Raw genomic sequence first — 56,266 nt, 5'->3', positions numbered from 1 at the left:
AAAGTGGTACGCGAGCTGGGTTCAGAACGTCGTGAGACAGTTTGGTCCTCATCCTCTGTGGGCGTAGGAAAATTGAACGGACCTGTCCTTAGTACGAGAGGACCGGGATGGACGAACCTCTGGTGTTCCAGTTGTCATGCCAATGGCAGTTCTGGGTAGCTATGTTCGGTTTGGATAACCGCTGAAAGCATCTAAGCGGGAAGCTGACCGTGAGATTAATTTTCCCTGGGGCTTCGGCCCCCTAAAGACTCCTTCGAGACTAGAAGGTTAATAGGAGAAAGGTGTAAGCACAGAAATGTGTTCAGCTGATTCTTACTAATAGTCGTGAGGCTTTTTTAAGTTGAAGAAACTAGCTGAAAATCGCCAAGAACAAATTCAAGTTAAGGCGTAAAATTCTAAGAAAGAATTTTAAAATTACAGAAATATAATTATCTTAAATTCTATTGAGTTTTTAAAAGAACTCAAAATATTACAAAGCTTTTAAAATTAGCAAGTTTGCTGGTGTTAATAGCGGCGGAGTCACACCTGATCCCATCCCGAACTCAGAAGTTAAGCCCGCCTGCGGCGATGGTAGTGCAGCGGCAACGCTGTGGGAGAGTAGCACGATGCCAGCTTTTTATTTTGGACCCGTAGGAAACTACGGGTTTTTTTTTGCCGAAATCAAAACTCTGTTATTCTGAGCAAAGCGAAGAATCTCAAAAGGCTACGATTATTCTCTCTCAAATCTAGAAAATATTGAATTACCGAGCGTTACTAAATTGATCTGCGGGAATGTCCAAAATGAGATCGGGATGAGATACTAATTTTCCGACGGGTGTGAGCTTTATCTTAACGCCGTTCTGATCCCAGTCCACATCGTAGTTCATGGATAAGTTTAAACTTTGGCAATCAAAGGGGGAGTGAATCAAATAGCCGTGACCTTCAGTCATCGGATCTTCTTGAGAATGCAGAATTACAAGATCGCATTTCGAAGTTAAAAAATACGACGATTGTATAACTCCGAAGCAATATTTAAAATCATCGTATTTGATGCTATCGGGTTGGCAATTTTTAAACGTTTCTTTCCGCGAAAGGGGAACACTGACTCCGCCGAAGAGTGCGAAGGTTGTAAAGGCCGCAAGAATAAAGACTAAGAAGCGAAGCGCTTTTTCATTTCTCACCAGAGATATCCTATAGGGAGATTCAGATTAAACTCTTTGATCTTATTTTGGGTTTCGGTTTCATAGAGCTCATGTTGGATCAGGTATCCATACTTCATATCTTCGATCCAAGGCATGAATTGGAGTTTTAAGGTGTAGTTGCCCTTTTGTGCTTTATGAAATGGAAGTTTTGTTTTGTCGATCAAATCCTTAAATTGCTGATCTGTCGTCGTCATCTCTATGTTGGTGATGAGTAAAAATGGCTTTCTCAGATCTGGATAGCGTTGAATGATTTTATCGAACTCTTGCTTCCAAATGAGTTCGGTGCGCTTCTCGGGACTGAGTCGCCAGTACTCTAAATTGAAATGTTCATACGCCAAAAGTCCAGCGGCAGAGGTTATCAATAAAAAGGCGATTACAAAACGCATCTTCACAGCCTACGTGATTCTAAAAAATAAGACATAACTTGTTGCATTAGGACCTGTCGTCAAAAAGCAACGGAACCGTAGCTACGGCGATATCAAAATGACAGTGTTTGCCCAAAAAGTGTGCACTGACCGAATCAGTTCATTGTTTTTTAAGCAAGAACAGTATTTTAGGAGTCGCCTCGACCGAGCGGCTGTTTTTTTTCCTTGAAATTACTACATACTAGAGCGACCGTAGGGGTAAGCAACAAGAAAACAAACCCTTTTAGGAGGAACAACATGATAAACAAACTCGTCGTCGCACTCAGTACATTAGCTTTGTCAGCCACTGCGGTTGCAGAAACTGACGGATTTAAACTTTCTGGAGACTTCGCCGCTTCAGCTTTCCACACAAGCGCAAAAAACAATGCATCCTCTACAGCTCAGCCTGGTTTCGGTACCGGAGCTATCGGTTTAGGTGCAGCTTCTGGTAACGCTTCTGCATCTAACTCTGGAGACTTCTCTGTCGATATGGCTGAACTCAACCTTGAAAAAGGTATGGGCGATACCACGATCGTTATGGGTCTTGGTTTTGGACGAGTATTTGATCGCATCAATAGCTCGCTCGATTCTAACGGCGACATTAAGAGCACGTTGAATCTGACGAATGCATACTTAGCTCATAAATTTGGTGATTCTGGTTTCTCTGCTCGAGTTGGTAAATTCGAATCTTTCTTAGGATACGAAACTTACAACTACTCTGAGAACATGAACTACACTCATGGCCATGCATTCAACTTCACTATGCCTTGGTACATGACTGGTCTAAACGTAAACTACGCGATGAACATGTTTGATTTCGGTGTTTACGCTGTAAATACGACGGCAAACATTGACGCTGATGAAAACAGCAACAAGCACCTTGGTGCGTCTGTTGGTGTGACTCCCATTGAAGGCCTCAAAGTTAAGTTGAACTACTTATCTGGTCATGATGGTGGAACTGGTTTCGCAATCGCTGCGACTGAGCAATCTACTCAGACTATGAACGGTATCGTTTCTTACAGCTTCAACAACATGCTCGATGTTGCTTTCCAATATGTGAACAAGTCTATGGAGCCTACAACTGGTGGAACTGAAACTGAAATCAGCTCTATGGCTCTTTATGCTGGTTACAAAATGGAAATGTGGGGCATTGGCGCTCGCTACGAAATGCTTGATGACAAAGATGGTATGGCTTTCGGAGCTGCTAGCGTTGACAACAAAGTTAACTCTATCACTGTGACAGGTTGGTACAACTTTGACCAGAATGCATCAGTTAAGCTTGAGTACGCTTCTCACTCCTCTGATAAAGCAATATTCAACGACGATAACGGCGCTGCTGATGACAAATTGTCTAGCTATGGCGTCGGTGTAAGCTACCGCTTCTAATTTCTCGCGAGATTGGAAAACAAAAGAGGGCGTTCTTCGGAACGCCTTTTTTATTTGTGGTTGGGTTTCCTCGGACACTCTCCCGCTCAAACAGCCGCGGGAAGCGGAACTCGCGTGCGAGCGTCCGCGGAAACCCAACCACAAATAAAAAAACCAACCACTCTTTTTGAGTTCGTTTGTAGAGGTGCGATGGTGGGGGTTTTTAATCGATAGATTTGTTTTTTGTTGGATTGTTTTTTTATCGGGTATCTTGGTTTTTGTTATTAGGTATCCGGTATCCTGAATATGAGAGGGGAATTATCATGGCGGTGGGGCTTGCGGTTTTGGCGGGGGTGTTTGGGGTTCTTCAGGCGGGGATTAATCGATTGATTGCTCAGTCGTGGGGGTTTTCTTCAGCTTTGCTGTTTAATGGCGTCATCTTTGTTGTGTTTAATCTTTTGCTCTATGCTTTTGTATATCTTAAGCCGGAACTTGTTCCTGCCTCTTATCGCATTCAAGGTGCTGTGAGTGATATGCGCGGTTGGTGGCTCCTTTCGGGTTTGTTTGGCTTTTTACTAGTTGCTTCCATCGCGACAGCCATTGGGCAAATAGGAGCTCTCCAGGCGTTTGTTTTTTGTGTCGGTGCTCAACTGGTGGCGAGCAATGTTTGGGACTATCTTGTTGAAGAGAAGGACCCAACACCGATGCGGCTGATTGGGACAGCGGTTACATTCTTCGGCGTTTATTTAACGACAAGATAATCCTTCGCAGCTCAGTAAACTGTGTTAAACGTTTACTATGTCGCCAGTGCTGATTCGGGAAATCAATTCTAGTTCCAATGATGAAATCTCGTGGGTTGCAGAGCGAATGCGTGCGACTCTCATCGATGTTCTCGGAAGAAATATCGGTGAAGGCCTTTACTCGATGGACTGGCTCAACGAAAGAGTGCGTTGGCATATCGATTCGAAAAAGACAACGGGCAAGGTTTTTATATCTGAGAATCCTGAACAGGAGAAAACGGGTCAAGCCATTGCTCGTTTAGAGCATCGTGATGGGGAGCGCTATGGGTATTTCGCGACTTTATATGTGGAACCCAACTTTCGGCGGCAGGGAATTGCGGCGCAACTTATGCTTCAGGTGGAGAGATGGTTCAAGAAATTGAAAATGAGCAAGATCGTTTACAATACGGCCAAAAGTAATGATCGTTTGATTTCTTTATTTAAGAGACAGGGTTACCGCATAACGCTGGAACACAAAGATATGATTCAGCTCACTAAGTACATCTAGGGAATATCGATCCATTTGTGAGTTTGGAGAGATAATTTCCAGTCGGGATTTTTTTCGATAAATCCCATAATGGTTTCGACATTTTTTTTCATCCGGGAAAATTCCGGTGAAAGGGAATAGATCACATCTTTTTTCTTGGGATTGTGTCTTCCTAGAATCGTAAAGTCAAAATTTTCATCAACGACATACTTAAACTCGCTGACTCTGGGGAGTGTTTGTTCGTGGATAAAATATTTTTCCTGATTTTTATTTTTTGAGTAAGGTTTTGGAGATACGGTTACGAAATCGATCTCTGGAGGTGCGGGGAAGCTCCCGTTGGTCTCGCAAGCGATAAAAAATCCTAACGACTTTAAAATATTCAAGATTTTTGGCAGATCTTTGTGAGCCAAGGGTTCGCCGCCCGTGATGACGGCAAAACGGGCCGGTTCTCGGCTAGCAAATTCTTTAAAGGTCTCTTCACTCATGGGAGTGTAAGAGTCAAATTCGGTATCGCACCAGGGACAGTTGTAATTGCAGAAAGGAAGCCTTACGAAAAGAGCGCGGTGGCCCGTCCAACGACCTTCACCTTGAACTGTCCAAAAGAGATCGTTAATTTGAAGGGACATGTTGATTGCTCTGATTCACACGCTGACGAAAATCAGTGACCACATTTTTTTCTACATGTGAAAAACTTCGATCGTACACGTCTAAGGAGTTCCACCAATTGTCAGGGCGATGGTACTGATGAATGCACTCTTCATAAAACTCGCGATCACAGGTGAGGGAATTGGTTGGAGTTTCTTCGATATTGATTCCAGTAATTCTCACAAAATGTCTAATTTCGGAATTCTGGACGTAGTTTTGCATCTTTGCAAACATCAAAACGCTGATCAGTTCCGTCGTCGGGTCTCCTGGAAAAACTAGGAGACGGCATTCAGAGTGCGTAGTTTTAAGGACGGGTATCAGAGCGTCCTCTTCGTTGCACATGTAAGAATGGTCGAACACTTCCGTGATTAATTTTTTCCAGTAAGATTTGAGCTGAGAAAATTCGGCCACCATATCGTTTTCATCGAGTTCGTTTCGTTTAGCCTCGAGGTGAAGCGTCGCATGCCAGGTGTGTCCATGCGGAGTCATACACTGGACACTTGCAGAGTTTACAAATCGATGGGCGGCTTCGAACCGATAACGAAACTTTAATTCCATGGATTACTTTTCGTGAGTGGCGGTGACAACTGTGTGCACGTTTCCGCGAACGTTAAAGTCGGCCTTCACGGTCATTTTTTTAGGGGAAAGGAGCTTCACTAAATCGTCGAGAATTCGATTTGTCACGTCCTCGTGAAAGATCTTCTCGTCGCGAAAGCCATTGATATAAAGTTTAAGGGACTTCAGCTCGACGCAGAACTGATCCGGCATATACTCGATATGGATGGTTGCAAAGTCCGGGAAACCGCTTCGAGGACAGATGCAGGTGAACTCGGGGCAAGTGAAATTGACCGTGTAGTCCCGATGGGTGGTTCGGTTTTCAAAACGTTCTAATTTATTGTTTTCTATCTCGATTTGACCGTAGAGCTTGTCACTATTTGTTGAATTTGCCATAAAACCTCACTGCCCCGTTTTGTACCAAATCGAGGCAGGTAAGGGATGTAAAATACGACTTTAACGCATTAAGTCATAGGCTCATCACGTCTTTAAAAGCCCGAGACTCGTCGGGTGTGACCATTGCCATGATGAAGATCCTTCCACTTGTGAAGTTTATTCTTCATTCGCCGTTTCAGTGATTTGACGAGGCTTGGGATATCCCCAGAACGATCTTGAACGATAAAAGCCCCGGCGTCGGAGAAGATGATCAGTTTACCGTCGATCCGGTCATTGTGCCTCTCCGCTCGCAGTTTCATCGTGCTATTTCGCGGGCCCATTGCAAGGAGGGCGGCAAATTCGTCCTCTACAAAATGTTCGGTCCAGTCACTCGGACTCATTCCATGATATTCGCATTGAATTAGATCTTTCACACGTACCTCCAAATTAGCTGTTGAAAAACCCGATGATCTTCATCGATTTATCCCGTCCAGTTTATCAAAGAAATATCGTGGCACTCATTCAAATCCACTGAATGTCTCAATTTGATGACTCGAAGGACTGCGGCACTGCTTCCTCTGCCATTTGGTCGAGTGGCAGAGAATCAATTCTATACAAAATTAAAAAAGAATTAGGCGTTATTTTTTTGCTCTAAAAAATAAATCTGTGTTCGATCGAGATCCTGTCAAGGCGTAAAAAATTTTTCGAAGTGCACTTGACGATTCGATACGCGATAACAAATTTACTCTAGAAGTTTTATTTTTTAAGGAAAAAAACAGATGAGCAAAAACGATAAGAAGGAGAAACAAATGACTGCGCTAATTCCTTTTATTAAAAGATCTACCCTTAACGACTGGGTGTGTGACATTGATCGAATTTTTGAACCGCTAGCAAATACTCCTTATGAGGGTCGTATGCTTTCAATTAGCGGTGACATCGAGGAAGATGAACAGAAAATTGTAATGAGCTTTGATCTTCCTGGTCTTAAGGAGGGAGAGTTTTCGGTAAAAATTCAAGAGAATCGATTGACCCTTTCCGGGGAAAGGAAAAAAGAAGTTAAACCGGAAAGTGAAAAAAATAGCTATGTTTATTACGGCCGTGAATTCGGCAAATTTAATAAAGTGTTTACACTTCCCAAGACCGTCGACAAATCAAAGGTAACGGCAGAGTACAAAGATGGTGTCCTCACCATAGCTTTGCCTAAGCAGGAGCCCGAGGCTGAAAACGTGATCGACGTAAAAATCAAGTAATCCCCCCCCCTTTAGTTGGCGCTTGTTGGGCTCAGCAGGCGCCAATTTCTTTTTGATTGTGCTAAATACGTAGAGCTTATATATTCTCGGACAAAGGAAAGATCGTGAATATACTTGTCACTGGTGGCGCCGGATACGTGGGCAGCCAAACTGCAAAAATTCTCCAACAAAAAGGACATGAGATTTTTATCTTTGATAATCTCTCGCGAAGTGATGGAACTCTCGCCAAATGGGGAACTTTTATCGAAGGTGATATTTGCGACGCTCAAAGAGTGGCGAATGTTCTTGAGCAGAATCAGATTGAGGCGGTTTTTCATTTTGCTGGTGCTATTGACGTCGCGGAATCTATGCGTGACCCCATGAAGTACTACCGGAATAATGTCATTGGAACTTACAATCTCGTACAGGCGATGCTGGATCATGGGGTGAAAAATATGATCTTCTCAAGCAGTTGTACGACCTACGGTGCGGCTAAAGATACTCCCATTAAAGAGACAGCCCATCAGTTACCCATTAATGTTTATGGCGACACGAAGTTGGCCGTAGAGAAGTTTCTCAAAAGTATTTCATCGACCCGTAAGCTCAATTCGATTGTTCTCCGGTACTTTAATGCTTGTGGAGCTGATCTCGATTTAGAGGCCGGCGAGCTTCACGATCCGGAAACGCACATTATTCCCTTAGCGCTAAAGGCCGTGTTTGATCCTCACTACACTCTTGAAATCTTTGGTGATGATTATCCTACGCCGGATGGATCCTGTATCCGCGATTATGTTCATGTCCAAGATATTGCCGAGGCTCATATGCTTTCTCTCGATTATCTCCTCGAGTCCGCTGTTAAGTTTGATGTTTTCAACATTGGATCCGGCCAAGGTCTTTCTGTTTTTGAAATCATTCGGAGTATAGAAAAAATAACCGGGGGAAAAGTGAAGTATCAGATGTCTCCGCGTCGAAGTGGTGATGCGGCAGAGCTGGTGGGCGACATTACTAAAATTAAAAATATCCTTAAGTGGCAACCTCAACACTCAGACATAGAAACCATTGTCCGATCCGCAAGAGACTGGATGCTCAAATCCAATCCCGAGTTCCTTCAGTCGCTCAAAGCCTGGTCTCGTCAAACCCATTAAACTAAAATCATTGATTTGAATCTTTCCGGAGATTCTAAAAGAGCCTCTGGCCAGAGGATGCTGGTGTCATCCAGCGGAAAAAGTTTAAACGTCATCGATTTGTCGAAAAGTGATGTCCCACTTCGAATCGATTGGAGAATATGCTCAGGACTTTTAAACTCGGGCTTATTGTATTCGTCATGGGTCCACGCTTCGATCTTTTTAATGATCATATCGACCCCACCCATATAACTAAAATGCCATCCGCCTTTGGGGATGACCGTTGTCTGGGCATTTTCTTTATCTCGAAAGAGGCGTGTCTTTTTGATAGATTGGATGCGGGAATATTCCACCATCACAGACCCACGCCAAAATCCAAAGCCTTGCTTGTTTTTTGTCCCGTGGAACTGTGCGGACTCTCCTGGGATAAAAGTACATATATTATTTAAATAGTAGTAACTTAGATACTGTTCGAAAACGCGAATACCTGGAGTATGGGCAAATTCTCTGACTTTACTGCGTAAGGGAATTTCATCAATATCCGATACAATCACCGTGTCGTCGGGTCGAGCTCCCTTAAGGCCCTTAAGGATAAATTCTTTCTGAGCATTGTCGTAATCCCAGGTGCGAGGGACTCTCCATTTGGTAAAAAAATTGGGATAGGTATCGACCACGACGTGGATAATCTTATCTTCGTACTCTTTATAGCGATCTTTGTTCTGTTGAAAATAAAGAGGCTTTGGTGTTTTCTGAAAGGTTTTTGTTGCTTCAACGATCACAAATTTGTCGACGACCGGTGAGAGTTCTTTCAACCGCAGATCCAGCAAATCCAGTTCATTAAAAAATGCAAAACAGTCATAAATCATATGAATGCAAATCTAATAGCCTCATTCGTGAACCTATGCAATATTAAAAGGATGCAGACTTCGTCGAGCGATATTAACGATAAAAAGCAAGTTCTACTTATCGCCGCTGTGATCGGGCTCGCTTTTGCGTTAGCCTGGCCATGGTTACCCTCTCAAGATCCACCCACATATTTTGATTTCGCCGATCAAAGACAATTGTGGGATGTACCTAACTTCTTTGATGTAACATCAAATCTATTTTTTGCGTTGGTAGGTGGGTATGGACTAATCACGACCGTGAGAGTTTGGTCTTCGGCAGAAAAAAGCTATACATGGTGTTATCTCTTCTTGAGTCTGGGCGTATTTTTTACATCCTTGGGCTCTGCTTATTTTCACTGGGGTCCTGAGCCCCGCACTTTATTTTGGGATCGTTTCCCGATGTCTATTGGATTTGCATCGTTGTTGACCTTGTTTCTTGTAGATCATTTAAAAATTCAAAATTATGTTTTGTGTTTATTTGTAGTGAATTCGATTTCTGTATTGGCCGTGATTAATGTTTATTGGGGTCTAGGAGATTTGCGACCTTATCTCATCGTTCAGTTTGGATTTTTGTTACTCTTACTCGCAATGGCGATCCTTATTAATAAGGGCCGAATTCCGCGTAAATACCTTCTATTGGGATTAAAACTCTATATTTTAGCCAAGCTGCTCGAAGTGATGGATCATCAGATTTTTGAAGCTGTAGGGATTAGCGGCCATACTCTAAAACATATAGCCGCCGCTACCGCAGTTCTTTATTTGAACCAAGGTATGTATAAATTCTTTTTTACTGCTCGCTAAAATTCTTTTTAGCCTTTTCGTAAGCCAATCTCAGCTCTTGGATCGATTTGGACATTCCGTCCTTCATATCTTGCCATGCCTTACCTGAAGTGCTTTTAAGTTTGCTCAGTTGAGCGTTGAGATCCTGCTTTTTTGAATCCAAGGCATGAATCTTTTCCTCCAGGCTTGCTTTTGCATTTCCGGAAGATGTCGCAACTTTCGCTTTGAGAGCTTCAATATCTTTGGAAATCAAATCCATAGAGTCTTGCAAATCTTTTTGAACGGCATCTTTTTTAGCCAAAGTATTGTCAATGGCTTTACCGGTTTTTTGTCCAATCGTCTCATCGGCAAAAAGAGAGATGCAGAACGTGGCAACAACAACGAAAAAAAAGTGTTTCATAAGTACTCCCTACTTTGCGTTTTCGTCTGAAAGCATGGATCTGAGCATCCAAGCTGTCTTTTCGTGAAGCTGAATACGGGAAGTGAGTAGATCTAGTGAGGCTTCGTCATTTCCCTTTTCGGCGGCAGGAAAGATCGAGCGCGCCGTTTTGGCGACGGTCTCATGTCCCGCGAGGAGCTGTGCAATCATTTCTTCGGCGGCAACTGCGCCATGAGACTCTTTGATATTCGTGAGTTTACCAAACTCTGTATATGAACCTGGTGCAAGCTCACCTAAAGAGCGGATGCGTTCGGCGATTTCGTCCACGGCCGTGTGGAGCTCTGTGTACTGCTGTTCGAACATTACGTGCAAAGTATTGAACATGGGGCCCATCACATTCCAATGGAAGTTGTGAGTCTTCAAGTAAAGGGTGTAAGAGTCAGCCAGTAGGGTCGATAAACCTTTTGCAATTTGTTTGCGTTCCTTTTCTGGAATGCCAATATTCATTTTCATAATTACCTCCAATGAATTCCGAAAAATATATCACTTATGAGAATAAAGAGAAGGCTTATTTGAATTCGATCTTTACTATTTCGACGGTTTCATTTCCGTTAGGTTTCTTAATAAGGACTTCGTCACCTATTTTTTTACCCAGCAGGGCGGCGGCAAGTGGGGATTTCCAAGAGATTTTCTTCTGCTCGATGTCGAACTCGTCTTGCCCGACAATCTGGTAGGAGTGTTCAACTCCATCTTCGTCCGCATACGTAATAGTGGCACCGAATATCACTTTGTCCCCTTTAAGGGTCTTAGGATCAATCACTTGAGCCGACTCCAGTCGACCTTGGAGAAAATGTAATCGAGAATCGATTTGACGTAGTCGACGTTTTCCATAGATATAGTCTGCGTTCTCGCTGCGGTCGCCATTGCTCGCCGCCCAGGCAATCACTTCGACAAGTTTCGGTCTTTCGTTATTCAGCAGCTCGGTATACTCGAACCGAAGTTTTTCAAATCCCTCTGGAGTGATATAATTCGTTTCACTCATCGATTTTGCTCCCAAGTTTGCAAGACGTATTGGGGCGACAAGACTTTCTTTCGATATATTAAAGCGGCTTTTACGGTTCCAATGGCGTAAACGACGTTTTTGACTTTAAAGGTTTGCTCGAAATAGAACCACTTATCGTCCATGCTTTTAAGTCGGGTTTCCAAAGTATATTTTTGTAACGGACCGAGCGATTTTTTAAAGTCGATGCTGACAGAAGCCACCACCGGAAGCCATCCTTTGCGAACACTCATCCAAAAGAGCCCGAGTTTCATCATGATCGAAAAGCGCCCAAGATCCATGATCGTAAGATAACGACCATTGTTCATGTGTAAGTTTATGTCCATATCTAAGGGCCAACAGCGAAATTGATCTTTACAGACGGCATGGACGTCGTCCTGTTTCTGGGCAAAGAGATTCAATACTATAATTTTAAATAACCGGAAGTAGAGATTCATTATCCCAGCCTACTCTTAATTAAATGATTACCGCGTTTTTCAAGGTAATACTCCCAGCTGCCATCGACCACATGAAGTTCGTTCTTATCTAACTCAAAAACGCGAGTGGTGACTTCGCGAAGAAAATGTCGATCGTGACTTACGATCATCACGGTGCCGGGAAAGTTTTTAACGGCATCTAAGAGGACTTCACGAGAGGCAATATCTAAGTGATTGGTCGGTTCATCGAGAACTAAGAAGTTGACCGGTCGTGCTAATATTGTGGCAAGGACGATTCGGCTTTTTTCTCCCCCCGAGAGGATGCTGACTTTCTTCTCGACATCATCTCCACTAAATTTGAGGGCGCCCAATAAACTTTTGATGAAGCCAACACCGGCCGTCGGAATTCTTTTTTGAATCTCTTCGAAAGCGGTGCTTTGTGGATCCAGAATATCCAGAGAGCTTTGGCTAAAGTAGCCGACTTCGACATTCGCACCGACGGTACAGACTCCTTCCGTCGGCTTTATCTGCCCGGTGATGATTTTCATCAACGTCGATTTACCAGCCCCGTTGACGCCAACGACGGCCACGCGATCCTGTCGCTTCACTAAAGCGGTCGCATTTTTAAACACCGTTTTAGGTCCAGGCTCCTCACCCCTTGGAGGATAGACTTTGGATAAGTTTTCAATCTTGAGGACTTCATCACCACCACGGGGGGGAGTGGGCCACTCGAAGTGAATCACCGATTCTTCCTCGGGAATTTCAATAATATCGATTTTTTCTAATTTTTTAACTCGCGACTGAACCTGAGCCGCATGCGAGGCGCGGGCGGCGAAACGCGCAATAAAATCCTTCTCTTTTGCAAGCATGTCCTCTTGGCGTTTCGAGGCCGCAATGAGTTGCTCTAGGCGCGTGGCTCGCTCTCTTTCGTAAAAGTCATAGTTTCCGCCATATACCGTAATTGTCTTATTTGCGACCTCAACGATGCGAGTGACAAGTCGATTCATAAAATCGCGATCGTGACTTGTCATGAGAATAGCACCTTTAAAATTTTTGAGCCATTCTTCGAGCCAGATAATGGATTCTAAGTCCAAATGATTCGTCGGTTCATCAATCAAGAGCACATCAGGATTTAGCGTTAAAATTTTCGCCAGCGCGATTCTCATTTTCCACCCGCCGCTAAAGTTCTCGGTCGGCATATCTTGCTCGTGCTTTGAAAATCCCAAACCACCTAAGATTTCGCGAGCGCGAGGTTCCAAATCATAGCCTCCAAGGCGCTCAAAGTCCGCTTGGACTTCTCCATACTCCTCCAGAGTTTTCGCCATAGCATCATCATCCATAGGTTCGGCTAGTTTTTCTTCGAGAACCTTAAGGCGAGCGGCGACTTCGCTAATGTTACCCGCAGCGGACATCACTTCACCGATAACAGTTTTTCCACCCATCTCCTCGTTATTCTGAGAGAAGTAACCGACAACCGTTTTAGCGGGGCGAGAAACGTGACCATCGTCGACGCGCTCTTCGCCGGTAATGATTCGAAAAATAGTTGTTTTACCAGCTCCGTTAGGACCTACGAGTCCGACTTTATCACCGGGATTGAGCTGGAAACTTCCGTTTTTGTAAAGTGTCTTTCCACCATAAGATTTGGAGATTTGAGAGAGATGAATCACGAGCTGAACCTTTCAATAAAATTACAACGCTGGCAAAGATCCTCCACCAGCTGACGTTGACGAAATCCAATTTTCATTTTTTGAGCCCTTTCGGAATTAATGATTTCCATGAAAGGTGTTTGCAAAATATTACCGAGAACCATCTGGCCTTCTTTGTCCAAACAGCAAGGAACTACCGAGCCGTCGACCAAAATTCCCACATGAGTCTCTAGGCCGTAACAGAATCCCCGAGTGTTCAACTGGGGAAGCTCTAGGGAGGGCCATACGAATTCGCTATCAAAATTGAGGTAGAGTCGATCTTTTATTCGGAAACTTTTTTTACTACGAAGATCGACAGATGTGGGTGCCATGAAATTAAAGGTTTCGGAGATTTTTCTTAATAGGTTTAAGTTCTTCTCAGAGGATCCTTCAGCGCTCTCCAAGTTCCAAAGTCTAAAATTGATGTACAGTTCGGGTCGTTGTTTTTGGGCCTCGTGGACAAACGCGAAAACTTTTTCGAGATACGGGATGGGATCTTTCTCCGGAAAATTATCGACAAAGCTGTGGAGGGAAAAATTAACCTGCTGAATGGTTGGACTCAAAAGCGCCGCCTGTTTCTCCGCATTGAGCAAGAGTCCGTTAGTTACAACGTGGATGGGTAGATTGTAAGACTCGCAAATCCCGATGAGTTTTGGGAGGTGTGGGTTGACGAGCGGATCTCCCATCAGATGGAGAGCAATATGACCTGTGTAAGGTTGAATTTCGCGAATGATGCGTTCAAAGGTCTCTGGGGACATCATTTTTTTTGAGCGATGCACCTCTGGGCAAAAACTGCACTGGAGGTTGCAGACGTTGGTGATTTCCACATGAATTTTGTTAAATAATGTCGCTTTGCCCATGAAGAGGCACATCCTAGCTCTCTGCGCCACATTCGTCAAAGAGGAAGGGGGTTTAGGGAAAATAAGCCGTTGAATTTTTTCAAGGAGGGGAGCATTCTAAAACTGGAAGGGGTTTGACTTGGACCATTCATCTTTAGTGATTTTTATAGGGGCCGTAGCTCTGTTTATTTACGGTCTCAATCTGGTGAGCGAGAATTTACAAAGTTTATCTGCAGAAAAAATCCGTAATATTTTCCAAATTTTATCAAATAAGCCGTACTGGGGAGTTTTCCTAGGAATTGCTTTGACGGTCATCTTTCAGAGCTCGGCGGCGGTGACCACCATGCTAGTAGGGCTCGGTGCCGCCAAGGTCGTGAATCTCTCCCAAGTCATGAGCCTAATTCTAGGGACAGCGATTGGCTCAACGATTACAGTTCAGCTTTTAAGTTTTAATATTTCTAAATACGGGTTAGCGCTTTTTGGAATCGCTTTTTTCGTTAATTTTTTTAGTCGGCGGCGGGTGATTAAGGAATGGATGGCAACCATTATGGGATTTGGCCTACTGTTCTGGGGGTTAGAACTTATCCGATTCAGCACCAAGGATCTTGGGCACTCCGAGGCTTTTGTTTCTGCTTTGAAGGCGTTACAGGAGAATCCGTTTTTGACTTTGGCGGCGACGGGCATATTTACTGCAATTGTACATTCGAGTGCCGTAACGATCGGTCTGGCGATGGCTCTCACGGGACACAATCTCATCTCTATTCACGACAGTATTTTTTGGATTTTTGGTGCCAACATCGGAACGACGGCCACGGCGCTGATTGCCGCTACCGGGGCCAACACGATAGGGAAGAGAGTGGCATGGGCCCATTGTTTTTATAAAATTGCCAGTGTTATTGTCTTTCTCCCGGTCTCTACTTATCTTGCAGATTGGTTAACGACCGGAGCGCTAGAACGAGACGTGGCCAATCTCAATACGGCCTATAACTGCCTCGCCGCGCTTTTATTTTATCCAGGTGTGAATGCTGGAGCGAGATTTATTCAGTCGCTGATCCCAATATCTGATGAAGAGAAGGAGTTCGGAGTCCAATTTTTAAAAAAATCAGAGTGGGAGTCGCCTTCGATCATTGCGGCCTATGCGGAAAGAGAAATTTTAAGAATGTCTGACATCGTACTTAGTATGATTCGGGATTCGTTGATCATCCTCAGAAAGGGCGATCCTGATCTTGTGGCCAGCATTCGGAAGCGTGACGATCAAACAGATATTCTTTCCCGAGAACTCAACTTATATCTTGCTCAAAATTTGGAGCAAGCGCCCCAAGCGATTCAAATGGAAATGATTCGACTCATGAACTACTCGGCAGATTTGGAGTCCTCAGCCGATGTTGTCGATAATCAACTTTTAGAGCTTTCCGCTAAAACCCATACGCTCAAAGTTATTTTTCCCGAGGATGGGTTAAGAGATCTCGAGGAAATGTACACGGCCGTCATGCAAGTCTCCGAAATGGCGATCTGTTGTTTTCAAACTCGCGATAGAGAGCTTGCCAGTAAGGTAATATTTCATAAGCGTGAGATTCGAAAGATGGAGCAGAAAATGCGCGAAGCGCACATTTCCCGAATGGTTAAGGGGAGTGCGGACTCTATAAATACTTCATCAATTCATCTTGATGTGCTCGGTGAGTACCGACGCATCGTCGGACTCATGTCTAATCATGTGTATTCTCTTCTTAAGGAGAATGATCCGTACAATGTGGTTCCTCACAGAGAATAAGCCCGGGCAAAAATCATCACTAGGAGGCTAAACGCCTCCTCCGTTCTTATTTTCCTTATTCAGATCTTATATACCTGGCACAGGCTGGTTTAATCTAGGCACTGTAATTGAATAAAGGGTTGTAGTTCTAATGTTCTGATAAGGAGAAAAAATGAACGCAAACACACCCCTCAGTGAAAATAAGACACAAACCATTCAACAGGATCGCGAGCACATCAAGACGAAGCACACCTTCTTTGTTAATACTCTCGTCGTTGCCGCATGCTCTGGGCTCATCGCTTGTGCATCTAAGGTCAAAAAAGTAGATATTGCCTCGGGCTCAAATCCCGTTCAAGAGCTTACCAATGCTGAAACGAAGTCGAAGGAGCTCGTAACTAAACAATATGACAGACTTTCGCCAAATCTTTTTGAAAAAGCCCAGGATTCTATCGCAGAAGCCCGTGAAGGCGTTCAGGATAGCGATGATTCTGATGATATTCTTGAAGATGTAGGTCAGGCTCTTGGGTACCTTCGTGAAGTGGAAGCCAACGGCGAAAAATATAGCAAGTCATTAGAGACGGTTCTTGCCGCTCGACAAAATGCTCTTGATGCTGGAGCTCATCAATTGATGGGTAAAGAGCTTAAGAAAGCCGACAACGAGCTCGCAGACGTAGGTGAGGATATCGAAGATGGCGACTACGAGGTCGACGCCAAGACTTTAGCCCGTCTTGAAAATAACTACTTAGACGTAGAGCTTCGTTCTTTAAAAGCAGCCAACCTCGGAGAGAGCCAATCTTTAATTGCCAAAGCTGTAAAAAATGACGGTGATGATAAAGCTCCCCAAAGTTATCAGGAAGCTGTAGCTCTTTTCAAATCCGCTGAAAAGTCGATCGAGGCGAACCGTCGTCAACCGAGCGCTTACACCGAAGCGGTTTCCAAAGCTTTATTTGCCGCCAATAAATTGAATAAAGTGACCGACATCGCTCGTGAGAAAAAAATCAACGAAGCGGGAGCCCTCACAATTTTTGAACAAGATCTAAAATTGCAAGACACCAGCGAGTCGTTGGCACGCATGCAAGAGCGCAATAAGAGTTCAAATGAAAAATTATCGGCATTAGCTCAAAAGAACAACGAGTATGCGGTTAAAGAAACTATGGAGAAGAGAATTGCAGAAGCCAAAAAGCAGTTTGCTGCGAACGAGGCTGAAGTTCTCCAGGATAATGACAAATTGATCGTACGCTTAAGAAAAGTGAACTTTGATACCGCTCGCTCTGAAGTAAAACCGGATTCCTACGCCACTCTTGAAAAGGTGAAGCAATTGTTCACAGTCGTGCCGGATGCTCAAGTGACAGTAGAAGGTCATACTGATTCTGTCGGTTCTGCGAAGGTGAATAAAACTCTTTCTGAGAAACGTGCGGAGTCTGTTAAAAAGTATTTCGTGAGCCAAAATGCCATTGAAGATGGTCAGATCACTGCCGAAGGCTATGGGTTTGAGAAACCATTGACGACGAATAAGACCAAACAGGGTCGCGCAACAAATCGCCGTGTAGATATCATCATAGAATCAAAGAGTATTCAGTAATCAAACGAGATCAACATAAGGAGTATTTATGAATCAAGATCAAGCAAAAGGGAAATGGCAAGAGATCAAAGGTGAAATCCGCAAAGCCTGGGGAAATATCACCGGTGATGATCTCGAGCAAACCAAGGGCAGTATGGAGGCCATTGGTGGTCTCATTGTTCAGAAGTATGGCTCAAAAAAAGAAGAGGTCAGTCAGTCATTGAAGGACATCTTCGAAAAGTTCGAAAAGAAATCTGTTGAGGTTTCAGATCATGTTAAAGAAAGCTTACGCAAAGACCAGTAATTAACCGCAGCGAAAGCAAGGAGAAATTATGCAACCAGATGTGCAGAACGAAGTCAAAGAAGCGATGAATGGTAAATCGGCCCAATCGATGGGTCAAGCCATGCCACCCTCGGAGTTGATGAAAACCGTCAGCGATACGCTGTCATCATCTGTCTCTAAAGTCGGAGTCGATTTTGAAAAGTGGAGCAAGTTATTCGTCGAAAAGTACGACGTCGCGGCCGGCGTATCGCTAGCTTTTGGAAAACGAGCCTTTTCCTTAGCACGACGTCACCCCTATTATACAGCGGCAGGTGTGTTCGCGTTGGGTTTTCTTGTGGCCAAGACACTTAGAGCGTCTTCGCCAAAAGACTCTCACAATAACCGAAAGTAGTTTGACGTTGTTAATGTTTCACAAAAGGGAACTCTATGAGTTCCCTTTTTTTTGCCCTTATTGCTCATGGGCCAAAAAGAAAAGGCGTGCTCTGTTTAGGCACGCCTTTGTAAAGACGGGAATGGGGGTTGGTTGAAATCACTGCAGACTGCAGCGATATACCCTTACCGATTGCAGCTTCGATGCCAAACTAAAATTGAATATAATTAGTTTATAGTCGGAGTCGGGGCGGAAAATATCTCGAGCCGAGGCGATTAGCCCCATGACTCTGCGCCATAATAGACGGGCTAGATTGTTGTCGTGGCCTGTCGCTTGCAATTCATTGTCGTAGGAAAGCGAAAGAGGTCCTATGCAGAAACAACCACTCTCAGTTCGAAAATCCAGATCCGTTTCCCACAAACCGAACCCTAAAGATCACGTCCAATTGATGTCGACGAAAGATTCCGAACAAAACGGTCTGGTGAATGCTCTCAATGAGTCAGAGCAGGTGGGGCAAACGACGTCCTATAGGCGCGGGAGCGGTGCAGTTTAAGGGAGAAATCTTCACTCTAAGAAATGTTCAAAAGGCCGGAGATTTTTTGACAAACCTTAGAAACTCAAATAATCGAAATGCTAACATATGCCGCACAGAAATATGCCGGGTCCGTTGCCCGATGAAAATTATGGTTTACTTAAAAATGATCTCAGTCGATCGCTTATTTTTTCGATTGGTTCGACGATCGCCGCTATGGGACTTTTGGCGATCTTCTTTGTTTATCAAATCAACTCGCTGATTTGGTTAGCCGAGGAGGCCGACCAAAGCCATCTGGTGGTTCGTCGAAGTATCAATACCGAGAAGACTCTCATTGATATGGAGACCGGTGTCCGAGGATATTACATCACAAATAATCCAGTGTTTCTCGAGCCCTTTGAGCGGGGAGAGAAGGTCTATCGCGAGAAGATAGAAAGCCTTAAGCAACTGACGGCTCAGAAGCCCATGATCAAAGACAATGTTTATTTGATCGACAGTTTGGTGGGAGAGTGGCTTAAGCTCCAAAAGCAAACGATATTCGACGAGCGAGGTCAGCCCCGTCGTGTCTCCGAAAAAGAAGCCTCGGAGAACGAAGTTAAGGGTAAGGTTATAATGGATAAGGTGAGGGAAAGCTCTCAAAACGTGATCAATTCCGAGACCGAAGTGTACCAAGACCTTAAGGAGAAAACGACACATAATGCTCAAATGGTGATCATCTATGGGCTTGGGATTGGTTTATTGTTTTCGGCGTTTTTGATATGGAACTTACGAAAACAAATCATAACTTTGTTTAACGTTTTTAATTCCAACCTATTAAAGCTTCAGTCGGCGCAAACAGAAATTGTGGAACTCAATTCGAATCTCGAGATCAAAGTGAGCGAGCGCACGGCTCTATTGAAGGCGACGACCGACGAATTGGAGGCCTTTTCGTATTCTGTCTCTCACGATTTGCGAGCCCCACTGCGTGGGATTGATGGATTTAGTCTTGCCTTGATTGAGGATTACACCCATGTGCTCGATGACACCGGAAAAAGTTATCTCAACTTTATACGAGAAGGTGTTCAAAAAATGGGATATCTCATTGATGATCTCCTAAGGCTTTCGAGAATCAATCGATCCAATTTGGATTTTTCCGAATTCGATATTGCAGAGCTTTTTAAAGAAGTCATTTCCTCGAGCCACAATAGCCTCGACTTCCAAACTCGAACGCCGGAATTTGAAATTCGCGTGATGGGTAAGCATCTTGTTTCTGCGGATCGCGCTCTGATGAAGATTGCCATTGAGAATCTTGTTTCGAACGCCATCAAATATTCTTCGAAGGCCGAGAAGCCGAAGGTCATTTTTGGAGAGCAGGAGACGGAGTCTGGGCCTGTCTTTTTTGTGCAAGATAACGGTGTGGGCTTTGATATGCAGTATTACTCGAAACTTTTCGGCGCCTTTCAAAGATTGCATTTAAATAAAGAATTTAAAGGAAGCGGCATTGGATTAGCCACCGTCAAAAGAGTTTTACAAAGGCACGGCGGTGACGTGTGGGCCGAAGCCGCTGTGGGTGAAGGCGCCACTTTCTATTTTAGATTGCCCGCGCACGCGTACACGGAAATAGCAAAAGAAGATAAATCGGCAGGAGAGGCTTATGCTTAAAGAAAAAATAATCTTACTTGTTGAGGACAATCAACAGGATGAAATCTTAACCATCCGGGCACTGCAAAAGAATAATATTCTCAACAAAGTGGATGTGGTTCGAGATGGGCAAGAGGCTCTCGATTATATTTTTCGACAAGGGAAATACACTCACCTCGAAAACGAACCGCTTCCTCAGTTTGTTCTTTTGGATCTCAAATTGCCTAAGCTTGATGGCATTGAGGTTTTGCGAGCCGTGCGGAGTAATCCTAAGACCAAAAGACTTCCGGTGGTGATTTTAACCACCTCGAGCGAAGATAAAGATGTGTGCGCTGGCTATGATCTGGGAGCCAATTCTTACGTCCTTAAGCCCGTTGATTTTGATAAATTTATGGTGGCCGTCAACAATTTAGGAATGTATTGGTTGGTCCTCAACCAGGGGCCTGAGAAAGAGAGTCTGTGAACGTCCTATTTATCGAAGATTCGCCATCTGATTTTTTCCTCATTGGGAGAACGCTCAAGAAGTCTTACACGATTGAGGCTTACGAGCAGGCGACAAGCGAGGCTGAACTTCTCATAAAACTCGGTAGTCGCGATTGGGACGTCGTACTTTCTGACTTTAATTTGCCTGGATTTAGCGCGCACAAGGCGCTCGATCTTGTGCGGGAAAAAGATAAAAACATTCCATTTATTCTTGTTTCCGGAGCTATTGGTGAAGAGGCTACGGTAGATATTCTTAAGGCGGGAGCCAATGACGTCGTGATCAAATCAAATTTGGCTCGACTTCCCATCTCCATCGATAAAGTTCTCTGGGAGCGAAAGATCTTAGAAAGAGAATCAGAGGCGCAAAAGGAAAAAGAAGCTGCGGTGAAGGCTCGTGAGGAGATGCTGGCCATTGTTTCTCATGATTTACGAAACCCGTTAGCCGCCATTCAGCTCAATGCCGAGGCGATGATTAAATCTCTCAACGCAGATCCTCATCTTTCCGCGGGCAGCATGGATAATAACATTAAGGCGATCTTGCGAACGTCTCGACGTATGAATGGTCTAATTTCGGATATCTTAGATAAAGTCAGAATTGATGCGGGCACCTTGGTGCTCAATAAGAAAAAAAGAAATTTAAAAATCTTTATCCAGGATTTTTACCAAATTTTTGAGCCGCTGGCTCGCGAGAAAGACATCAAATTCTCTCTCGACACTGAGAATGTGGATCACGTGGTCAAAATTGATTTCGACCGGGTTTTTCAAATTCTTTCGAATCTTCTCGGGAATGCTCTCAAGTTTACGCCGCCGTATGGAAAAGTTTCGCTCGCTTTTAGGATTCAAAGTGGCCATTTAAATATCAACGTTATCGATTCTGGAATTGGAATTGATCAAGAATCCCTCAATCGAATTTTTGATAAGTACTGGCAGGATAAGATGAACAAGCGCTTGGGGGTAGGCCTAGGGTTAGCGATTGTAAAAGAGCTTGTGTTGGCTCATGACGGATCTATTGATGTGGAAAGTCAGCCGGGTAAGGGTACTAATTTTAAGATTATCATTCCTGATGTCATCGTCACCCAGTCCACGTCCGCAGAGAATGTCACTAAAATGGAAGGGCGTAAGGATCTTCTTTTGGTGGAGGATGATGATGATCTGAGAGAGGTCTTAGAATTCAATTTAAAGAGCTTAAAATACAATGTGATGGCATTTAGTAATGGGAAGGATGCCATTGATGCCATTACCTTGCAGGCGTCTCCTCCCCATTTAATTATCTTGGATTATCGTCTGCCCGATATGTCTGGTGGCGAAATCGCAAATGCGGTGAGAGATAAGTTCCCTCAGGTTTTTATGCCGGTCATTTTTTTATCTGCGGAAACGCATCTGGACTCAATTGCGATGAATTATGAGGCTACAGCTTTCTTAACGAAGCCTCTTAGTTTTAAAGATCTTGAGAATTTAATCGACGAAATTTCAGATTGATTTCTTGGTGGTATCTATCCATTTTTGGAATTCGCTCAGGCACTGAGAAAGTCCCTCTTTGTCTCCTTGAAGAGCCACAACTTCCAGTCTTTCTCCAAGTTGAGAAAGCTCCGGGTAGCCAAAAGTGGTTCCGTTGCCTTTGATTTTATGCGCAACCTCAGCGATAAACTTAAAATCTCCACTGAGAAGAGCTTTAACACAATTGTCTGCGTCGCCTTGTCGGCGCTCAACGTATTTGCTGAGCGCTTTGGGATCAATCAGATTATAATCTTGCATCATAGTTGAGTGCTCCGGTTTCCGTTTCAATCTCTTGCAACTTTCTGTAAAGAGTCTTGCGATCGATATCTAAGTCCTTTGCAGTTTTATCCTTAGCGCCCTTATTTTTCTTGAGGACTGCCTGGATATATTGCTTAACCAGCTGATCTATTGTCAAATTTTTATTCGAGTCGAATAAAAAATTGGACGAAGAGTCTGCGGATGAAGGCTGCGTATTCCACTCTAAATCAATAAAGTCTTCTACGTTTATCGTAGAGTTTTGACACAGGACCACGGCTCTTTCAATCGTATTCTCTAGCTCTCTGACATTTCCTTTCCAGCTGTTCTGCATTAACCACTCCGTCGTCTCTTTGCTGAGTTTAGGTGTAGGTTTTTCATTGAGAGCTGAATATTTCTTAAGAAAGAATTCAGTCAAAGGCAAAATATCATCTTTACGCTCCCGGAGCGGTGGGATCGAAATCGGGATGACTCGCAATCTAAAGAATAAATCCTCGCGGAATTTACCCGTTTTAATTTCTTTGACGAGGTCTTTGTGGGTGGCGGAGAGCACGCGAACGTCAATATTGCGCGACTGGTTCTCGCCCACACGGCGAACTTTACGTTCCTGGAGCACGCGAAGCAACTTGGCCTGGAGCTGAAGGCTCATATCTCCGATTTCATCAAGAAAGAGAGTGCCACCCTCCGCCTCTTCGAAAAGTCCGACTTTTTTGTCTGAAGCACCGGTAAAGGCGCCCTTGGCATGTCCAAAGAGCTCCGACTCTAATAGGTGTTCGGGAATGGCCGAGCAATTGATCGCAACAAAGGGTTTCTTCTTGCGATCGCTCATATGATGAATGGCTTTTGCGATCACTTCTTTTCCAGTACCGCTCTCTCCGGTAATAAATACGTTGGCTTTGCTTTTCGCGACTCGACGAGCAAGATCGAGAACTTTGAGGAACTCTGTACTCTTTCCTTTGATCTCTGAAACTTCCGTACCCTCTTTAATTTGGATCACAGATTTTAAAGTTTTATTTTCGTCTTTAAGTCGAGAGAAATGTATCGCTCTCTCGATAGAAATGTAGAGCTGTGGGAAGTGAAGTGGTTTGACGACGAAGTCAAATGCGCCCACTTCTACGGCCTCCACGGCGCTTTCGACCGTCTTATGAGATGTCATAACGATGATGGGAATTTGGATGGCTTGTTCGTGAAGTTTTTTGATCAATTCAAATCCAGAGAGTCCCGGCATTTTTAAATCTGTGAGGATGATATCGCCAGTGACTTTTTGCTTCACGATGTCCTCGAGGGCTTTTTCCGAGTTATCAAACTTAATCGTGGTGTGGCCCTTTTGGCGCATAAAGCCTGCGATGATATCAGCCAAGTCTGCATCGTCTTCGATCAAAAGTATTTGTCCCATTTTTCACCTCTCCTGTGGAATTCGGGGTTTTATTGCTCGTTGATAGTTTTATGTAGCAAATATCCCCAAGTCAAGCTTTTCAAATCAAATATATTAATTTTAGACTGGCACCATCATTGCTGAGTAGATTTCTCAGAAACCATGTTTTAAGGAGTCAAAATGTTAAGAGCCGCGTTAGCTTTCTTTGTTATTGGTCTGGTCGCCATGATTTTTGGTGTTTCAGGAATTGCTGGAATGTCTTTAGAGATTGGACAGACCCTATTATATGTATTTTTGGTATTAGCGATTATCAGTTTCCTCGTCTCTCTGTTTAGAGGTGGAAGCCCACGCAATATTCCCTAGATTTTTAAATTGAAGAGTTCGTCAACACACCTAACCCCCAATATGGAGGAAATATGAAAACATTATTAACAACCCTAGCTATTCTTTCTGTGAGTGTATCTGCTTTTGCGGATAACAAAGACTCAGCTGTTGAGACCGTAAAAGAAGCCGGCCGTGACGCTGGTAAAACTGTAGACAAAGGCGTTCGTGCGGCTAAAGACGCGGCCTGTCCGATGGTGAATGGAAAAGTGGAATGCGCCTTAAAAAAAGGGAAGCACAAAGTAGAAAACGCGGTCGGCGAAGGTAAAGATAAACTCGACGACGTGAAGAAGAACTAGGAGTTTCTATGATGTCATCAACTCCGTCTTTCGGACCATCACAAAGCATTTACAAACTTAGAAGTTTACAGCTGAATAAAGCCAAAAGAGTTTTATTCATTGAAGATGATGAGGATTTCGGCGATTTGATGCAGCCATGTATAGAACAAATTCTTCAGTGCCAAGTCACTCGCGCAACGGATCCTTACGAGGCGATCAACCACTTTATGGATGGATATTTTGATTTGATTATTCTCGATTGGAATCTTCCGGACATGAATGGGATCGAAGCGCTCAAACGCGCAGAAGCGGTTCTCTCGACGGAACCTGAAATTCCCTTAAAGTGGGAGCAGGGGAAAGTGCCGGTGATCGTTCTCTCGGGCATTGATCGCAGTAAGACGAAAGAACTGGACAGCGTTTATTTTAGGACCCTCGGATTTGTTTCGAAGAAACAGGGTTTAAAAGAAATGCTGGAAGAGTTAAAAGCTAAAGGGAATCAAACTTCGGGTCGTCGATAAACTGGTTGATAAACTGGTTGAGACGCTGGAAAAATTAAGGAGCATTTATTATGATATGGGCATTTATTATCGGATTAATCATTGGAGCTGTGGCTAAGTTATTTATGCCGGGCAAAGATCCTGGCGGTTTTATTATCACGGCATTGCTGGGTATCGCAGGATCCGTTGTTGCAAATTGGATTGGCTCCGCGGCGGGCTTTTATATGCCTAACGAACCTGCGGGCTTTATCGCCTCTGTGTTGGGTGCGATGCTTATTCTTTACATCTATCGCTTAGTCGTCGCTCGCCGAAAAACGGTGTAGAAAACTATTAAGTGTAAATATGTTAAGGGGACTACACAGGTCCCCTTTTTTTATCTATAAGCAGTCTATGTTAAATAAAATAATTCTTATCGTTGTCGCTCTATCATTCACACTTTCATCTTTGGCTATCGAAAAAAAACCAGACTCTGACACCGAAAAAAAACCTTCGGAAGCCTTTGGAGATAAAAAAGTAGAGAAGAAAGGTGAGGAGCCATCTCAGGGCGAAAACAAGGCTGATGAAAATAAGCAGTCAGAAGCTTTACGCCGCGAAGACCAAGAGGTGTTGCAGAGACACAATCCGTTTTACTTTGCCTATGGGGTTCCCGACTCTAAGCTGCAATTCAGTTTTAAAGCGCCGCTGGTTCGTGATGTTCCGTTCTTTATCGCGTATACACAGCAGATGTTTTGGAATCTTCGCGAAGATTCCAAACCGTTCAAAGATTCCACCTATAATCCCGAGCTCATCTATAGATGGACAATCAAAGACTTTATGATCGACTCCATTGATTTTGCTTTTTGGAGCCATATGTCCAATGGGAAAAAAGATGCGGAGTCTCGATCTCTCGAAAGAAGGTATGTTCGTTTTAACTTTGATACGGAATACACCCGCTGGGTGGTTCGATTCTCGGCCCAATTTCAGTATCTCGATGGATTCGATCCTACGAACAATGATATTCGTGATTACATGGGGCCTGTGATCCTCACCGCTTCATTTATTCAGCTTTACGAAGCTTGGATCGATAAAGGGGAATTCTCGATTTCGTTAATGCCCGGCGGAAAGTACGCTCAGCATGGGAGTCAGGGCGGGTACCAATTTGCGTATTCGTTTCGTTTAGGCGGTCTCGACATCGTCCCTGCATTCTACATGCAATACTATGTCGGCTATGCGGAAACTCTTCTGAACTATAATCAAAGAGTGAATGAATTCCGCTTTGGATTTGTTCTTTAATTCCTTACTTATCCCCCTCGAAAGAGTTTTTGATCTCTTCAAGAGAAACGGGAAGGGACCTCAGAGGCACCTCCAAAGGCTCTTCAGATAGAGTCTGGAGTGCCGCCGCACGTTCTACGGATGAGGGATGGGTACTGGCGAGAGCTAAAACACTGGGCAGAAATTTATCCATCTCTGCAATTTTATTAAAAAACGAAATCATCCCATCTGTGGAAACGTGAGCGTTGTTGAGAAACTTAAATCCTTGCTGATCGGCAGCCAGTTCATCGTCTCGAGAATATTTGAGGGAAACAAAATCACTGGCATTCGCCACGACAAGAGCCGCATCATAACCTACAAAAGTTGCAAGCAGGACGGTTCCGAAGAGACTGCCCAGGCCACCGGCTAGGGACTTGACCACATGCTTTTGATGAATATGCCCGAGCTCGTGGGCGAGAACTCCCGCGACCTCTTCCACGGAGTCGGCCTTGTCGATCAATCCGCGGTTGACGACAATAACATTACCGGGAGCCGCGAAGGCGTTGATCTCTTTGCTGGTGGAAATGTAAACCTCAACTTCCGTAGTATGAAGTTCGGGGTTGGCCGCTTTTATGAAGTCTATGATTTTTTTGGTGGGGACAGCTGCCGGGTGATTGTCTTTAATTTCAAACTGCAAGCGCATCATTGGTAATAAGAGATTCCCCAGGGCTTTTTCGTGCTGTGGTTGAAGAATTTGCGCCATCCACGAAGCTGGAATGAGCGCCAAAACTAACGGAATAAGGAGAAGAAGCCCTAAGGACAAGAAAAAGGGTGCTCCGGCAAGGGCGCTCCGCTTTAATTTTTTTCTTTGAGCCTGGGCAAGGATCTCTCTGGCGGGAGCCACTCCGTAAGAGGCCAGCTGCTGAATGGCTAAAATGTTTTGAATGCAGATACGGACGTCCGGGCGAAGCTTGTCGAAAACATAGTAGTGATGAGAGTTAGTTCCTTCGAGACTGATTCCAAGGGTGGTGTTCGACAAAACAATCTCTCGTCCATCGTGATCACTAATAAAAATGACTCGCGAGTGTTGAACCTCGGCCACGCCACTGACGCGGCCATAAAGCGCAGGATAGGAGCTCATCGCTTTTTTTCGAAGTAGAGAAGATCCACGAATACCGAAGATACCATCACCAAACGCCGTTCTTCTTCACTTAAACTGGGATCTGAAAATTCCACCAGAAAATTATCTTTGTCCGTAAACATCTCAGAAAAAATACCGCTCCATTTCTTTTGAACCTCGGCGACTTTTTTGTCTTGATGCCTAAACGTGAAAGTCCACAAACGCCAAATGGGAGACGAAACTTCCATGACCGTCATGCCGCGGGAGTTTTCGACATCGAATCGTTTAGTGAGAATCGAAAAACGCTTTTGAATGGCTCCGATATATTGGCCTTGAGTATCGCGAATTTCGATACGTTCGAAAAACCAACGAAAAGGATGGTGGGCGATCAACCACAACTGTCGATCTGCCGTAAAAAAATGAACATCGAACTTTCGCCAATGCCCAAGGTATTGACGAAAGAGAAAGCCCAGTATGCCCTTTTGTTGCTCGGCCACAAAGCCGATTGGAGTTTTGGTCTCATCGAGGATCTGATATTTATTCCTGGTCTCGAAGCCAAACCATTCCCCAATTTCGTGAACCTGGTGAATTAAAATCACTTTTAAGCCGCTTAAACTCATTGCTGTCATGAAAACACCTCTAGAAGATGAGATTAACACCGCGTTTTGAAAGCGCAACATCTCCCTGTAAAAAATCCAATTTATCACGCTTTCGTGACAACGAAATTACGGAAGTTTACGTTAACGTCTCGTCAATTAAGGTGGGTTCATGAGGGTCATATCTTTGATAGCTTTATGTCTATTACTTTCGCCAAGCTGCTGGGCTCAGCAGTGTATAGAATTGTTTTCTCATAAGCTGGAGTTGCCTCAGGACCGAAAACTCACTTTCAATAACGTACAGGTTTATCGTCGGAATAATAACGTCGGCCTCCAGCAAGTGGGAGTGATTGAGTTTCAGAAGTGGATCGAAGTCGGTCCCTTTGCAGAGAATGTTTACAACCACATAGGACTCACGGCCGAAGGACGTCTTTATCATCTGGTGCAATGGAAGAATCAACGTGTCGCTCGTTTGTTGGGGGGCAGTAGAGAGTTCAAAGATTTCTTCTTTCTCAATAACGAAGTATTGGCAGCGGTGGATACGCAAAACGCGGTTTATCTGTTTGCCCCTGCAAAATGGATAACATCGCCCTTAAAATCAACGCTCAAAACGGGAACCTTGATCACGGGAAGCTTTTCGGCTGCTTTGACGGCGGCGATCTCCTACTTTGCTCCAGAGATGATGAGTATTGGTATTCAATTCGGTGAAACAACGCTACCCATGGCGGGTGTTGCGGTGACCTCAGTTGTAGGAATGAACACATTTTTCGTTATGCTTCAGCGCTATGACAGATTAAACACGTTTCCGGATGGCTTTGTTCAATCGACTTTAGTTTTTAAAGACACCGAGACTTTAAAGAAAGATCTCTTAGGTATAGATCAGAGAACTCTTCGGGAATTTTTCGCAAACCAAGCCTTGCAGCCCCCCGAACGTCATCAGTTAGATCCTGAGATGCCCGAGATGGCTACCGAAGACATTCGTTAAAACTTAACGTCTCTGACAAAGTGACAGGTATAGCCGCCAGGATTTTTTACCAAATAATCCTGATGATAATCCTCGGCCTCCCAAAACTTGTCGAACTTTGAGATCTTAGTAACGACGGGCTTTTTCCAGGCTCCAGACTTATCGACTCTCGCTTTCACTTTTTCGGCCACTTCTTTCTGTTTTTCGGAGTTATAAAATATCTCGGATCGGTACTGCGATCCGCGGTCGTTCCCTTGCTGATTTAAGGTGGTGGGATCGTGAAGCTTAAAAAATGTTGTGAGAATGTTCTCGTAAGTCGTAATTTTAGGATCAAAAAGAATCTGCAAAGACTCTGCATGTCCTGTCGTACCTTTTTTAATATCATTATACGTTGGGTTTTGAGTACTACCTCCGGTATAACCAACGTGAGTCTCAATGACGCCCTTTTCCTTACGAAATAAATCTTCGACTCCCCAAAAACATCCCCCAGCCAGCGTGGCCACTTCCCAGCCTTGCTTCTCGGCGAAAGGGAAAAGAAATTTGCCGTAGCCCTTCTCCTTCATTTTATCGACTGGAATAAAATTGAGCGAAGCAGAATTAATGCAAAAACGTTTTCCGCCCTTGTCTCGAGGTCCGTCATCGAAGACATGGCCTAAATGTGAATCTCCAGCCTTGGAACGAACTTCCGTTCGCTCCATAAAAAGCTTTTTATCCGTTTTAGTGATCAGATGGTTGTCTTCAATAGGTTTTGTAAAGCTCGGCCATCCCGAACCGGAATCGTATTTATCGAGGGAACTGAACAACGGCTCGCCCGTAACAATGTCCACATAAATTCCATCTTTCTTATTGTCCCAATAAGCGTTTTCAAAAGGGCGCTCGGTGCCCTCCTCCTGGGTGCAGGCGTACTGCTGGGGAGTGAGTTTCGATTTGAGTTCTTCTTGAGTCGGTTTTTTATACTGAGTGGCTTCTGACATTGCGTTTACTCCAAAAATTAATAGTGTGAAAAATAACAGGGTTTTCATGTTTTTCCTCTTTTGGGCCTCACGTAATATGAGGTCGTATCAACATAGGTCAAGTATAGAACGACCTCAAATTGTAGGTAGTCCTATTCTTGGGATACGCTGAGAATTCAGTAAAGTTACATGCGAAACGCGAGTTAAAAGATATAGCGTGCCGTACAGTGGAGGCAAACGGCCTTCCGGTCGTTGGCCACATATGCAGGGAGGTCGAGAGTCTGTCGGCAGGATACACATTTTGCAGGTTTATAGACCGCTAGCTTCCACTGGTTCCGAAATCCTAGCCAGAATGAGATTAAAACCACAACAATGAGAAGAGGTGTGAGTACAAAATGGAGGACTGGGATAAAAATAGAGCCGATCGCTAGGACTAAGGGGAAAATCATCTTTTGAGCACCAAAGCGATACCTTTCGTTCCAGGTGGCGATGAGAATTTCTCCCTCGACCTCCACGGACTTTGTCGCATCATTTGAAAGAGTGAGGAGTAACTTCATATTATTTTAACCCCTGCAAAAGGGTTTCCGATTTTTCGAGCGAGACCATGTATTCCAAAAGAAGATCCTCTGACGTCTGTAAATTCTGGGCACAGACTCCGAGCTGTTTTGAGAGTTCGGAGATTTTTTCGCCCTGAGCGGATGCAAGATCCAAGTTGAGCCTTTCCAAGTCTTGAGAATATTTTTGAACGAGGTCCTCTTGTTTTTTGATCTTCTTTTGAAGGTCGCGAATTTCCGATTGCAGTTGTTTGCTTGTAACAGTTTTAGTCACAGATTTTTCGGGAGGATTTTTTTCTGCGCTTTGAGAGATGACTTTTTCCCGAGATCGATCGGAATGGGCGGTGTTGGTCGCTTGGGCCAAGCGATCTTTGAGAGCACCTTTTTCTAAGCTCCACAAATAGTCGTCGTAGGTGCCGGGATAGATTTCTGCGCGACCGTCGCGAATCTCTAAAATTTTTGTGGCGATACGACCTATGAAACTTCGATCATGACTGACCACCACGACGGTGCCAGGATACTCTCGAAGGGCTTCGGTTAAGGCCTCAACGGTGTCAAAATCCAAGTGGTTGGTCGGCTCATCTAATAGAATCAAGGGACTTCTTTTTAAAAGAATTTGCCCTAATGCGACTCTGGATTTTTCGCCACCCGATAAGACTGAAATTTTTTTGTGAACCGCATCCCCGGAAAATAAAAGTGATCCAGCCACGTTGAGAATCTCTTGGGATTTAAGATCAGGTGTTGCGGCCATTTGTAGACTCTCTAAGACTGTCGATTGGGGATTGAGCTCTTCGCTGACATGCTGAGCATAATAAGAGAGGCTCACCTGATAGCCATAATTGATCTCCCCCGAGAGAAGGGGAAGTCTTCCGGCGAGGGACTTTAGTAAAGTCGATTTACCCGCCCCGTTGAAGCCCACCACCCCGAGATGAACGCCTTTTTCTAAGCGAATAGTACAATCAGACACTACGGTTTTTTCCGAGTACCCCAAGCTGGCGTTCTCAAGATTTAAAATTTCTTTACCCGAATGAGACGGGGGCGGAATTTTCACTTTAGCGCGAACCGAAAGCGCTTTCACTTCGATCTTTTCCATTTTTTCGATCATTTTGACACGGCTCTGGGCTTGTCGCGCTTTTGTGGCTTTAGCGCCGAAGCGATCGACAAAATCTTGGAGGTGCTTTCTTTTCGCGTCCTGGTTTGCGGCCTGCGCTTCCAGGATCGAGCGAAGTTGCGCTTTTTGCTCAAAATATTCGTCGATATTCCCTGGAAATTTTGTGATCTCGCCCCCTTCGACTTCAAGAGTGTGATCGGTCGTCCGTCGGAGGAACTCGCGATCATGGGAGATCAACAGGAAAGCGCCCTCAAAGCTTTGTAAGAATTTTTCCAAAGTAAGAATACTCTCGAGATCTAAAAAGTTTGTGGGCTCGTCGAGTAACATAAGATTTGGCTGTTGGCCCACGAGAGACAAAAGTTTCATGCGCATGCGATATCCGCCGCTCGATTCATGAAATGGCACCGCGAAATGTTTTTCGAGAAGACCAAGGTTGATCCCCAATTGCTTCAGTTCCCACAGAGGGACGGTACTCGTGTTATCGAGGTGCTGCTCGGCAGATATATCTAGCGGTTCTTTGGATTCTTGTTCGAGGTAACCAATACTGAGTTTATGAGATTTAATGAGATCGCCCGAATCCAGTTGGATCTGATTGACGAGAGCTTTAAAAAGAGTCGTTTTGCCGGCGCCGTTGGGACCGATGACTCCGACATGTTCCCCCTCGTTGATAGCAAACGAAGCCTCGTCAAATAAGAGTTTTGATCCAAAAGTTTTTGAGCCGCGATGGAGTTGCAGTAAATTCATAAATTCTATTCGCCTGCAAGCTCGACAACGAGACGGTAGTAAAACTCTAATCCCACACGAATTGAGGACACTGGAATTCGCTCATCAATTCCGTGAGCTCGCCCGGAGTCTTTTTCGAGTCGTGGTAACGGGGATAAACCATACATCTGCGTTTGGGTGCGCAGAAATCGTGAATCCGTGGCGCCATTGAGCATTGATAAAATGAGCGGGCTCTTTGGCCAAATTTCCTGGGAGATTTTTCGAACGGCGGCGGGAACGGCTCCTTCAATATCGGAAGCGCCTCCAACGCTAAAATCCCCTTCGGCTTTAATCTCGACTCGAGGATCGTTGATGATTTTAATCATTCGCTGTCTGACACTCGCAATCGTTTCATCCGGCAAAATGCGGCAGTTGATATTCGCCGTGGCTTCCGGCGGTAACGCGTTAACTCGACTCCCGCCGTGAATCATCGTGGGAATACACGTTGTGATGAGTTGGGACCCCAAGGTCGGATGGCTCATGAGCGCGTCAACCACCTTATCGGGAATTTTTCCTTTGGCCGCCAGCACTTGCCGGATCAATTTGGCAATCTCCGGGGCTTCGATTTTTGCTCTTTCTTGGAAATAACTTCGAGTGACCGGCAGCAGTCGAGCTTGGGGTTTGTGCTTGTTGATGCGATCGATAGCTTGGGACAGAACGCCGATGGCATTAGCGCCTTGAGGGAGAGAAGAGTGGCCGGTTTGGCCTGTGACTTTGAGAGAAAAATCCTGATAGGTTTTTTCGGCGGACGCCATGCTGAGAAATAAAACTTTTTCTTGGTCATCTGTGACCGGACTTCCACCTTCATTGAGCCCGATCTCGGCGTCTCCGATCCAGTCGGGATGCTTTTCGATTAATGCTTTAATCCCTGCACCTCCGGATTCTTCATCGCCGGTGAAGGCGAGAATCACGTCGCGCTTGAGCGGGACTTTTAATTTTTTAAGAGCAATAAAAATTTCGAGATTGGCCACGGCCATGCCGAGATCATCTTGAACCCCGCGACCGTAGAGAAATCCGTCCTTCTCCGTGAGCTCGTGAGGGGGATACGTCCAAGTCTGATGTTCGACGCCGACGACGTCGAGATGGGCGAGGAGAAGGAGCGGTCGTTTTTGTCCGTTCCCTTTGTGGCGTGCAACGAGGTTGGAACGGTTGGGGCCAAAATCCATAGTTTGAAACGGAATGCCTTCTCTTTTAAGTCGCGAGCCGATGATCGCCACGGCTTTCTTTTCGTCCCCAGGAGGATTCACCATTTTGGCTCTGACCAAGGACTCTAGAGTTTGGCGAAACGAAGGGGTTGTCGCTTCGTAGGGATGAGGTGCTGCAAAAGCAAGCATATGAAAAAAAACGAGGGTGCTTAAAAAGTAGGACATTCGTACTCTCTTTCTGTCGCCAAACGGAATGGGGCTGATCATCATTTCTGTCGCCTTAAAGGTCAAGTCTGTTCATAAATGCTTAATCCGCGAAAAGATCCTTCCAAAATCCCGAAAAAATTTTAGACGCACCAATTCTGAATTGCAGAGGGGGATTCTAATAACTAGAATAAAGTGAATTTATTTACTACATATGGTGACTATGAATAATAATGATCCCGCTATTATACTTACGGATGTTGTCGTTAAACTTTCCATGGTGACGTCTATCGAATCCCTCACTCGCGCCGTGGCAGAGGCCGCAAGAAAATTATGTGGAGCTGACGGAGCATGCTTTATTCTGAGAGATGGAGATATGTGTTATTACGTCGATGAAAACGCAGTTTCACCGCTGTGGAAAGGAAGAAGATTTCCCATCGAAATCTGCGTGAGCGGCTGGAGCATGTATCATAAAGAAGTTGTTGTCATAAAGGATATTTATCAAGATCAACGAGTCTCTCATGATGCCTACCGTCCCACGTTTATTAAAAGTTTGTGTATGACTCCGATTCGTGCGGATAATCCCGTGGGGGCTATCGGTGTTTACTGGGCCGACGAATACATTCCGGATGGAGATCAGCTTCGGTTTTTGCAGATTCTCGCTAACAGTACTGCGGTGGCTATTGAAAACGTGGAATTAAAAGAAACCATAAAACATCGTGCGCTGGAGCAGGCTAATTTTCAGGATGGTTATTATTTAGAAAACGCGATCAACACGATTGTTCATGATCTTAGAAACCCCCTAACGACAATGATGGCTTTTACTGATTTAGTACAACTTAAACTCAGGGGGCGCGTCGATGAGCAGATTAATGGATATCTCGATTGCATCACTAAGGCGGGATTAAGAGCCAAAGCGCAGATTCAACAGATGCTCAGCTTGCACACCGTGACCAACAGAGCTGTTGTAAAAGAGGTCGTGGACATCACTGAACTCGCGAAAGAAATTTTTCACGATTTGCTTCATCAAGCACCCCAGAGGAGTGTGCATTTTAAAGTTGAGCCTCACCTCCATATCTTTGCGGATAAAGAACTTTTTAGGCTCGCCTTGGAAAATCTTATTGCGAATGCGTTTAAGTACACGGGTAAGAACGCATCGGCAGAAATTGAGATTGGAAGGCGTGCGTCCTCAGGTCATGTGGACTCCCTTTACGTTAAAGATAACGGGGTGGGGTTCGATCAAGAACAGGCATGCCTTTTGTTTCGCCCGTTAGTTCGTTTGCATAAGGATTCAGAGTTTGAGGGAAATGGACTAGGTCTTGCGTCGGTAGCGAGGATCATCAACATGCACGGAGGATCTGTAAGGGCGGAAGGTGAAAAATCCAAAGGTGCGACTTTCATTATTGATCTCCCTGCGGATATTCATGCGACAAAACAGCCATCCCCAAGCGGCGTTGACCGCCAATGGGATTAAGACTCCGGAATCAAGGGGCGATGAATTTCGGTGGGAACCTTTTGAGATATGATGGGTTGGGAGCGTGATCCCTCAACTCGATTCGCGACCGTAATCAGGAAGGTACTTCCTCGGCCCATCTGCGAAGAAACAAGATGAACGTCACCTCCGAGGGCTCGAGCAAAGCGACGAGCTACATAAAGACTTAATCCTTTTTGAGGATCAAATAATTGGTCTTGCTCAAAAGGATTGATGCCGACGCCTGTATCTGTGATATCAAACGCCGTGAACTCTTTGCCGTCTGCGATGAGCGGGAAGATGTGAATTTTTATAATACCCTGGTGGGTGTACTTGATCGCATTATCGGCGACATTCATCAAAATTTCTCGCAAGCGAGCGGCATCGGTTTTGATGAGACCAGCTGTGGATTTATCGCAAGTCACTTGGAAATGCAGGGACTTCTCTTTCGCTTTAAGTTTGAGGAGGGACGAAACGTCATTCACAATCGATTGCGGATCTATGAGATCGACGGTGATGGAAAGTTTATCAGACTCGTTTTCCGAAAGTTCAACCACGTCGTCGATGTAGCGAAATAAACTTTCTCCGTGATGGTGGAGAGCAGTAATTTCGTTCAACGGGTTGTCTAATTTTGCAGAGTGATCTTTAAGGCGATCTGCAGACTCCAAAAGAGACTGCAAAGGGTAACGAATCTCTTGTGACACTTTATTTAGAAATGCGGCTTTGAGTGCCACTTTCGCTTCGGCATCTTCTTTGGCGGCTCTCAGTTCGGCGATACATCGATCTTGAAGAATCATTTGATTCTTTTTTTGAGTGATATCCATCAGAGATATCGCCAGTCCATTGTCGACGGGGTAAGCCCAAGTCTCGAGCCATCGCTCGTTGGCGAATGTTTCATTAGATGTGATGAGCGCCTCGCTGGTTTGCATATGCTGCTCTTCGATGGCTTGCTTGTAAAGTGGCGCAAAAACTTCTAGAACTGGCATCAATTGCCAGATTTCTTTATTGAAAAAGTGATCAGGGTCTATGCCCAAAAGCTCTGCAGCGCTCCGGTTAACATACGTGAGCTTCCACTCGGTATCGATCGTGAGAAAGGCGTGAGGCATCTCCTCCAGATGGTGGACCAACTTTAATAAGGAGTTTTGTTTTTCAATGGAGCTTTGGCTCTCCGCCATTGTCATTTGCTGAAGATGAAGAACTGTCTTGCGGTGTTGCCGAAAAACCTGTGTCAGTGCCGCAACTTTGGCTCGGAGAAGTGTATCGTTGAAGGGACGTATAAGGAGATCAATGGCTCCCATTTCGTAAGCCAGTTGGCTCATCTGCGATGTGAGATCGGAGTCGGCAACGAGAATCACTGGGATGTGTTGAAACTGAGAATTTGTCTTCATCTTCTGAAGAGTGGAAAAGCCATCCATTCCCGGCATATCCGTATCCAGAAGAATCAGCGCGAAGTCTTGCTTTTCTAATTTATGAAGAGCGTCGGCCCCTGAGGAAACGATGGCCGTTTCGCAATCCAATTTTTTTAATGCCGCTTTGTAGGCAAAGAGATTGTCGGCGCGATCGTCGACGATCAAAACATGGGGGCGAGTTGCGGGGTCCGCCAAGATATGGGTGTCTTTCATCATCTCTAAAATGCTAGCTTAGTTAGAGGGAGCAGGGCAAATGGTAATCAAAATTATTTGCTAACAAACCAAGCCATCGCGTCGGCGATCACTTGCATAAAATTGTGAGGGGATCTACATTCGCGGCATTGGAGGTTCCATGCAAAACGCCGATCTACTCTCATCTATTGACCATTTTTGGGAAAATCAAATTGTTCCGACGATTTCGAGCTACATCGAAATTCCGGCAAAGTCTCCAGCATTTGACCCTCAATGGAAAGAACACGGCTACTTGCATCAGGCCTTAGAGCTAGTTAATGAGTGGATTGATCAACAAGAAGTTCCCGGTCTCAAAAAAGAAGTTTTGGAGTTAGATGGTCGAACTCCTTTATTGCTTCTCGAAATTCCTGGAACTTTAGATTATCAAGTCTTGATGTACGGCCATTTAGATAAACAACCGGAGATGACGGGTTGGTCTGAGGGGTTGGGGCCGTGGATAGCGGTTCGTAAGGGTGACAAGTTGTACGGCCGCGGCGGGAGTGATGACGGATATGCTGTTTTCGCTTCAGTATGTGCCATAAAACATCTGATGGATCACAATTTGCCTCGTCCTCACATTCGTGTTGCTATCGAGTTTAGCGAGGAGAGTGGTTCTCCTGATCTGCCATTCTATTTTGAAAACGCTTCCGAGAAATTCGGTTCCCCTCAGTTGGTCGTTTGCTTGGATTCTGGCGCTGGAAATTATGAACAGTTTTGGACAACAACATCCCTGCGAGGTCTGATTAATGGGGTATTGCGCGTAGAAGTTTTAACTGAAGGAGTTCACTCTGGCGATGCGAGTGGCGTTGTTCCTTCCTCTTTTCGAGTGGCAAGACAGCTCTTAAATCGTATCGAGGATGTGGATACGGGAACAGTTCTGCTGAAGTCGACTCAAGTTCAAGTCCCCAACCATCGCATGCAGCAGATAGAGAAGACAGCCGAAGCTTTGGGTGAAAAGATTTTTAATAAGTTTCCTTTAAGTGCAGGTGTCAGAACGGTGAATTCTTCACCACTAGAGATGAGTTTAAATAGAACCTGGAGAGCAGCTCTGTCGACGATCGGATCTGAGGGTATGCCCGAACCTAAAAAAGCCGGGAATGTCTTACGCCCTTTCACATCCTTAAAGCTTTCGCTGCGGTTGCCACCTACCGCAGATAGTTTAAAGGCCTCCGCAGAAATGAAAAAAACTTTGGAGGAAAACCCACCTTATGGAGCGCGTGTTCAGTTTGATATCGAAGACAATGCGACCGGATGGGACGCCCCAGTCATGTCGGCGGAGCTCGAGCGCCTCATCGAAGAAGCTTCATTAAAATACTACAAGAAAGAACCGCTCACGATCGGTGAGGGCGGAACTATTCCGTTTATGGGTATGCTGGGTAGAGCCTTTCCAAAGGCGCAGTTCATAGTGACTGGAGTGTTAGGACCGAATTCAAACGCCCATGGTCCCAATGAATTTTTGCATATTGAATATGCGAAAAAATTAACAGCTTGTATCACCCATATTCTGGCCAAATGCGAGACGTTAAAATAAGAATGCGGTGATATTCCAGGGGGCGAGGAAGAGTGCCCCGCTGGGATTACGAAGGTACGAAGTCTTTGAATTCAATGTGGCTTCGTGCTTGCAAGATCCCATTCCATGACTTGGCCTATGGGAAAATACGTCACTATTAATCTTCAAAACTGCGAAGCGCATATGAGTCCTTTGAAAAATGGTTTTAGCGAAAATAAGTCCTATAAAGTTTTAGGATTTCATCGACCCTCGGCAACATCGTCGTCCTTTGCGATTCTCTCTAATGACCTCAATGAAATTTGCTTTGTTCCCCATAAGTGTCTATTATTTAAATCATGAATTCGAACGACGTCCTCCATTTTTGGTTTGAAGAATCGACGCCGGAGCAATGGTTTACTCGGGATGAGAACTTCGATCGCAAAATTAAACAGCGCTTTTCGACGGTCCTAGAAAAAGCTCGATAGGCCGTTCAACTTTATTCACAGCCCGGATTGGACTTCCAACTTGATTATGAATTAAAACATCTCGCCATTCTCAAAAAGTTTGGCCGTTATCCCCATCGAAATTCGATTTTGGGCAGAACCTCGACCAGCGAAGAGTTGGAGTTTTTAAAGTCACCCGACTCCTCTTTTTGATTATTTTCTAAGCAGATCTGGATCCTGAATATGTTTAATAATTCCCCGATATCAGGGAACTATGCCCCAAAACAACTGAGTATTATTAATTTGCCCCACTTTATTTTGGTTTTATGACCGGAACAGATCTTGCAAATTTCTTCTTTGGAAAAATTGATAAATGTTAACGAAATAGGCAGAGAAAAAACTTCTGCGCAATAAGCGCGGAAAAAACAAGCGGGGAATGGGAAGTAGGATGCTTCAGGCTTGTCGGTTGAAAGCTCAAGAACCATCTCCTTTGTCTCGCCAACAGACCATGTAATATGGGGGTAAGTTATGTCAGGATCGTCTCTACCTTTGGAAAAAGGTAAAACGAAATTACTTCGCTCTAAAAAGAAAGCGACGGCAAGTCACTCCAATCTTAAGGAAACACCTATTCCTCAGTCCGCCGAGATGTCTCCAGAGGAATCCATTCATCGACGAAACGGTAGAGGTCAGAAGAAAATCAGTCACTACAGTTATAGTGCCGGCAGCGCCGCTACTCTTGTTCCCACTTCCGAGCGAGATCAGCTTCGTGCTCTTCTACAAATGGTGAAAGCCGTTCGGCAAGGAAACTTTGATGTTCATTATTCTGCGGCGACCGATGGATTGATTTCGGAAGTGGGTGAGGTGCTCAACGATATCGTCGAAATTAATAGAAACATGGCGGAAGAATTTTTACGCGTCAGTAAAATGGTGGGCCAGGAAGGTCGAATGAACGAACGTGCGACCATCGGGATTGTGAAAGGCGCATGGGCGACCACGGTGGAATCCTTTAACACGATCATTGGAGATCTTGTTCAGCCAACGAATGAATTCGCACGGGTGATCACTTCAGTGGCCAAAGGAGATTTGTCTCAGAAAATGTCATTGGAGATAGATGGGCGCCCGGTCAAAGGGGAGTTTTATCGTATCGGTACGACAGTGAATTTGATGACGGACCAGTTGAACTCCTTCGCATCAGAGGTGACTCGAGTGGCGAAAGAGGTGGGAACCGAGGGAAAACTCGGTGGACAGGCTGACGTGAAAGGGGCTTCTGGAATTTGGAAAGATCTTACAGATAACGTGAATCAGCTCGCCGGGAATTTAACTTCTCAGGTTCGTAACATCGCTAAAGTGACCACGGCGGTGGCGAAAGGCGATTTATCACAAAAAATTACGGTGGATGCAAAGGGCGAGGTCTACGAACTTAAAAATACCATCAACGTCATGGTGGATCAGTTGTCGTCTTTCGCTGCAGAGGTGACTCGGGTGGCGAAGGAAGTGGGAACCGAAGGCCGCCTCGGTGGACAAGCGGATGTTAAAGGTGTTTCAGGAACCTGGAAAGATTTAACTGACAACGTGAATGGTCTTGCAAACAATTTGACTGCTCAGGTTCGTAATATCGCGAAAGTGACGACCGCTGTTGCTAATGGCGATTTATCACAAAAAATTACTGTCGACGCTCGCGGAGAAATCTTAGAGTTAAAAAACACGATCAATACCATGGTGGATACGCTTCGTTCCTTCGCCGCAGAGGTGACTCGGGTGGCGAAAGAAGTGGGAACCGAAGGCCGCCTCGGTGGACAAGCGGATGTCAAAGGCGTTTCGGGAACATGGCGCGATCTCACAGATAATGTGAATGGTCTTGCAAACAATTTGACCGCCCAGGTTCGTAACATCGCGAAAGTGACGACGGCGGTGGCCAATGGCGATTTGTCTCAGAAAATCACCGTGGATGCGAAAGGGGAAATCCTTGAGCTCAAAGACACCATCAATACGATGGTGGAAACTCTTCGCTCTTTCGCCGCAGAAGTCACGCGTGTTTCGAAGGAAGTGGGAACCGAAGGCCGCCTGGGTGGGCAAGCCGATGTGAAAGGTGTTTCTGGAACTTGGAAAGATCTCACAGATAACGTGAATGCGATGGCCTCAAACTTAACAGTTCAACTTCGCGACGTTTCTAAGGTTGCGACGGCCATTGCCAACGGAGATCTCGGACAGAAGATTACAGTGGATGTTCGCGGAGAGATCTTACAGATTAAAGACGTGATTAATAAGATGGTGGATCAGTTATCATCGTTCGCTTCGGAAGTGACTCGGGTGGCGAAAGAGGTGGGAACCGAAGGAAAACTGGGTGGACAGGCGGATGTGAAAGGTGTTTCTGGAACTTGGAAAGATTTAACAGATAACGTGAATGTCCTTGCGGGGAATTTAACCAACCAGGTTCGGAATATCGCAAAGGTGACGACCGCAGTTGCAAAAGGTGATTTATCCCAAAAAATTACGGTGGACGCTCGTGGAGAGATCCTCGAACTGAAGAGCACGATCAATACCATGGTGGATCAGTTGTCCTCATTTGCCGCAGAGGTGACACGTGTTGCAAAAGAAGTGGGAACTGAGGGAAAACTCGGTGGACAAGCGCAGGTGAAGGGGGTTTCTGGAACTTGGAAAGATCTCACGGACAACGTGAATCAACTCGCCGGAAACTTAACGTCACAGGTTCGTAACATTGCCAAGGTCACCACCGCGGTCGCGAACGGTGATTTATCCCAGAAAATTACGGTGGATGCCCGTGGTGAAATCTTCGAACTCAAAAATACAATCAATACCATGGTGGATACACTTCGCTCTTTCTCCTCGGAAGTGACTCGCGTGGCGAAAGAAGTGGGAACCGAAGGAAAGCTGGGTGGGCAAGCCGATGTGAAAGGGGTTTCCGGGACATGGAAAGATTTAACAGACAACGTGAACGTTCTTGCTGGTAACTTAACGAACCAAGTTCGAAATATTGCCAAGGTCACCACCGCGGTTGCAAAGGGCGATTTATCTCAGAAGATCACGGTGGATGTTAAAGGAGAAATCCTCGAGCTTAAAAATACGATTAACACCATGGTCGATCAGTTGAACTCCTTCGCCGCGGAAGTGACTCGCGTGGCGAAAGAGGTGGGAACCGAAGGTAAACTTGGGGGCCAAGCCGAAGTGAAAGGCGTTTCTGGAACTTGGAAAGATCTCACAGACAACGTGAACGCGATGGCCTCAAACTTAACAGTTCAACTTCGCGACGTTTCTAAAGTTGCAACCTCCATTGCTAATGGAGATCTGGGGCAAAAGATCACTGTGGATGCTAAAGGCGAAATTCTTCAGATCAAAGATGTGATCAATAAGATGGTTGATCAGTTATCATCGTTCGCTTCGGAAGTGACTCGGGTGGCGAAAGAGGTGGGAACCGAAGGAAAACTGGGTGGACAGGCGGATGTGAAAGGTGTTTCTGGAACTTGGAAGGATCTTACTGATAACGTGAACTTTATGGCCTCAAACCTGACGAAACAGGTTCGCGGAATTATTAAAGTGGTCACTTCGGTTGCTAACGGAGATTTAAATCAAAAGTTCGTTCTCGAAGCAAAAGGGGAAGTGGCGGCCCTCGCAGAAACAATGAATTCCATGGTCGATACTTTAAGAACATTTGCCGATCAAGTGACTACGGTCGCACGCGAAGTGGGTATCGAAGGAAAGCTTGGAGCGCAAGCACGCGTGCCGGGTGTTGCAGGAACTTGGAAAGATCTCACGGATAACGTGAACTTTATGGCGACCAACCTTACGTCCCAAGTGCGAGGGATTATTAAGGTCGTGACGGCAGTCGCTAACGGGGATTTGAATCAAAAGTTCGTTCTCGAAGCGAAAGGGGAAGTGGCCGCTCTCGCAGAAACGATCAATAACATGACCGACACTTTAAGAACATTTGCCGATCAGGTGACCACAGTGGCTCGCGAGGTGGGAATTGAAGGAAAGCTCGGGGGTCAGGCGAAAGTTCCAGGTGCCGCAGGAACATGGAAAGATTTAACGGATAACGTGAATCAGCTCGCAGGAAATTTGACGTCTCAGGTTCGCGCGATTGCAGAGGTGTCCACGGCGGTGACCGAAGGAGATTTAACTCGATCTGTGACAGTGGATGCGCAGGGAGAGGTTGCCGCTCTTAAAAATAATATTAACCAGATGATCGCGAATTTAAAGGATACGACTCAGAAAAACACCGAGCAGGATTGGTTAAAGACCAACCTCGCGAAGTTTTCGGGAATGATGCAAGGTCAAAGAAGCATCACTGCGGTCGCTCAGCTCATTATGTCTGAACTGACTCCGTTGATTGATGCGCAACACGGTACATTTTTTATGATGGAGCAAGAGGACGGTGAGCCGGCTCTCCATCTTGTGGCAAGCTATGGCTTTACGGTCCGTAAAAATGTGGCGAGTAAATATAAAATGAAAGAGGGCCTTGTAGGTCAGTGTGCCTTTGAGAAAAAGCAGATTTTACTGACTCATGTTCCCGATGATTACGTTTACGTTGCATCGAGCCTCGGTGAGGCGAAACCATTGAGCGTTGTGGTTCTGCCCGTTCTCTTCGAAGGTGAATTGAAGGCGGTGATTGAACTTGCGTCGTTTACGCGATTCTCTCCGAACTATTTGAATTTTTTAGATCAATTGATGGATTCGATTGGCGTTATCTTAAATATGATCTCAAGCTCTATGAGAACGGAAGAACTCCTCCAAGAGCTTCAAAGATCTAATGCCGAGCTCGAAGCTCAAGCTAAGGAGTTGGAAGACAAGGCGAAGCTTCTTGAAGTGAAGAATAACGAAGTCGAGCAAGCCAGTTTGTCTCTGGAGGAGAAAGCCGAGCAGCTGTCCTTGATTTCGAAGTACAAGTCGGAATTCCTTGCCAACATGTCCCATGAGTTACGCACGCCGCTCAACAGTCTTTTAATTTTGTCGAAGTCTCTCGCCGAAAATAAAGAGAAGAATCTGACGAGCGAGCAGGTGAAGTTTGCCAACACGGTTTACTCCGCGGGCAACGATCTTCTGTCTCTCATCAACGAGATCCTTGATCTTTCTAAGGTGGAGGCTGGAAAAATGCCGATCGAGCCTCGAGAGATCACTCTCAGCGATCTCGCAGAAAATGTGGAGCAAAACTTCCGCCCTGTGGCTCAACATAAATCTCTGGATTTCTCTGTGGACATTTCGCAGGGAGTTCCTAAGCAGATGTTCACTGATAATAATCGTTTACATCAGATTTTAAAGAATCTCTTATCCAATGCGTTTAAGTTTACGTCGGAAGGAAAGGTCACGATGATGGTGACTTTAGCGGATAAGCACCGAGTCTTTCCGATGGATAGCTTAAATCAAGCGAAACGAGTATTGGCGTTCTCAGTGACTGATACGGGTATTGGAATTCCCGAAGATAAACAAAAACTGATCTTTGAGGCCTTTCAGCAAGCCGATGGAACCACCAGTCGCAAATACGGTGGAACCGGTCTTGGGTTAACCATCAGTCGCGAGATCGCTCTGTTATTGGGAGGATATATTGAAGTGCATAGCACGCCGGGAACCGGTAGTACTTTTACGCTTTACTTGCCTCAGCGCTACAAAGGAGCGGCTGAAGAGCGAACTATCCAAAAAATGGAAGTGAGAGAAGATATTCCCAATTTGCCGAATGATGCGGATTTCGGAGGGAAAAAAGTTCTCCTCGTGGACGATGACATGAGAAACATTTTTGCTTTAACCAGCGTGCTCGAGGCTCGTGGTATGATTGTCAGCTACGCCGAGAATGGAAAGGTCGGCTTGCAAATGCTTCAAGAGAAATCGGATTTCGATTTGATTTTGATGGATGTGATGATGCCCGAGATGGACGGAATCGAAGCCACCCGTCGCATTCGTGAGATGCAACAGTTCCAAGAGCTTCCGATAATTACTTTAACTGCCAAAGCCATGAAAGGGGATCGTGAGAAGTGCATCGAAGCCGGTGCTTCCGATTACATCACCAAGCCGGTTGACGCGCAAAAATTGCTATCATTGATGAATATTTGGCTTAAAAAACAGCAGACTGAGAAGAGCAATGTCCATTGATGGTAAAGTGAACATTCTCCTCGTGGATGATCACGAGGAGGGCTTGCTCTCGCTCGAGGCCGTACTTCGCCGACCCAATTACAATTTGGTCAAAGCAAGTAGTGGGAACGAAGCGCTCTCCGCTGTTTTAAAGTATGATTTTGCAGTCATTCTGATGGATGTGCAGATGCCTGGCATGGATGGTTTTGAAACGGTGAGTTTAATCAAGCAACGTGAGCGATCAAAAGATATTCCTATCATCTTTGTGACTGCGATTAACAAGGAAGAAGAATTTGTTCATCGAGGGTATCAGTCGGGCGCCGTTGATTATATATTTAAACCTTTTGATGCATTTATTTTAGATCTTAAAGTTGCGGCTTTCGTTGAACTTTATCTTAAAAATCGACAGCTCCGCGAACAGGCGGAATTGATTCGTCAGAGCGAAGTTCGCGATCGTGCTCGGCAAATCACCACACTTCAACTGGATGGACTTAAGAGATATCGTCATCTCGCTGACTCCATTCCACATATTATATGGAAGTTTCAATCCGATGGCACTTTAGATTATTGCAACCGGGTATGGACGGATTACTCGGGTCTCACTTTAGAGCAGAGCAGTGGTAGTGGCTGGCAGTTGGCGATTTTTCCCGAAGATTTATCCCACATCCTCGAGAAATTCTCGAGCGACGCTTTGGGCGCCACAAATTTCGAAGCCGAGTGCCGACTTTTGCGTAACGAGGACAATAGTTATCGCTGGCATATTTTACGCGGAGTTCTTGACCCCTACGTCACCGGGGAGTCGGGCTCTTGGGTCGTCACTTGTACCGACATCGACGACATGAAGAACATCGAAAAGGATTTGATTCGCGCCAAGGAAGAGTCCCTGGCCGCGAATCAAGCTAAAAGTAATTTTCTGGCGAACATGAGTCATGAGATTCGAACCCCCTTAGGAGTGGTGCTCGGATTTTCTGAACTATTGGCGGCGCCAGAGATCAGTTCCGCCGATCGAGATCTTTATCTCGCCACCATCCAGAAAAATGGCGAGCTGTTGTCACGACTCATCGGTGATGTTCTAGATCTTTCGAAGATTGAGGCTGGACACATTCAGATCGAAAGGGCGCCTTTTTCATTACCGGATTTTCTTTTTAATTCCATTCAATCTTTTCAGCATCAGGCCGAGGAGAAAGGCATTCGACTCTCGGCCACTCTAGAGACATCCATTCCGACCGTGATAAATTCAGATCCCATGCGCCTCAGACAGATCATGATGAATGTTGTCGGTAACGCCATAAAATTTACCGAAAAGGGCGAAGTTAAGATTCAGGTGAAGGCCACAAAAAACGCACAAGGTCAGGGATTGCTGCAAATCGCCGTGACCGATGAGGGGCTAGGGATCACCGAGGAGCAGGCCGCGAAATTATTTAAACCCTTTATTCAGGCGGACAGTTCGACGACGAGAAAATATGGGGGGACCGGGTTGGGACTTGCGCTCTCTCGAAAATTGGCCAACAAGCTGGGTGGCGATGTCGTGCTGAGTGAAAGTGCTCTTAATAAGGGAAGTACTTTTATTATTACTCTGGATACGGGATCGCTCAACGATATAAAGTTTGTGGATCGTGTAGGTACCCTTCATCGCGAGGATACGCCGGTGCCTCGACTAGTCGGAGATCTCTTAAGCGGAGTGAAAGTGTTATTGGCCGAAGACTCCCCAGACAATCAAACATTAATCTCTCACTTTTTGAGTCTCGCGGGCGCCAAGGTTCAGCTCGCTGACAATGGTCAACAGGCTGTAGATCTCGCCTTAGATGGTAATTTTGATATTGTGCTCATGGATATTCAAATGCCTGTTCTCGACGGTTATCAGGCGACACGACAGCTTCGGAGTTTAAATTATGTGAAACCTATTTTAGCACTGACGGCCCACGCGCTCAAAGAGGAGCGGGAGCGCAGCCTGGCGGCGGGGTGCGATGATCATCTGACTAAGCCGGTCCATCGGGAACAGTTACTTCAACGGATTGCTCAGCATTGTCGCCGGGCGCCCACAGAAATGAGAGAAATGAATTGAGTATGGATGTTTTGGAAGAGATTAAACAGTTTCTTTTCTCCCATATCGATTCCGTCGAGCAGCTGGAAATGATTGTTCTCATGCGGCAGCATAAAGACAAATGGTGGACCGCACGCTCTATTTCAGATGAGCTACGCACCAGCGCGGCCTCGGTCTCCAATCGATTCACTGTATTGCGCTCTATAGGAATTATCGAAGCGAGCGAAGATTCCATCTCCTTTGCCTATCGTCCAAAGACACCAGAATTAGAGCGATTGATTGATGATCTCGTGGAAATTTACAAGGTTCGGAAACACACGGTTCTCCAACTGATCTTCTCTCCGATGAAGCGAGCCAGAAACTTCGCGGATGCTTTTGTCATTGGTTCGGACCCCAAAAAAAATGAGGATGAAGATGGCTGAAATCGTTTACATTTTATGTGCGCTCATGAGTACAGCCTGCGCGATCATGCTATTTATGGGTTACAAGAGAACCCCGACTATACTTTTATTGTGGAGTTGTTGTTGCTTCGGCTTCCTAGCTATTAGTAACACGATTTTATTTATTGATCTCATATTGCTCCCGAATACGGATTTTCAAGGTCCGATGTGGAGAAATGTTTGTAGCGCTGCAGGTGGAATGCTTCTGCTGTTTGGTTTGATTTGGGAGGTCACATAATGTTACCCATCGCGGATTTTCTATCGGGAATATGTATGGCCTCTTTCGCAGCGTCGGGTCTGTTTTTTTTAAAATTTTGGCGCGTGTCAAAGGACCGATTTTTTTTATTTTTCTGCTTTGCCAGTTGGATTTTAGCGATTGAGCGCGTTGTGCTGCTCGTAGTTCGAGAGGTTTATGGAGCTACTGCGAATGCCAATATTGCCGAGTCCAACAGTTGGGTCTATCTTTTACGCCTGTTCGCATTTCTTCTTATACTGATCGCAATTTTCGAGAAGAACAGAGCGACTTTAAAACGCTAGATTCGATACTTAATCGTCGATATAAGTTAGTTTTTATTAATAAACTGTAAAAAGATATTTTGCTCACCGTGATATTTCAATCTATTTATCAATTTTCTTGAAAGTGTGGAATCGTTCTATGTATAAAATAAAGGTTATTTAGTAGCTGGAGACCAATGAAGACCGAGGTAAACCTCAACAATTCTCCTTCTCGAATTCAAGATGAAAATCTTAGTTTGAGGAAGAAAATAGGTATTCTCGAAGCAGAAAATGCTGAGCTACGTTGTTCGTTAAGTGAGACTAGGGATCTCCTAAGTATCTCAGGAAGTATAGGTTATTGGGACTGGAACGCGGAAACGGGTTACGCCGACATCAGCGAGACTCTGATGAATGATTGGGGGATTGATCCGTCGAGCTATAAACATTCATTAGAAGAATCTCTCGCTCGAATTCATCGGGATGATCGAGATCGGATCTGGGACGAAATTCAGAAGGCGACCTTTCAAAATCTTCCCTACGATGTCGAGTATCGCGTCGTGAGACCCAGCGGAGAAATCATCTGGATCAATGCGAAGGGCAGAGCTTATTGCAATAAACTCGGTAAGCCCTACCGTCTTACTGGAATAACAATAAATGTGACCGAGAAAAAACGAGCCGCCGAAAATTTAAAGGAAGCGAAAGACGAGGCCGAACGGGCCAACAAGGTTAAATCGGCTTTTCTCGCAAATATGAGCCACGAGATTCGCACTCCCCTCGGAGCCATAATAGGATTTACAGATTTATTAAAGGATTCCAATGTTACAAACGTCGAAAGAGTTCGTTTTATTGATACCATTTCTCGTAACGGCAAGGCGCTGACTCGTATTATCGACGATATTTTAGATTTATCTAAGGTAGAGGCGGGCCGCCTAGAAATTGAATGTGTGGAGTTTTCATTTGTAGTACTGCTAGACGAAGTCATTGATCTTTTTCGCGAACAGATGCGGGAGAAGCAGTTGTATTTGATTTTGAACATCAATAATAAAGTCCCAAAATTAATCTGCTCTGACCCCGTTAGGCTGCGGCAGGTATTGGTGAACATTATCGGCAATGCGATTAAGTTTACATCCAAGGGAGGAGTAACTATTTCCGTGAGCTCTTCCTCAGACGAGGATTGGCATAATTTTACGATTGACGTGGTTGACACGGGAATTGGCCTTACTCACGATCAAAGAGAAAAATTGTTTGAGCCCTTCGCGCAGGCTGAGACAAGTACCAATCGGAGATTTGGTGGAACCGGGCTAGGTTTAGCTCTTTCGCGTAGGTTAGCTCGAGCTTTGGGTGGAGATATTCAAATTCGGGAAAATATAAAGAAATCGGGGAGCACATTTTCAATTACTTTTAAGGCGAGAGGACCAAAGAGCAATAAAAGCCCTTTTAAAATCGCAATGCCTCAAGATTTTATTCCAGATCTTTGTGGCGTGAACATCCTGTTAGCCGAGGATTGTCCTGACAATCAGTATATTATTAAAAAAATTCTAGAAAAAACTGGCGCTAACGTTGAAGTTGTCAGTAATGGGGTGCAAGTTTTAGAGAGAACGAATGAAAAGAACTTTGATATTGTTCTTATGGATATTCAAATGCCACTGATGGATGGTTATGAAGCCACTCGAATTTTGCGAGGGTCAGGCTACAGTAAACCTATTGTCGCTTTAACTGCCCATGCTATGGCCGAGGAGCGAGAACTCACTCATTCGGTCGGATGCAACGGACATCTAACTAAGCCTATCAACAGTACAGAACTTTTCAGCACCCTCTCGGACCATGTCAAAGGTTGTCAAAATCCCTTTCCCGCTGATCCGTAGCTCAGTCATGGGGCAGTTCGTCGACGCTGAATATTGAGTGGGATTCTTATAATTTTTTTTAGGGCACACTCTGTGCACCTACCTTCTTTATATTAGGGAATTAGTTCTAATTTTGGGACTAACTTCCCTCTCAAGGAGGCAAAATGGATCAAAATTTAATTTATCAGAAAAGTCGGAAGACTTCTCCGCGATCGCAGGCAAAGCCCATCATGATTGCGGAGATTTTTCCTCAAGATTTATTCGATCACGACTTTCAAAAAGTTCGTCCACAAATGACGACCATTTCCAAGCCGATTGAAGACGTCTATAAGTTTCTTACGGATTCACGTCACTATTCGGGTTTTATGAAAGACATCAGTCATTGTCAAATCACACTTCAACGGACTCAGGAGTTGGTGATTTGGAGCGGAACAACTACCGACAATATTAAAGTGATCGGGGCTTTTGCTATGGTTAAAGCTCAAGCCAAGCGCGGAACTATTGTCGCTCTCAAATTTAAGTTGGATGGATCACTGGAGGAGATAAAAGATGCGGTGACAAAACTGATGCTGAAAGACTCAGAGTCAAAGGCTTATATTATTTTACGTCGTTTAAAAGCGTTTATGGAAACGGGTGAAGTGCCAACGACCGAAGGCCAACCCAGCGGTCGCTCCGAAGATTTAATAACGACCCACTAATAAAAAAGGAGAATTTATGAAAGCACTATGTTGGGAAGGAAAACACTCCATCCAAGTTAAAAATGTGAAAGACCCTCGAATTCTTAATCCGCACGATGCCATTATCAAAGTGACCACGGCCGCCATTTGTGGATCGGATCTCCATCTTTATGATGGTTATATTCCGACGATGCAAAAGGGCGATATCATGGGTCATGAAACTATGGGAGAAGTTGTCGAAGTCGGACCAATGGTGTCCACCGTCAAAGTTGGAGATAAAATTGTCATCCCTTTTGATATCGCTTGTGGTCACTGTTCTCACTGTAGTGATGATGAATATTCTTTTTGTGAGAACACCAATCCCAACGCAGTGATTGCCGATACGATGTACGCGCATGGTGGATCAGCTCTTTTTGGATATTCGCACATCTACGGAGGATATGCCGGCGGTCAGGCTGAATTCATTCGCGTTCCTTTTGTGGATACGAACTCATTGGTCATTCCTGCGGGAATTCCCGATGAGAAAGTCTTATTCCTGAGTGATATTTTTCCGACCGGTTACATGGCTGCAGAGAATGCAAATATTAAACGTGGAGATACCGTTGCGATCTGGGGCGCTGGTCCCGTGGGTCAAATGGCAATCCGTTCTGCATTTATGTTAGGGGCAGAAAGAGTGATCAGTATAGACCATTACGAAGGGCGATTAAAAATGGCACGAGACGCTGGGGCGGAGACCATCAACTTTGACGAGGGTGACGGGATTCTCGACGAAATCAACTATCGCACAGGTGGCATCGGACCTGACTCCTGTATTGATGCCGTCGGACTTGAAGCCCATGGGCATACCGTGACGGCTCTTCTTGATCGAGTGAAGGCGGCCACTTTTATGGCGACCGATCGTCCCGATGCTCTACGCCAAGCCATTCAAAGCTGTCGCAAGGGGGGAACCGTATCGATTCCCGGCGTCTACGGTGGTCTCCTCGACAAAGTCCCTTTTGGCGCGGCTTTCGGAAAGGGGCTGACGTTTAAGATGGGTCAGACTCACACTCAGAAATATATGAAGCCTTTGCTCGATCGAATTCTCAATGAAGAGATCGATCCGTCATTTGTGATCACTCATAAGATAAAAATCGATCAAAGTCCCGAAGCGTACAAAACGTTTAACGATAAAAAAGATGACTGCATTAAAGTCATTATCGATATGCACTAGATAAGATCGGTTATGAATTGTACGACAAACACAACATGAGATTTGGTTGTCTTCGTATGGTTAAGGTGTGGCCAGGAAGACAGCTTAGACCTGGGCAGAAGGAGTCCTTCCCCTGCTCAGGTTTTTTTATTCTCGGGTGCTTCAGGCGAACCTCTTGGCATTTAAAGTGTATTGCCTATGTTTTATGAAGAAACACCCTCTTTTTATGATTCTGTTGATCAGTTTATTAACACCTGACTGCCCAATTTGGGCCGCGGCGCCCGCCGTTGACGAAATCGTGATCGGGATGGGGGGCGATGTCTCGTTGTCTCGCACCGGAGTGACCGAGGTCAATCCCCGGGGTGCGACTTATGGGCGTTTTTATACGTGGGAAGAGATGACGGCGGGTTTGAAGCCTCTCACCAGCGATAATGATTTTAATTTTTTGAATATGGAGAGTGTTGTTACGGATCGAAGAGATTTAACGACGGATCAAAAATTCAGTCAGCGAAGTCATCCTGCGGGTCTTGAGTACCTCGTTCGCGAGAGAGGATTTAATTTGATTTCGCTGGCCAACAATCATGCGACCGATTTTGGACAGGAAGGTCTCAATGAATCCTACAAAAACCTCCGTCGGATTGAGAAACAACTTCCGTTTTCATTTTCTGGAATTGGGTCGGTTCGCGAGACAACAACTCCCGAGATTATTAACTATAAAGGAATTCGCATTGCATTCGCAGCGATGGGTATGAAGGGGGACGGGCGAGAAGATCGCGGGCGTCCTACTGAAAATAGTATAGGTATGTTATCGGTCCGCCGCTGTGCAAACGGGCAGAATGAAACCGCGGGTTCTCCTTGCGCCGATTACTCCGATTACCGAAAGGTTCTCGAAAATCTAAGAGACGCCCCCGCCGATTTTCGAATCCTATCCCTTCACGAGGGAACCGAATTAGCCGCTTACGTGAATCCTAAAAACCCTCCGGAGGACTCTCGCCAACGCCGCGAGAATCGACGTGTAATTATGAAGTTTGATATGGCCGAAGCCTACGGAGTCGATCTAATCATTGGCCATCATTCCCACAATGTTCGTGCGGTCCGTTGGCAAAATAATAAACTTTCGTTTTTTGGTCTTGGAAATTTTCTTTTTCTCGGTGGCCAAAATTACATGGATAAACCCCTTTGGAATCGATATGGATTATTTGCGAAAGTTTATCTTTCTGTGGTCAAAAATTCCCAGGGGCATCGTCAAATAAAATTATCTGCGGTTGAGGTGATTCCTTTAAAAAATATGCATGTGAATCCCTCGCCTTGGGGATCCAATGTGGGTTCTCAATTTATTAGCCACCTCAATAGTTTAGGCCAGCAGGATTTCGGATCGACTGGACTTCAGTTTGCTGATTCGGGCCAGGGATCAGGACTTTTCTGTGTGCCCCAAGTTCCCCGAGGACCGCGTTCGCAAATCATCTGCAGATAATGTGTACTTAGAGGGCGACCCGAAATTTTGCCTATGAAATCCGTTTAAGTATGGACGTTAAAATTTACTTCGATGTTATTTCGAGTGGCGTTGGAGTAGGGGCACACGCCGTGCGCTTTTTGGACAATGTCGTTCGCTTGCTCCGATGACATGCCTTTAAGGGAAACATTCATATCCACTTTAAGACCAAAGCCTCCTGGAATAGGACCGATACCCACTTTCGCTTCGACAAAAAAGCCGTCGGGAAGTTTAATTTTATTGGTCATCGCTACGAACTTCATCGCTCCGATAAAACATGCGGAGTATCCTGCCGCAAACATTTGCTCGGGATTTGTCCCTGGCCCGTCATTGCCCCCGAGGGATTTAGGTGTTGATAAGGTGACAGACAAGCGTCCGTCGTCAGATGCTGATGTACCATCGCGCCCTCCCGTGGATTTCGCGGTCGCCGTATAAAGAATTTTTTCGGGTTTTGTCATTGAAGATCTCCTGGTTGTTTATGGTTAAATGATTAGAGAGGTCGGGTTCTCGTTTTAAGTAAAGGTTTAATGGTTTCTCGCATATTTGCACAGAGTTTCTTCATGTCTTTGGGGGCGAAGGAGCGAGGGGCTTTTAACCGACAAGATTTTAAAAAGTGTTGGAGCTCTTTATTTAACTTTTCCGACTGGACAAGACTGCAGGTTTTATCGGCAAGGGCTTCGAACTCAAGAATGGGGAAAGATTCTTGCGCCTCAAAGATCAGCGCATCGCTGTTGATGGGTTTTTTCTTTTTATCAAAATCCATCAGCTGGCACTTCGTTTTTTTATCGCAGAGGAGTCCAAAGTATTTCTTCTTTGCGGCTTCGTTAAAAAATCGTAAGGCCGTTCCGTCCGCATTTGTTGCCCAGAGGCCGTTGACGACCTCGGTCATCACTAGCATGAGACCTGCTGGATTCTGCATCATCTCAATGCCCTGGGTTCGTTTGAACACCAGGCCGGTGCTCGTGGAAAAGACACCGACGTCTTTTTCTTTTGTGCCGTAGTAAAATTCGTTATCTAAGAACGAAACAAAAAGTTTAAGTTCGTTATTGATGTAGGAAACGCCTTCTTTTTGTTTTAAGTATTTATATTTGGAGAGATCTTTCCCGGCGGCGTCTCTTTTAATCCAGGTTCTGCAATCCACCGACAGCTCTTCGTTGTTTGGAAGAACTGGCTCTTGGGCGAAGGCGGGGAGGCTTATATTGAGAAGGAGGAGACTTATTAGCCAATTCTGCATTTCTAAATCATAGGAGAAATCCAGTGAGGTCGCAACTTGAGTTTTGTTAAATCTCTCCGTCATTCATTTTTTGAAGCACAAGCTGGATGGTCTCGGAGTCGACTCCCGCTCTTCTCATCAGCAGGACTGCAGATTTAAAATCATCGGCGTCCATCGCCGCGAAAAATTCATCGAGTTTACCGATTTCTGAAATTTTCTCTAAGACTAATGTGCCTTCAAATTCGGATTCGTCCATAATTTATTCCTTAGAATGATCGAGTTCGCCAGCGAAAGACCACAATCTCTGAGCGTGTGAGCCAGCGCATGGGCGGTCCCCAAAATCCGGTACCCATATGGGCAAACACCAAGACTCCATTCATTTTCTTAAATCCTCGAACCACAGGTTGTGCCAAACGTACGAGCAGAGCAAATGGAAAAATTTGTCCACCGTGGGTGTGGCCGGAGAGCAAGAGATCACAGGTCTCCCGACCCAAATGAAAAATAGATCTAGGCTCGTGCGCCAGTAAAATTTTGTAGTCGACGCTTTCGTTAGAGGCCAAAGCTTTTGACGGTGAGGACTCAAACTGTGAGCCGCGACTCAGTATCACACGATCCGGAACGCCAGCGATCAAAAATTTTCCCCCCGCGTTTTCGAAAATTTCGTGAGTATTATGGAGGATGGTAAATCCTAACTCCGTTAAACGTGTTTCCCAATCGCCTCCGCGAATGAATTCATGATTTCCTGTGACGTAAAATTTCTTTTGCAAAGGTTTTAGGGACGCTAGCGGCTCCAGTGCCGGAGCCACTTGTTGGAAAGGACCGTCGGCTAAATCGCCCGTGATCGCCACAAAATCAGGTCGCAGTTCGTTGATGCGAGAGACTTGTTGAGCCAACCACTTTGTATTTAAAAAAGGAATTCCTATATGAAGATCCGAAATTTGCACGAGGGTCAGATCCTTCATCGCTGCAGGCCCGTCGAGCTCATAGCTGACAATGCGGGGAGGTTTTAGCGCTTGAAAAATCGACCAAATGCAGGCCAAAATCGCCGCGATCCAAGGCCAATAAGAATACTCATGGTCGACGAAGAGCAGAATCACGGCTTGGACTAATACAAAAGAAAATGTCAGAAAGAAAAATCCAACCCAAAAATAAGCAAAATACGTCAGTGGGCGCAGTCGCTGGCGCCATGAGCCGTGGCTCCCCAGAAGACCGACGGGAATCGAAATCAAACCGGCCATCATCAGCGCAATGAGCAGGGGATGAAGTGCCTCGGGAAGATCCATCGCGGTGATCGCGAAAATAAAATAATGGATCAGGCTGAGTGTAGATACAAAAATAATTAAGCTCGGAAGGATTTGGCGAGTGCGCATACAGAACAGTAGCAAATAATGGGAGGAGGAGCAATCCTGCCCTCGCGTCTATGGGGCTTTTAAACGAATTCCATCTTTATCGAGAGTGATGAGGCCTTTTTTATAGAGATCACTCACGGCGAACTTAAACTTCTTTTTACTGAGCCCTAAAAGGCTATAGACGTCCTCGGTGTTTGTTTTGCTGGTGAGAGGTAGAAATCCATTGTGGGATTTTAAGACCTCAAGAATCCGCTCGCCCACAACATCGGCTCCTGATTTTCCCAACGGTTGGAGAACAAGATCAATCTGTCCATTGGGGCGAACCATACTTATGTAGCCCGGCAATTCATCACCGGGTTGAAGGTCCTCAAAAATCTCGTTGTGATATAAAAGCCCCTCAACATCATCGTTAATGAGAGCGACAAATCCCAGCGGAGTTTCGCGATCAATCACGAGATCCACTTTTTGACCTTTTTCGTATTTCGACATGAATCATGCATATCTCACATCAGTGAGAAATGCCAACTCTTCATGCCGTTACCCTTCGTTTAATCTCGGCGAATTGTTTATTTTGCATGATTTTATGTCCAAGGCCGAGGGTAGATTTCAAAAGCCAACTTGCACCAGGAACTCGAAGACGAGTCCACAAGCGAGTTTGTTTTCCCATGGATTCGAGATAATAGGTGAAAGT

Annotated in this window: 60 protein-coding genes and 2 rRNA genes; 35 read left to right on the top strand and 27 right to left on the bottom strand. The window is 45.1% G+C overall.

Annotated elements, in window-relative coordinates; all coding sequences use genetic code 11:
• Window positions 1–339: ribosomal RNA gene (locus tag K2Q26_15660) — 23S ribosomal RNA — on the top strand; the annotation flags it as partial.
• Between the two features lie 158 nt (window positions 340–497).
• Window positions 498–614, top strand: a 5S ribosomal RNA gene (gene rrf / locus K2Q26_15655).
• Between the two features lie 126 nt (window positions 615–740).
• Here the strand turns inward: rrf and K2Q26_15650 are convergent.
• Entirely contained in the window at window positions 741–1,160 is a 420-nt protein-coding gene (locus K2Q26_15650) for a hypothetical protein (GenBank protein MBY0316956.1), read from the bottom strand.
• Window positions 1,157–1,567, bottom strand: a complete 411-nt coding sequence (locus K2Q26_15645; protein ID MBY0316955.1) for a hypothetical protein — start codon at window positions 1,565–1,567, stop codon at window positions 1,157–1,159. Before K2Q26_15645 ends, K2Q26_15650 begins: the two co-directional genes overlap by 4 nt.
• A 276-nt stretch (window positions 1,568–1,843) precedes the next feature.
• Here K2Q26_15645 and K2Q26_15640 point away from each other — a divergent pair, with 276 nt between their 5' ends.
• The 3 genes from K2Q26_15640 (at window position 1,844) to K2Q26_15630 (ending at window position 4,237) form a co-directional block, all read left to right on the top strand.
• The gene (locus K2Q26_15640) at window positions 1,844–2,971 is read left to right on the top strand and encodes a porin (protein MBY0316954.1); all 1,128 of its coding nucleotides are present in this window, start codon (window positions 1,844–1,846) and stop codon (window positions 2,969–2,971) included.
• Window positions 2,972–3,273: 302 nt separating this feature from the next.
• On the top strand, window positions 3,274–3,711 hold the full coding sequence (locus tag K2Q26_15635) for a DMT family transporter (GenBank protein ID MBY0316953.1): 438 nt from the start codon (window positions 3,274–3,276) through the stop codon (window positions 3,709–3,711).
• 37 nt (window positions 3,712–3,748) lie between these two features.
• Complete coding sequence (locus tag K2Q26_15630; protein ID MBY0316952.1) at window positions 3,749–4,237, top strand: GNAT family N-acetyltransferase; 489 nt, start codon at window positions 3,749–3,751, stop codon at window positions 4,235–4,237.
• Here the strand turns inward: K2Q26_15630 and K2Q26_15625 are convergent.
• The 4 genes from K2Q26_15625 to K2Q26_15610 form a co-directional block, all read right to left on the bottom strand.
• Complete coding sequence (locus K2Q26_15625; protein MBY0316951.1) at window positions 4,234–4,842, bottom strand: 7-carboxy-7-deazaguanine synthase QueE; 609 nt, start codon at window positions 4,840–4,842, stop codon at window positions 4,234–4,236. The genes K2Q26_15630 and K2Q26_15625 overlap by 4 nt on opposite strands.
• A complete protein-coding gene (locus tag K2Q26_15620; protein MBY0316950.1) occupies window positions 4,826–5,419 on the bottom strand; it encodes a 6-carboxytetrahydropterin synthase in 594 nt (197 codons plus the stop codon). The genes K2Q26_15625 and K2Q26_15620 overlap by 17 nt, the downstream gene beginning before the upstream one ends.
• Window positions 5,420–5,422: 3 nt before the next feature.
• Complete coding sequence (queF, locus tag K2Q26_15615; protein MBY0316949.1) at window positions 5,423–5,812, bottom strand: preQ(1) synthase; 390 nt, start codon at window positions 5,810–5,812, stop codon at window positions 5,423–5,425.
• A gap of 92 nt (window positions 5,813–5,904) precedes the next feature.
• Complete coding sequence (locus K2Q26_15610) at window positions 5,905–6,225, bottom strand: hypothetical protein (protein ID MBY0316948.1); 321 nt, start codon at window positions 6,223–6,225, stop codon at window positions 5,905–5,907.
• A gap of 375 nt (window positions 6,226–6,600) precedes the next feature.
• Between K2Q26_15610 and K2Q26_15605 the strand changes: the two genes are divergently transcribed.
• Both K2Q26_15605 and galE read left to right on the top strand, forming a co-directional pair.
• The gene (locus K2Q26_15605) at window positions 6,601–7,041 is read left to right on the top strand and encodes an Hsp20/alpha crystallin family protein (GenBank protein MBY0316947.1); all 441 of its coding nucleotides are present in this window, start codon (window positions 6,601–6,603) and stop codon (window positions 7,039–7,041) included.
• A gap of 104 nt (window positions 7,042–7,145) precedes the next feature.
• Window positions 7,146–8,165, top strand: a complete 1,020-nt coding sequence (galE, locus tag K2Q26_15600) for a UDP-glucose 4-epimerase GalE (GenBank protein MBY0316946.1) — start codon at window positions 7,146–7,148, stop codon at window positions 8,163–8,165.
• Here the strand turns inward: galE and K2Q26_15595 are convergent.
• Window positions 8,162–9,010: an N-acetylglucosaminyltransferase gene (locus tag K2Q26_15595; GenBank protein MBY0316945.1), complete on the bottom strand. Its 849-nt coding sequence runs from the start codon at window positions 9,008–9,010 to the stop codon at window positions 8,162–8,164. The two genes, galE and K2Q26_15595, sit on opposite strands and share 4 nt — an antisense overlap.
• 51 nt (window positions 9,011–9,061) lie before the next feature.
• On the opposite strand from K2Q26_15595, the gene K2Q26_15590 reads away from it, so the two are divergent.
• Window positions 9,062–9,829, top strand: a complete 768-nt coding sequence (locus K2Q26_15590) for a hypothetical protein (protein ID MBY0316944.1) — start codon at window positions 9,062–9,064, stop codon at window positions 9,827–9,829.
• Here K2Q26_15590 and K2Q26_15585 read toward each other — a convergent pair.
• From K2Q26_15585 to K2Q26_15560, 6 genes are read right to left on the bottom strand one after another with little or no spacing between them, the layout of a single operon-like run.
• Window positions 9,816–10,208 carry an apolipoprotein A1/A4/E family protein gene (locus K2Q26_15585; protein MBY0316943.1) on the bottom strand — a complete coding sequence of 131 codons (393 nt, stop codon included), beginning with the start codon at window positions 10,206–10,208 and terminating at the stop codon, window positions 9,816–9,818. The genes K2Q26_15590 and K2Q26_15585 overlap by 14 nt on opposite strands.
• Window positions 10,209–10,217: 9 nt before the next feature.
• On the bottom strand, window positions 10,218–10,700 hold the full coding sequence (locus K2Q26_15580) for a DNA starvation/stationary phase protection protein (protein ID MBY0316942.1): 483 nt from the start codon (window positions 10,698–10,700) through the stop codon (window positions 10,218–10,220).
• A 55-nt stretch (window positions 10,701–10,755) separates the two neighbouring features.
• Window positions 10,756–11,229, bottom strand: a complete 474-nt coding sequence (gene greB / locus K2Q26_15575; GenBank protein ID MBY0316941.1) for a transcription elongation factor GreB — start codon at window positions 11,227–11,229, stop codon at window positions 10,756–10,758.
• Window positions 11,226–11,684: an acyl-CoA thioesterase gene (locus tag K2Q26_15570; protein MBY0316940.1), complete on the bottom strand. Its 459-nt coding sequence runs from the start codon at window positions 11,682–11,684 to the stop codon at window positions 11,226–11,228. The genes greB and K2Q26_15570 overlap by 4 nt, the downstream gene beginning before the upstream one ends.
• Window positions 11,684–13,330 (bottom strand): ATP-binding cassette domain-containing protein, encoded by a 1,647-nt coding sequence (locus K2Q26_15565; GenBank protein ID MBY0316939.1) that lies wholly within the window; start codon window positions 13,328–13,330, stop codon window positions 11,684–11,686. The genes K2Q26_15570 and K2Q26_15565 overlap by 1 nt, the downstream gene beginning before the upstream one ends.
• Window positions 13,327–14,220, bottom strand: a complete 894-nt coding sequence (locus K2Q26_15560; GenBank protein MBY0316938.1) for a radical SAM protein — start codon at window positions 14,218–14,220, stop codon at window positions 13,327–13,329. Before K2Q26_15560 ends, K2Q26_15565 begins: the two co-directional genes overlap by 4 nt.
• 106 nt (window positions 14,221–14,326) lie before the next feature.
• Between K2Q26_15560 and K2Q26_15555 the strand changes: the two genes are divergently transcribed.
• From K2Q26_15555 to K2Q26_15520, 8 genes are all read left to right on the top strand, one after another.
• Window positions 14,327–15,958 carry a Na/Pi cotransporter family protein gene (locus K2Q26_15555; protein MBY0316937.1) on the top strand — a complete coding sequence of 544 codons (1,632 nt, stop codon included), beginning with the start codon at window positions 14,327–14,329 and terminating at the stop codon, window positions 15,956–15,958.
• 151 nt (window positions 15,959–16,109) lie between these two features.
• On the top strand, window positions 16,110–17,519 hold the full coding sequence (locus tag K2Q26_15550; GenBank protein ID MBY0316936.1) for an OmpA family protein: 1,410 nt from the start codon (window positions 16,110–16,112) through the stop codon (window positions 17,517–17,519).
• A gap of 28 nt (window positions 17,520–17,547) precedes the next feature.
• Window positions 17,548–17,802: a CsbD family protein gene (locus K2Q26_15545; GenBank protein MBY0316935.1), complete on the top strand. Its 255-nt coding sequence runs from the start codon at window positions 17,548–17,550 to the stop codon at window positions 17,800–17,802.
• A gap of 28 nt (window positions 17,803–17,830) precedes the next feature.
• Entirely contained in the window at window positions 17,831–18,172 is a 342-nt protein-coding gene (locus K2Q26_15540; GenBank protein MBY0316934.1) for a hypothetical protein, read from the top strand.
• Between the two features lie 349 nt (window positions 18,173–18,521).
• The gene (locus tag K2Q26_15535; protein ID MBY0316933.1) at window positions 18,522–18,704 is read left to right on the top strand and encodes a hypothetical protein; all 183 of its coding nucleotides are present in this window, start codon (window positions 18,522–18,524) and stop codon (window positions 18,702–18,704) included.
• Between the two features lie 102 nt (window positions 18,705–18,806).
• Entirely contained in the window at window positions 18,807–20,324 is a 1,518-nt protein-coding gene (locus K2Q26_15530; protein ID MBY0316932.1) for a CHASE3 domain-containing protein, read from the top strand.
• Window positions 20,317–20,766, top strand: a complete 450-nt coding sequence (locus K2Q26_15525; GenBank protein MBY0316931.1) for a response regulator — start codon at window positions 20,317–20,319, stop codon at window positions 20,764–20,766. Before K2Q26_15530 ends, K2Q26_15525 begins: the two co-directional genes overlap by 8 nt.
• Window positions 20,763–22,265 (top strand): response regulator, encoded by a 1,503-nt coding sequence (locus K2Q26_15520; GenBank protein ID MBY0316930.1) that lies wholly within the window; start codon window positions 20,763–20,765, stop codon window positions 22,263–22,265. The genes K2Q26_15525 and K2Q26_15520 overlap by 4 nt, the downstream gene beginning before the upstream one ends.
• On the opposite strand, the gene K2Q26_15515 is transcribed toward K2Q26_15520, so the two are convergent.
• Together K2Q26_15515 and K2Q26_15510 are read right to left on the bottom strand one after the other, a co-directional pair.
• Window positions 22,257–22,544: an Hpt domain-containing protein gene (locus K2Q26_15515; GenBank protein ID MBY0316929.1), complete on the bottom strand. Its 288-nt coding sequence runs from the start codon at window positions 22,542–22,544 to the stop codon at window positions 22,257–22,259. The genes K2Q26_15520 and K2Q26_15515 overlap by 9 nt on opposite strands.
• Window positions 22,528–23,934 (bottom strand): sigma-54 dependent transcriptional regulator, encoded by a 1,407-nt coding sequence (locus tag K2Q26_15510; protein MBY0316928.1) that lies wholly within the window; start codon window positions 23,932–23,934, stop codon window positions 22,528–22,530. The genes K2Q26_15515 and K2Q26_15510 overlap by 17 nt, the downstream gene beginning before the upstream one ends.
• 159 nt (window positions 23,935–24,093) lie before the next feature.
• Between K2Q26_15510 and K2Q26_15505 the strand changes: the two genes are divergently transcribed.
• The 5 genes from K2Q26_15505 to K2Q26_15485 all read left to right on the top strand — a co-directional run bounded on the left by K2Q26_15505 (window position 24,094) and on the right by K2Q26_15485 (window position 26,341).
• The gene (locus K2Q26_15505; protein ID MBY0316927.1) at window positions 24,094–24,276 is read left to right on the top strand and encodes a DUF1328 domain-containing protein; all 183 of its coding nucleotides are present in this window, start codon (window positions 24,094–24,096) and stop codon (window positions 24,274–24,276) included.
• Between the two features lie 53 nt (window positions 24,277–24,329).
• Window positions 24,330–24,593: a hypothetical protein gene (locus K2Q26_15500; protein MBY0316926.1), complete on the top strand. Its 264-nt coding sequence runs from the start codon at window positions 24,330–24,332 to the stop codon at window positions 24,591–24,593.
• A gap of 8 nt (window positions 24,594–24,601) precedes the next feature.
• Entirely contained in the window at window positions 24,602–25,090 is a 489-nt protein-coding gene (locus K2Q26_15495; protein ID MBY0316925.1) for a response regulator, read from the top strand.
• Between the two features lie 50 nt (window positions 25,091–25,140).
• Window positions 25,141–25,392 (top strand): GlsB/YeaQ/YmgE family stress response membrane protein, encoded by a 252-nt coding sequence (locus K2Q26_15490; protein ID MBY0316924.1) that lies wholly within the window; start codon window positions 25,141–25,143, stop codon window positions 25,390–25,392.
• A gap of 67 nt (window positions 25,393–25,459) precedes the next feature.
• The gene (locus tag K2Q26_15485; GenBank protein MBY0316923.1) at window positions 25,460–26,341 is read left to right on the top strand and encodes a phospholipase A; all 882 of its coding nucleotides are present in this window, start codon (window positions 25,460–25,462) and stop codon (window positions 26,339–26,341) included.
• Window positions 26,342–26,345: 4 nt separating this feature from the next.
• Here K2Q26_15485 and K2Q26_15480 read toward each other — a convergent pair whose 3' ends face one another.
• Window positions 26,346–27,440 carry a M48 family metallopeptidase gene (locus K2Q26_15480; protein ID MBY0316922.1) on the bottom strand — a complete coding sequence of 365 codons (1,095 nt, stop codon included), beginning with the start codon at window positions 27,438–27,440 and terminating at the stop codon, window positions 26,346–26,348.
• On the bottom strand, window positions 27,437–28,048 hold the full coding sequence (locus K2Q26_15475; GenBank protein ID MBY0316921.1) for a hypothetical protein: 612 nt from the start codon (window positions 28,046–28,048) through the stop codon (window positions 27,437–27,439). The genes K2Q26_15480 and K2Q26_15475 overlap by 4 nt, the downstream gene beginning before the upstream one ends.
• Before the next feature lie 139 nt (window positions 28,049–28,187).
• Here K2Q26_15475 and K2Q26_15470 point away from each other — a divergent pair, with 139 nt between their 5' ends.
• Window positions 28,188–29,000: a hypothetical protein gene (locus tag K2Q26_15470; GenBank protein ID MBY0316920.1), complete on the top strand. Its 813-nt coding sequence runs from the start codon at window positions 28,188–28,190 to the stop codon at window positions 28,998–29,000.
• On the opposite strand, the gene K2Q26_15465 is transcribed toward K2Q26_15470, so the two are convergent.
• The 4 genes from K2Q26_15465 to K2Q26_15450 all read right to left on the bottom strand — a co-directional run bounded on the left by K2Q26_15465 (window position 28,997) and on the right by K2Q26_15450 (window position 33,729).
• Complete coding sequence (locus tag K2Q26_15465) at window positions 28,997–29,953, bottom strand: bifunctional methionine sulfoxide reductase B/A protein (GenBank protein MBY0316919.1); 957 nt, start codon at window positions 29,951–29,953, stop codon at window positions 28,997–28,999. The genes K2Q26_15470 and K2Q26_15465 overlap by 4 nt on opposite strands.
• A 182-nt stretch (window positions 29,954–30,135) precedes the next feature.
• Window positions 30,136–30,489 (bottom strand): hypothetical protein, encoded by a 354-nt coding sequence (locus tag K2Q26_15460; GenBank protein ID MBY0316918.1) that lies wholly within the window; start codon window positions 30,487–30,489, stop codon window positions 30,136–30,138.
• 1 nt (window position 30,490) lies between these two features.
• Window positions 30,491–32,341, bottom strand: coding sequence for an ATP-binding cassette domain-containing protein (locus K2Q26_15455; GenBank protein ID MBY0316917.1), 1,851 nt, complete (start codon window positions 32,339–32,341; stop codon window positions 30,491–30,493).
• A gap of 5 nt (window positions 32,342–32,346) precedes the next feature.
• Window positions 32,347–33,729, bottom strand: a complete 1,383-nt coding sequence (locus K2Q26_15450) for a M20/M25/M40 family metallo-hydrolase (protein MBY0316916.1) — start codon at window positions 33,727–33,729, stop codon at window positions 32,347–32,349.
• A gap of 202 nt (window positions 33,730–33,931) precedes the next feature.
• Between K2Q26_15450 and K2Q26_15445 the strand changes: the two genes are divergently transcribed.
• Window positions 33,932–35,182 (top strand): HAMP domain-containing histidine kinase, encoded by a 1,251-nt coding sequence (locus K2Q26_15445; protein ID MBY0316915.1) that lies wholly within the window; start codon window positions 33,932–33,934, stop codon window positions 35,180–35,182.
• On the opposite strand, the gene K2Q26_15440 is transcribed toward K2Q26_15445, so the two are convergent.
• Window positions 35,179–36,804 (bottom strand): response regulator, encoded by a 1,626-nt coding sequence (locus K2Q26_15440; protein ID MBY0316914.1) that lies wholly within the window; start codon window positions 36,802–36,804, stop codon window positions 35,179–35,181. The two genes, K2Q26_15445 and K2Q26_15440, sit on opposite strands and share 4 nt — an antisense overlap.
• A gap of 136 nt (window positions 36,805–36,940) precedes the next feature.
• Between K2Q26_15440 and K2Q26_15435 the strand changes: the two genes are divergently transcribed.
• The 12 genes from K2Q26_15435 to K2Q26_15380 all read left to right on the top strand — a co-directional run bounded on the left by K2Q26_15435 (window position 36,941) and on the right by K2Q26_15380 (window position 52,995).
• Window positions 36,941–38,350: a M20/M25/M40 family metallo-hydrolase gene (locus K2Q26_15435; protein MBY0316913.1), complete on the top strand. Its 1,410-nt coding sequence runs from the start codon at window positions 36,941–36,943 to the stop codon at window positions 38,348–38,350.
• A 314-nt stretch (window positions 38,351–38,664) separates the two neighbouring features.
• On the top strand, window positions 38,665–38,793 hold the full coding sequence (locus K2Q26_15430; protein MBY0316912.1) for a DUF924 family protein: 129 nt from the start codon (window positions 38,665–38,667) through the stop codon (window positions 38,791–38,793).
• A gap of 27 nt (window positions 38,794–38,820) precedes the next feature.
• Entirely contained in the window at window positions 38,821–38,964 is a 144-nt protein-coding gene (locus K2Q26_15425; GenBank protein MBY0316911.1) for a DUF924 domain-containing protein, read from the top strand.
• A gap of 315 nt (window positions 38,965–39,279) precedes the next feature.
• The gene (locus tag K2Q26_15420; GenBank protein ID MBY0316910.1) at window positions 39,280–44,853 is read left to right on the top strand and encodes a HAMP domain-containing protein; all 5,574 of its coding nucleotides are present in this window, start codon (window positions 39,280–39,282) and stop codon (window positions 44,851–44,853) included.
• Window positions 44,843–46,897, top strand: coding sequence for a response regulator (locus K2Q26_15415; GenBank protein MBY0316909.1), 2,055 nt, complete (start codon window positions 44,843–44,845; stop codon window positions 46,895–46,897). Before K2Q26_15420 ends, K2Q26_15415 begins: the two co-directional genes overlap by 11 nt.
• Window positions 46,894–47,298 carry a hypothetical protein gene (locus K2Q26_15410; protein MBY0316908.1) on the top strand — a complete coding sequence of 135 codons (405 nt, stop codon included), beginning with the start codon at window positions 46,894–46,896 and terminating at the stop codon, window positions 47,296–47,298. The genes K2Q26_15415 and K2Q26_15410 overlap by 4 nt, the downstream gene beginning before the upstream one ends.
• Complete coding sequence (locus tag K2Q26_15405) at window positions 47,291–47,554, top strand: hypothetical protein (GenBank protein ID MBY0316907.1); 264 nt, start codon at window positions 47,291–47,293, stop codon at window positions 47,552–47,554. The genes K2Q26_15410 and K2Q26_15405 overlap by 8 nt, the downstream gene beginning before the upstream one ends.
• Window positions 47,554–47,853: a hypothetical protein gene (locus K2Q26_15400; protein MBY0316906.1), complete on the top strand. Its 300-nt coding sequence runs from the start codon at window positions 47,554–47,556 to the stop codon at window positions 47,851–47,853. Before K2Q26_15405 ends, K2Q26_15400 begins: the two co-directional genes overlap by 1 nt.
• 155 nt (window positions 47,854–48,008) lie before the next feature.
• Window positions 48,009–49,676 carry a response regulator gene (locus tag K2Q26_15395; GenBank protein MBY0316905.1) on the top strand — a complete coding sequence of 556 codons (1,668 nt, stop codon included), beginning with the start codon at window positions 48,009–48,011 and terminating at the stop codon, window positions 49,674–49,676.
• Between the two features lie 143 nt (window positions 49,677–49,819).
• The gene (locus K2Q26_15390; GenBank protein MBY0316904.1) at window positions 49,820–50,353 is read left to right on the top strand and encodes a hypothetical protein; all 534 of its coding nucleotides are present in this window, start codon (window positions 49,820–49,822) and stop codon (window positions 50,351–50,353) included.
• A 16-nt stretch (window positions 50,354–50,369) separates the two neighbouring features.
• Entirely contained in the window at window positions 50,370–51,542 is a 1,173-nt protein-coding gene (locus tag K2Q26_15385) for a glutathione-dependent formaldehyde dehydrogenase (GenBank protein MBY0316903.1), read from the top strand.
• 184 nt (window positions 51,543–51,726) lie between these two features.
• Window positions 51,727–52,995, top strand: a complete 1,269-nt coding sequence (locus tag K2Q26_15380) for a CapA family protein (protein ID MBY0316902.1) — start codon at window positions 51,727–51,729, stop codon at window positions 52,993–52,995.
• A 44-nt stretch (window positions 52,996–53,039) separates the two neighbouring features.
• Here the strand turns inward: K2Q26_15380 and K2Q26_15375 are convergent, their stop codons facing one another.
• The 5 genes from K2Q26_15375 to K2Q26_15355 are packed head-to-tail and all read right to left on the bottom strand — an operon-like array spanning window position 53,040 to window position 56,064.
• Window positions 53,040–53,471, bottom strand: coding sequence for an organic hydroperoxide resistance protein (locus K2Q26_15375; protein ID MBY0316901.1), 432 nt, complete (start codon window positions 53,469–53,471; stop codon window positions 53,040–53,042).
• Between the two features lie 32 nt (window positions 53,472–53,503).
• Window positions 53,504–54,247 carry a hypothetical protein gene (locus K2Q26_15370; GenBank protein MBY0316900.1) on the bottom strand — a complete coding sequence of 248 codons (744 nt, stop codon included), beginning with the start codon at window positions 54,245–54,247 and terminating at the stop codon, window positions 53,504–53,506.
• 46 nt (window positions 54,248–54,293) lie between these two features.
• Window positions 54,294–54,482, bottom strand: a complete 189-nt coding sequence (locus K2Q26_15365; GenBank protein ID MBY0316899.1) for a hypothetical protein — start codon at window positions 54,480–54,482, stop codon at window positions 54,294–54,296.
• Window positions 54,483–54,492: 10 nt separating this feature from the next.
• A complete protein-coding gene (locus tag K2Q26_15360; GenBank protein ID MBY0316898.1) occupies window positions 54,493–55,596 on the bottom strand; it encodes a metallophosphoesterase in 1,104 nt (367 codons plus the stop codon).
• Window positions 55,597–55,644: 48 nt separating this feature from the next.
• Entirely contained in the window at window positions 55,645–56,064 is a 420-nt protein-coding gene (locus K2Q26_15355) for a hypothetical protein (GenBank protein MBY0316897.1), read from the bottom strand.
• Between the last annotated feature and the right edge of the window lie 202 nt (window positions 56,065–56,266).

This window comes from Bdellovibrionales bacterium (assembly GCA_019750295.1).
Lineage (GTDB): Bacteria > Bdellovibrionota > Bdellovibrionia > Bdellovibrionales > JAGQZY01 > JAIEOS01.
Note: the sequence above shows the minus strand (reverse complement) of the source record. Positions and strands in the feature narration are given on the sequence as shown.

Bases quoted from the DNA above. Each gene is read 5' to 3' on its own strand.
- K2Q26_15590 (MBY0316944.1), top strand. From the start codon at position 9,062: ATGCAGACTTCGTCGAGCGATATTAACGATAAAAAGCAAGTTCTACTT.
- K2Q26_15635 (MBY0316953.1), top strand. From the start codon at position 3,274: ATGGCGGTGGGGCTTGCGGTTTTGGCGGGGGTGTTTGGGGTTCTTCAG.
- K2Q26_15640 (MBY0316954.1), top strand. From the start codon at position 1,844: ATGATAAACAAACTCGTCGTCGCACTCAGTACATTAGCTTTGTCAGCC.
- K2Q26_15360 (MBY0316898.1), bottom strand. From the start codon at position 55,596: ATGCGCACTCGCCAAATCCTTCCGAGCTTAATTATTTTTGTATCTACA.
- K2Q26_15460 (MBY0316918.1), bottom strand. From the start codon at position 30,489: ATGAAGTTACTCCTCACTCTTTCAAATGATGCGACAAAGTCCGTGGAG.
- K2Q26_15435 (MBY0316913.1), top strand. From the start codon at position 36,941: ATGCAAAACGCCGATCTACTCTCATCTATTGACCATTTTTGGGAAAAT.
- K2Q26_15620 (MBY0316950.1), bottom strand. From the start codon at position 5,419: ATGGAATTAAAGTTTCGTTATCGGTTCGAAGCCGCCCATCGATTTGTA.
- K2Q26_15545 (MBY0316935.1), top strand. From the start codon at position 17,548: ATGAATCAAGATCAAGCAAAAGGGAAATGGCAAGAGATCAAAGGTGAA.
- K2Q26_15515 (MBY0316929.1), bottom strand. From the start codon at position 22,544: ATGATGCAAGATTATAATCTGATTGATCCCAAAGCGCTCAGCAAATAC.
- K2Q26_15470 (MBY0316920.1), top strand. From the start codon at position 28,188: ATGAGGGTCATATCTTTGATAGCTTTATGTCTATTACTTTCGCCAAGC.
- K2Q26_15500 (MBY0316926.1), top strand. From the start codon at position 24,330: ATGAAAACATTATTAACAACCCTAGCTATTCTTTCTGTGAGTGTATCT.
- K2Q26_15405 (MBY0316907.1), top strand. From the start codon at position 47,291: ATGGCTGAAATCGTTTACATTTTATGTGCGCTCATGAGTACAGCCTGC.
- K2Q26_15645 (MBY0316955.1), bottom strand. From the start codon at position 1,567: ATGCGTTTTGTAATCGCCTTTTTATTGATAACCTCTGCCGCTGGACTT.
- K2Q26_15535 (MBY0316933.1), top strand. From the start codon at position 18,522: ATGCAGAAACAACCACTCTCAGTTCGAAAATCCAGATCCGTTTCCCAC.
- K2Q26_15550 (MBY0316936.1), top strand. From the start codon at position 16,110: ATGAACGCAAACACACCCCTCAGTGAAAATAAGACACAAACCATTCAA.
- K2Q26_15530 (MBY0316932.1), top strand. From the start codon at position 18,807: ATGCCGGGTCCGTTGCCCGATGAAAATTATGGTTTACTTAAAAATGAT.
- K2Q26_15385 (MBY0316903.1), top strand. From the start codon at position 50,370: ATGAAAGCACTATGTTGGGAAGGAAAACACTCCATCCAAGTTAAAAAT.
- K2Q26_15540 (MBY0316934.1), top strand. From the start codon at position 17,831: ATGCAACCAGATGTGCAGAACGAAGTCAAAGAAGCGATGAATGGTAAA.
- K2Q26_15585 (MBY0316943.1), bottom strand. From the start codon at position 10,208: ATGAAACACTTTTTTTTCGTTGTTGTTGCCACGTTCTGCATCTCTCTT.
- K2Q26_15430 (MBY0316912.1), top strand. From the start codon at position 38,665: ATGAATTCGAACGACGTCCTCCATTTTTGGTTTGAAGAATCGACGCCG.
- greB (MBY0316941.1), bottom strand. From the start codon at position 11,229: ATGAGTGAAACGAATTATATCACTCCAGAGGGATTTGAAAAACTTCGG.
- K2Q26_15510 (MBY0316928.1), bottom strand. From the start codon at position 23,934: ATGGGACAAATACTTTTGATCGAAGACGATGCAGACTTGGCTGATATC.
- K2Q26_15355 (MBY0316897.1), bottom strand. From the start codon at position 56,064: ATGTCGAAATACGAAAAAGGTCAAAAAGTGGATCTCGTGATTGATCGC.
- K2Q26_15490 (MBY0316924.1), top strand. From the start codon at position 25,141: ATGATATGGGCATTTATTATCGGATTAATCATTGGAGCTGTGGCTAAG.
- K2Q26_15595 (MBY0316945.1), bottom strand. From the start codon at position 9,010: ATGATTTATGACTGTTTTGCATTTTTTAATGAACTGGATTTGCTGGAT.
- K2Q26_15400 (MBY0316906.1), top strand. From the start codon at position 47,554: ATGTTACCCATCGCGGATTTTCTATCGGGAATATGTATGGCCTCTTTC.
- K2Q26_15365 (MBY0316899.1), bottom strand. From the start codon at position 54,482: ATGGACGAATCCGAATTTGAAGGCACATTAGTCTTAGAGAAAATTTCA.
- K2Q26_15445 (MBY0316915.1), top strand. From the start codon at position 33,932: ATGAATAATAATGATCCCGCTATTATACTTACGGATGTTGTCGTTAAA.
- K2Q26_15395 (MBY0316905.1), top strand. From the start codon at position 48,009: ATGAAGACCGAGGTAAACCTCAACAATTCTCCTTCTCGAATTCAAGAT.
- K2Q26_15375 (MBY0316901.1), bottom strand. From the start codon at position 53,471: ATGACAAAACCCGAAAAAATTCTTTATACGGCGACCGCGAAATCCACG.
- K2Q26_15570 (MBY0316940.1), bottom strand. From the start codon at position 11,684: ATGAATCTCTACTTCCGGTTATTTAAAATTATAGTATTGAATCTCTTT.
- K2Q26_15580 (MBY0316942.1), bottom strand. From the start codon at position 10,700: ATGAAAATGAATATTGGCATTCCAGAAAAGGAACGCAAACAAATTGCA.
- K2Q26_15390 (MBY0316904.1), top strand. From the start codon at position 49,820: ATGGATCAAAATTTAATTTATCAGAAAAGTCGGAAGACTTCTCCGCGA.
- K2Q26_15625 (MBY0316951.1), bottom strand. From the start codon at position 4,842: ATGTCCCTTCAAATTAACGATCTCTTTTGGACAGTTCAAGGTGAAGGT.
- K2Q26_15605 (MBY0316947.1), top strand. From the start codon at position 6,601: ATGACTGCGCTAATTCCTTTTATTAAAAGATCTACCCTTAACGACTGG.
- K2Q26_15465 (MBY0316919.1), bottom strand. From the start codon at position 29,953: ATGTCAGAAGCCACTCAGTATAAAAAACCGACTCAAGAAGAACTCAAA.
- K2Q26_15450 (MBY0316916.1), bottom strand. From the start codon at position 33,729: ATGTCCTACTTTTTAAGCACCCTCGTTTTTTTTCATATGCTTGCTTTT.
- K2Q26_15475 (MBY0316921.1), bottom strand. From the start codon at position 28,048: ATGACAGCAATGAGTTTAAGCGGCTTAAAAGTGATTTTAATTCACCAG.
- K2Q26_15480 (MBY0316922.1), bottom strand. From the start codon at position 27,440: ATGAGCTCCTATCCTGCGCTTTATGGCCGCGTCAGTGGCGTGGCCGAG.
- K2Q26_15485 (MBY0316923.1), top strand. From the start codon at position 25,460: ATGTTAAATAAAATAATTCTTATCGTTGTCGCTCTATCATTCACACTT.
- K2Q26_15380 (MBY0316902.1), top strand. From the start codon at position 51,727: ATGAAGAAACACCCTCTTTTTATGATTCTGTTGATCAGTTTATTAACA.
- queF (MBY0316949.1), bottom strand. From the start codon at position 5,812: ATGGCAAATTCAACAAATAGTGACAAGCTCTACGGTCAAATCGAGATA.
- K2Q26_15455 (MBY0316917.1), bottom strand. From the start codon at position 32,341: ATGAATTTACTGCAACTCCATCGCGGCTCAAAAACTTTTGGATCAAAA.
- K2Q26_15370 (MBY0316900.1), bottom strand. From the start codon at position 54,247: ATGCAGAATTGGCTAATAAGTCTCCTCCTTCTCAATATAAGCCTCCCC.
- K2Q26_15525 (MBY0316931.1), top strand. From the start codon at position 20,317: ATGCTTAAAGAAAAAATAATCTTACTTGTTGAGGACAATCAACAGGAT.
- K2Q26_15415 (MBY0316909.1), top strand. From the start codon at position 44,843: ATGTCCATTGATGGTAAAGTGAACATTCTCCTCGTGGATGATCACGAG.
- K2Q26_15420 (MBY0316910.1), top strand. From the start codon at position 39,280: ATGTCAGGATCGTCTCTACCTTTGGAAAAAGGTAAAACGAAATTACTT.
- K2Q26_15630 (MBY0316952.1), top strand. From the start codon at position 3,749: ATGTCGCCAGTGCTGATTCGGGAAATCAATTCTAGTTCCAATGATGAA.
- K2Q26_15495 (MBY0316925.1), top strand. From the start codon at position 24,602: ATGATGTCATCAACTCCGTCTTTCGGACCATCACAAAGCATTTACAAA.
- K2Q26_15440 (MBY0316914.1), bottom strand. From the start codon at position 36,804: ATGATGAAAGACACCCATATCTTGGCGGACCCCGCAACTCGCCCCCAT.
- K2Q26_15505 (MBY0316927.1), top strand. From the start codon at position 24,094: ATGTTAAGAGCCGCGTTAGCTTTCTTTGTTATTGGTCTGGTCGCCATG.
- K2Q26_15560 (MBY0316938.1), bottom strand. From the start codon at position 14,220: ATGTGCCTCTTCATGGGCAAAGCGACATTATTTAACAAAATTCATGTG.